The organism is Citrobacter sp. wls716 (genome assembly GCF_005280975.1).
Lineage (GTDB): Bacteria > Pseudomonadota > Gammaproteobacteria > Enterobacterales > Enterobacteriaceae > Citrobacter > Citrobacter youngae.
Genome location: NZ_SZWX01000036.1, coordinates 56,907 through 114,577, shown reverse-complemented (window position 1 = coordinate 114,577; position 57,671 = coordinate 56,907). Strand labels below are relative to the sequence as shown.

Below are 57,671 nucleotides of genomic sequence, written 5' to 3'. Positions count from 1 at the left end.
CTTCCGACAGAACAGTACGACGCCCAGTTAGCTGAGAAAGTGGTGCGTCTGCAGAGCTTAATGACGCCATTTTATGCACAGGCTCCGGAAGTGTTCCGCTCACCGGTTAGCCATTACCGTATGCGTGCTGAGTTCCGTCTGTGGCATGACGGGGACGACCTGTACCACATCATGTTCGACAGCCAAACGAAAAACCGTATTCGCGTCGACAGCTTTCCGGCGGCCAGCGAGCTTATCAATACGCTGATGACGGCAATGATTGCAGGTGTACGCAACAACCACGTCCTGCGCCACAAACTGTTTCAGATTGATTACCTCACCACCCTGAGCGATCAGGCGGTGGTATCGATGCTGTACCATAAAAAGCTGGATGATGAATGGCGTAAGGAAGCCGAAGCGCTGCGGGATGCGCTGCGGGCGCAAAACCTGAACGTGCATTTGATTGGTCGGGCCACCAAAACCAAAATTGAGCTGGACCAGGACTACATTGACGAGCGCTTTCTGGTTGCAGGTAAAGAGATTATCTACCGCCAAGTTGAGAACAGTTTTACCCAGCCGAATGCCGCCATGAATATCCAGATGCTGGAATGGGCAATTGATGTCACCAGAGGATCAAAAGGCGACCTGCTTGAGCTGTACTGCGGTAATGGCAACTTCTCGTTAGCTCTGGCGCAAAACTTCAACCGCGTACTGGCCACCGAAATCGCCAAACCTTCCGTGGCTGCTGCACAGTACAATATCGCGGCTAACCATATTGATAACGTGCAAATTATTCGTATGGCGGCCGAAGAGTTTACTCAGGCGATGAACGGGGTTCGCGAGTTCAACCGTTTGCAGGGAATCGATCTGAAGAGTTACCAGTGTGAAACCATTTTCGTTGACCCACCGCGCAGCGGTCTGGACAGCGAAACGGAAAAAATGGTGCAGGCGTATCCGCGGATTCTGTACATCTCCTGCAACCCGGAGACGCTGTGTAAGAACCTGGAAACGTTAAGCCAGACGCACAATGTTTCACGTCTGGCGCTGTTCGATCAATTCCCGTATACGCACCATATGGAGTGCGGAGTACTGTTAACGAAGAAGTAAGACTGAACGGAGGCCGGATAAGCACTACCGGTTCAGATTGCCGGATGGCGGCTTTGCCTTATCCGGCCTACAGCGACAACGGTTACTCCACAATTTCCTGTTTACGGTTACGCACTTTAAAGCCGATCCAGAACACCAGAATCACCGACAGTACCGCCGGGAAGAAGTTAGAGCCAATATCCGGATATTCAGCACGTACCACGGTGCTGTACAACAGAACGCCGAGAATAAAACAGGCGGCAGCCAGGCCCGGCAGCCCCACAGGCATAGTGCGGTTCTGATAGCGTTGATGCAGACAATAAACCGTCAGCACCAGCGAAATAATCGGGAATACTGAGAATGGCACAATGGAGCTAAACAGCGCCGCAAATGTGCCATTGATCGATAAGCCAGCAACCAGCGCCAGCAGCAGCGTACCTTTATCTTGACCTGACTGTTTCATTGCTTGTCCTTCTCGTTACTCGGAGTGGTGCGTCATCTTCTCTTGTTCACGGCGGTACCAATAAAATGCGCCTTTCGCGATCATGCGCAGTTGCAATACCAGCCGCTCTTCCAGCTGCCGACGCTGTTCAGCGCCAACATCCAGTGCTTCTGCCCCGGCGCTGAAAACAATGGTTACCATGGCTTCGGCTTGCGCTTCAGTAAACGCACGAGGCATATGGTTTTCGAGTTCCAGATAGTCCGCAAGTTCCGCAATGAAGTGCTGAATTTCACGTGCGACCGCTGCACGAAACGCTGCGGAAGTCCCCGAACGCTCGCGCAATAATAAACGGAAGGCGTTGGGATTGTTGCCAATGAACTCCATAAATGTTGAGACCGAGGTGCGGATCACACTCCCGCCTTTAGCGATGCGCTGACGCGCCTGGCGCATCAACTGGCGCAGCATCAGACCACTCTCGTCCACCATCGTCAGACCGAGTTCATCCACATCGCGGAAATGGCGATAAAACGAGGTTGGCGCAATGCCCGCTTCACGAGCGACTTCGCGTAAACTGAGGCTGGCAAAACTACGCTCAGCGCTGAGTTGACTAAATGCGGCTTCTACCAGCGAACGCCGGGTTTTCTCTTTTTGTTGCGCTCTAACGCCCATCACGATGTCTGAATCCTTCCACATACCTTGCTGGCACTATACCAGAGATTAGGCGGTTGGCATGGCTTTGTGAATGATTGTTTACGCGCAGTTTGTGCTTCGACTTCGCAAAAAAGCACAACGATAATTGGGTTATCCTGACAACGATGTTACTATTCTGTTGCTTTTATGTATAAGAACAGGTAAGCCTGACCATGTCACATTCCTACGATTACGATGCAATAGTAATAGGTTCCGGTCCCGGCGGCGAAGGCGCTGCAATGGGTCTGGTTAAGCAAGGAGCGCGCGTCGCGGTAATTGAGCGCTATCATAACGTCGGCGGAGGCTGTACCCATTGGGGCACAATCCCGTCGAAAGCGCTCCGCCACGCAGTCAGCCGTATTATCGAATTCAATCAGAACCCACTTTATAGCGACCATTCCCGACTTCTTCGTTCTTCTTTCGCCGATATTCTCAACCACGCTGATAACGTCATTAATCAGCAAACGCGTATGCGGCAAGGATTTTACGAGCGTAACCACTGCGAAATTTTGCAGGGCAATGCCCGTTTTGTTGATGAACACACGATCGCCCTGGAATGCCACGACGGTACAGTGGAAACACTCACCGCAGATAAGTTTGTTATTGCCTGTGGCTCACGCCCTTATCACCCAACTGACGTCGATTTTTCGCACCCACGCGTTTACGACAGTGATTCTATCCTCAGCCTGCATCACGAACCTCGCCATGTTCTGATTTATGGCGCAGGCGTGATTGGCTGTGAATATGCGTCGATCTTCCGTGGAATGGACGTAAAAGTTGATTTAATTAACACCCGCGATCGCCTGCTGGCATTCCTCGATCAAGAGATGTCCGATTCGCTCTCATACCACTTCTGGAACAGCGGCGTGGTCATTCGCCACAATGAAGAGTATGAGCGGATTGAAGGCTGTGATGACGGCGTCATCATGCACCTGAAATCCGGTAAAAAGCTGAAAGCAGACTGTCTGCTGTACGCCAATGGTCGCACCGGTAATACCGATTCGCTGGCACTGGAAAATATTGGTCTGAAAACCGACAGTCGCGGGCAGCTCAAAGTAAATAGCATGTATCAGACCGCGCTGCCGCACGTCTATGCCGTTGGCGATGTGATCGGTTATCCGAGCCTGGCATCGGCGGCCTACGACCAGGGACGCATTGCCGCCCAGGCACTGGTCAAAGGCGAAGCCACCGCGCATCTGATTGAAGATATCCCGACCGGGATTTATACCATTCCGGAAATCAGCTCCGTCGGTAAAACCGAACAGCAGCTAACGGCAATGAAAGTCCCATACGAAGTCGGTCGCGCCCAGTTTAAACATCTGGCGCGGGCGCAAATCGTCGGTATGAGTGTCGGAACGCTGAAGATCCTGTTCCATCGTGAAACCAAAGAGATTTTGGGGATCCACTGCTTTGGGGAACGCGCAGCCGAAATTATTCATATCGGTCAGGCGATCATGGAGCAAAAAGGTGGTGGTAACACCATCGAGTACTTCGTTAACACCACCTTTAACTACCCAACCATGGCAGAAGCCTATCGGGTAGCGGCGCTAAACGGCTTAAACCGCCTGTTTTAACGCACTGTCGAAATGGCCATCCATTGATCCCCGGATGGCCTCTGCCAGCTGTTCATAACGGCTGCGCAGCGGCGAACCAGGACGGTACACCAGACCAATCGTACGACGCGGTTCGGGTTTAATGCATGGCAGATAAACGACACCATCACGCTTACGCTCCGGCGGAACAGCCAGCGCAGGCAGTAAGGTAATCCCGCTTCCTGCCGCCACCATGTTACGCAGCGTTTCCAGACTGGTTGCCCGAAAATGGGTATCTTCATCAGCACCCGCTTCAAAGCAGAAGCCCATTGCCTGATCGCGCAGGCAGTGGCCATCTTCCAGCATCAGCAGTTTTTCACCTGCTAAATCTGACATCGGTACACAGTCACGGTTTGCCCATGGGTGATCTTCATAGATCGCCAGCAGCATAGGCTCATCAAATAGCGGTACTTCGATGAACGCCTCACTCTCTTTCACCAGCGCCAGGATCACGCAGTCGAGCTTACCGCTATCCAGTTGCGCCAGCAGCTGATGCGTCTGCGCTTCATGCAGGTACATTTCCAGTTTCGGGAAGGTCTGGTGCAACATAGGGATAATATGCGGCAACAGGTATGGCCCCACCGTTGGGATCAAACCAATGTGCAGCGGGCCTGACATTGTCTCGCCTTGTTGGCTTGCCATTTCCTTGAGCACTTTGACCTCGCGCAGCACGGTACGCGCCTGATCCACCAGCAGTAAACCTGCCTGAGTGAACAGCACTTTACGACTCGTACGCTCCAGCAGCATAACGCCAAGCTCATCTTCCAGTTTGCGGATTTGCCCGCTAAGCGTTGGCTGGCTGACGTGGCAGGAGTCCGCCGCTCGCCGGAAGTGACGATGCTCGGCTAGCGCCACCAGGTATTCAAGATCACGAATATTCATTATTCATCCTCCATCGCCACGATAGTTCATGGCGATAGGTAGCATAGCAACGAACGATTATCCCTATCAAGCTTTCTGTTTAATAATGCACCACAGAAACGGAACGGTACCCTTTAACCCTTGAAGCGCCTGTCCGTTCTCATACTCGAAATAACTAAAGCCAACGTGAACTTTTGCGGACCTCTGGTCCGCATTTTTTTGCATAAAAAAGCCCGGCTTAATGCCAGGCTCTGATAACTTTTTGCCTGATGACGCTACGCTTATCAGGCCTACAACAACAAAGGTTATGCGAGACGCGCCTTTGCATCGTCGATTGCCTGCGCGACCTGCTGCGGCGATACGCCGCCTTTCGCCACGCGTTTATCCAGACAGGATTGCAGTGAAAGTATCGGATAGACATCATCGCCAATGACGCTGCTGAACTTTTGCAAGTCAGCAAGCGACAGCGCTTCCAGCGGTTTGCCCTGACGAATCGCCTCAACCACCGTCTCACCTACGATATGGTGTGCTTCTCGGAACGGAACACCTTTGGCAACCAGATAATCCGCCAATTCAGTGGCGTTGGCATAACCCTGCTGCGCCGCTTCCTGACAACGCGGACGTTTCACCTGAATGCCGTCCAGTACCAGCGCGGCCATGTGCAGACAGTCCAGCCAGGTGTCGAGCGCGTCGAACAGCCCTTCTTTGTCTTCCTGCATATCTTTGTTGTACGCCAGCGGCAGACCTTTCAGTGTCATCATCATGCCGGTCAGCGCACCTTGTACGCGGCCACATTTGCCACGGATCAGCTCTAATGCATCCGGGTTTTTCTTCTGCGGCATCAGAGATGAACCTGAGGTCACACGATCGGACAGCTCGACAAAGCCCGCTTCGCCGGTGTTAAAGAAAATCAGATCTTCAGCAAAACGCGACAGATGCACCATGCCGATAGAGGCATCAGAGAGCAACTCCAGTACATGGTCACGATCAGAAACGCTGTCCAGGCTGTTGCGGGTCGCCGAGGCAAAGCCCAACCAGCCCGCCAGCTGCTCGCGATCGATTTCATACGCCGTACCCGCCAGCGCGCCGCAGCCTAACGGACTAACGTCCAGACGCTTAAGCGCGTCCTGCAGACGGCTCTCGTCACGTGCCAGCATTTCGACATAAGCCAGACACCAGTGAGCAAACGTCACCGGCTGTGCACGTTGCAAGTGCGTGTAACCCGGCATAACCGCGTCCTGATTATCTTGCGCGGTGTCGACCAACGCGCTTTGCAACTGACGATTAGCAGACAGCAGTTCCATGACCGTGTCTTTGCACCACAGTTTAAGATCAGTTGCCACCTGGTCATTACGGCTACGCCCGGTGTGCAGTTTTTTACCTAACTGCCCGACTTTATCAATCAGCTTGCCTTCCACCCAGCTGTGAATATCTTCAGCATCGCTTTGCAGGATCTGCTGCGGATTCGCGCGAACCTCTTCCAGCAGATTATTCAACGCTTCTTCCAGCTGCAGTTGTTCATCAGCAGTCAGTACGCCGACGGTTACCAGCGCTTTGGACCAGGCCACAGAGCCGACAATATCCTGCTCTGCCAGGCGGTAGTCAAAACGCAACGAGTCGTTGAACTGTTTGAACCGCTGATCTGCTGCCTGTGTAAAACGCCCACCCCAAAGTGCCATAACGAATTTCCTTAATATGATATTTTTGCCCGGTGGCGCTGCGCTTACCGGGCCTACAAAACCCATCCAGGCCGGATAAGGCGAAGCCGCCATCCGGCACATTAATAGTTAAGCCAGAATACGCGTACCAATTGGCGTGCCGTTAAACAGCGCCGGGAGTTGCTCAGCATGACGCCAGGAAGCGATATCTACCGGGCGGCCCAGCGTACGCGCAGCATCCAGCGCCGCATTGACCTTCACGATCATGCCATCGGTAATAATACCCTGCTCAATCAACTGTTCCGCTTTCGTCGCAGTCATTTCGGCAATACGCTGGCCTTTGCCATCCAGAATACCGCTCACATCAGAGAGCAGGATCAGATCCGCACCCAGCGTTGCCGCCAGCGCCGTCGCCGCCTGATCGGCATTAACGTTCATCAACAGCCCATCCTCAGTAACGCCAATAGAACTCACTACCGGCAGAAAACCGCTTTCCAGCAGCGTGTTAATCAGCTTAGGCGAACCCGGCTGCGCCAGTCCAACGTGACCCAACTCTTTATCGAGTGGCGTCACTTTTACACTGTCGCCATCGCCAAGATACAGACCCACAGAGGCAATTTGATGTTTCTTCGCCCAGGCCAGCAAGGTTTTATTCGCGGTTCCCGCCAGTGCCCCCGTGATGATGTCGATTTGATCGGCTGGCGTAACACGCAGACCATTTTTCTTTTTCACCGGCAGATTCAGCTGCTTCATCAGCTCGTCGACCACGCAGCCACCACCGTGCACAATGACCAGCGGACGCTGATGCGACTCGCGATAATTTACCAGCGCGGTAAACAGACGCTCCAGCGCCTCTTCGCTATCCAGTAAAACGCCGCCCAGCTTGATAATTAATGGATTCATCATTGCACCCTTAAATAAGAGACTGCGTCTCAGCAAAGCCGAAACGGATATTTGCGCACTGCATGGCCTGTGCCGCCGCGCCCTTCAATAAGTTATCTTCAGTCGCTACCACAATCAGATGTTCGCCCTGCACTGCAAATCCGATATCACAGAACGGTAATCCAACCACATTCTTCAGCGCCGGAACCCCTTTGTCATACAGACGCACCAGCGGTTTATCGCTATATGCCTGTTGCAGCGTCTGCGCTACCTGAGCCTGAGTTACACCCGCATTCAGACGGCAGGTAATGGTTTCCAGGATCCCACGTGGGAAATTGCCCAGATGTGGAGTGAAGATCACCTCCGTACCCAGGTGAGTCGCGATTTCCGGCTGATGGCGGTGAGTAAACACGCCATATGGTTGCAGGCTCACTTCACAAAAGCTGTTCGAAATAGCGGCCTTACGGCCCGCACCGCTCACCCCACTGGTGGCGTTAATCACCGGCCACTGACGGAGATCCAACAGCCCGGCATCAATCAGTGGTTTCAGCGACAATTGTGCTGCCGTCGGGTAACAACCCGGCACAGCAATCAAATTCGCGTCTTTCAGTCTGTCTGCGCTCCACTCAGCCAGACCGTATACCGCCTGTTCCAGCAGTTCAGGATGCTGATGGGTAAAGCCATAGTATTTCTCATAAAATGCGCCGTCGTTTACGCGGAACGCGCCTGAGAGGTCAAACACCACACACCCGGCACGCAGAAACTGCGGTGCCAGATCATGACTGACCTCATGAGCCGTCGCGAGAAACACAACGTCCACCCCTGCGCTAAACTCGCTGATATCGGACATTGGCTGTAACGGCAAATCGACAATGCCTTTTAGCTGCGGATGTAAATCGGAGATTAATTTTCCTGCATCATTGCTTTGCGCTGAGACGGTCAAAGCGGTTATGGTCATATCAGGATGGCGATTTACATAGGTCACAAGCTCTGCGCCAGCGTAGCCACTCGCGCCCACAATCAGCGTATTCAACATCGGAGCTGTTCACCTTCTTAGATTCGGTTGCCAGGTATAAGCCTTTATCACCTCACCTTACACTTGGTGGGTTTTATTACGCTCAACGTTATTGTATTTTTATTCACAAATACTGCATGAATATTGATACTATCATGACCCGAGGTGTGTCAACAATGAAAAACAATTTACCGCCATTTATCGAGATTTACCGCGCTCTGATTGCCACGCCATCGATCAGCGCCACCGAAGAAGCGCTCGATCAAAGCAATGCAGGTTTAATCACTCTGCTGGCGGGCTGGTTTAAAGATTTAGGCTTCAATGTGGAGGTCCAACCGGTTCCCGATACGCGAAATAAATTCAATATGCTGGCGAGCATTGGACAGGGCGCTGGCGGCCTGTTGTTGGCGGGCCATACCGATACCGTACCCTTTGACGATGGCCGTTGGACACGCGATCCCTTCACCCTCACCGAACACGACAATAAGCTTTACGGTCTGGGTACGGCGGATATGAAAGGCTTTTTCGCCTTTATTCTCGATGCACTGCGCGGTGTGGATGTAACGAAACTGAAAAAACCACTCTACATTCTGGCTACCGCTGATGAAGAAACCAGTATGGCCGGCGCACGTTACTTTTCTGAAACGACCTCGCTCCGCCCGGACTGTGCAATCATTGGCGAACCGACATCTCTGCAGCCCGTTCGCGCGCACAAAGGCCATATCTCCAACGCAATTCGAATTTTGGGTCAGTCGGGTCACTCAAGCGATCCGGCACGCGGCGTGAATGCGATTGAACTGATGCATGATGCCATCGGCCATATCATGAAGCTGCGCGATGACCTGAAAGAACGCTATCACCATGACGCCTTTACCGTGCCGTACCCCACGTTAAATCTGGGCCATATTCATGGCGGCGATGCTGCTAACCGTATCTGCGCCTGCTGCGAACTGCATATGGATATTCGCCCGCTACCGGGTATGACGCTTAACGATCTGAATGGGCTACTCAACGATGCGCTGGCCCCGGTCAGCGAACGTTGGCCGGGTCGCCTGACCGTATCGGAACTGCATCCGCCGATTCCTGGCTATGAGTGTCCGCCGGACCATCAGCTGGTCGAGGTGGTTGAGAAACTGCTGGGCGCACAGACTGAAGTAGTGAACTACTGCACCGAAGCGCCCTTTATCCAGACGCTGTGTCCGACGCTGGTATTGGGTCCTGGTTCTATTAATCAGGCACATCAGCCGGATGAATATCTGGAAACACGCTTTATTAAGCCAACCCGCGAATTAATCACCCAGGTTGTGCACCATTTCTGCTGGCATTAGCGGCTTGTTGCCCTGATAACCCTTTAGGGGTAATTGGGGCGATTTCTTAACATTTCCATAAGCAACGCTTATTTGGTTCGATGTGAATTAAATAACGTAAATTGCCGCCATTTTTTCGTTTGCTGAACCGATTTCGCAGCAATTGACGCCACGAGTTTTACGTGGCTTTATAAAAGACGGCTAAAAAGTTAAGCCCGAAAAATACAGGGCTAATAATTTCAAGATGGGGTGTCTGGGTAAATATGAACGAACAATATTCCGCGTTGCGTAGTAATGTCAGTATGCTCGGCAAAGTGCTGGGAGAGACCATCAAGGACGCGCTGGGAGAGAACATTCTCGACCGCGTAGAAACAATCCGTAAGTTGTCCAAGTCATCCCGCGCTGGCAATGAAGTTAATCGCCAGGAACTGCTCACCACACTGCAAAATCTGTCTAACGACGAGCTGCTGCCCGTTGCCCGCGCATTTAGCCAGTTCCTGAATCTGGCCAATACCGCCGAGCAGTACCATAGTATTTCGCCAAAAGGCGAAGCTGCCAGCAACCCGGAAGTGATTGCTCGCACCCTGCGTAAATTGAAAGACCAGCCCAACCTCGATGAAACCACCATCAAGAAAGCCGTGGAATCGCTGTCTCTGGAGCTGGTGTTGACCGCGCACCCAACCGAAATCACCCGCCGCACCTTGATTCATAAAATGGGTGAAGTAAACGCATGCCTCAAACAGCTTGATAATAAAGACATCGTCGATTACGAGCGCCACCAGCTGATGCGTCGTTTGCGTCAGTTGATTGCTCAGTCCTGGCATACGGATGAAATCCGTAAACTACGACCAAGCCCAGTTGATGAAGCCAAATGGGGCTTCGCAGTGGTTGAAAACAGCCTGTGGGAAGGCGTACCCAACTACCTGCGCGAGCTAAATGAACAGCTGGAAGAACATCTGGGCTATAAGCTACCTGTCGATTTTGTTCCGGTACGTTTTACCTCCTGGATGGGCGGCGACCGTGATGGTAACCCGAATGTCACCGCAGATATCACCCGCCATGTGTTGCTGCTTAGCCGTTGGAAAGCCACTGACTTGTTCCTGAAAGACATCCAGTTTTTGATTTCTGAACTGTCGATGGTTGAAGCCACTCCGGAACTGATGGCGCTGGTCGGTGAAGAAGGTGCGGCAGAACCTTATCGCTATCTGATGAAAATGCTGCGTTCACGTCTGATGGCAACTCAGGCCTGGCTGGAAGCGCGTCTGAAAGGCGAAAAACTGCCAAAACCTGTTGGCCTGCTAACCCAAAACGAACAGCTTTGGGAGCCGCTATACGCGTGTTACCAGTCTCTACAGGCCTGTGGTATGGGCATCATAGCCAATGGCGAGTTGCTCGACACCCTTAGGCGCGTGAAATGTTTTGGCGTACCGCTGGTACGCATTGATATTCGTCAGGAAAGCACTCGTCATACCGAAGCACTGGGCGAACTGACCCGCTATCTGGGAATTGGCGACTACGAAAACTGGTCAGAAGCGGATAAACAAGCGTTCCTGATCCGCGAGCTGAATTCCAAGCGTCCGCTGCTGCCGCGTCACTGGGAACCGAGCAACGATACCCGTGAAGTGCTCGATACCTGCCGGGTGATTGCCGAAGCGCCTTATGGCTCCATTGCTGCCTATGTTATCTCAATGGCGAAAACACCGTCTGACGTACTGGCCGTGCATTTACTGCTGAAAGAATCCGGCATTGGTTTTGCTATGCCTGTTGCCCCGCTGTTTGAGACACTGGACGACCTGAACAACGCCGATGATGTCATGAGCCAGCTACTGAATATCGACTGGTATCGCGGCTTTATTCAGGGCAAACAGATGGTCATGATTGGCTACTCTGACTCCGCAAAAGATGCGGGCGTGATGGCGGCCTCCTGGGCGCAATACCAGGCACAGGACGCGCTGATCAAAACCTGCGAAAAAGCCGGTATCGAACTGACGCTGTTCCACGGTCGCGGCGGCTCCATTGGTCGCGGCGGCGCGCCTGCCCATGCGGCACTGCTCTCTCAACCGCCAGGCAGCCTGAAAGGCGGCCTGCGCGTGACAGAACAAGGTGAGATGATCCGCTTTAAGTACGGCCTGCCGGAAGTCACCATCAGCAGCCTGTCGCTGTACACTGCCGCAATTCTGGAGGCTAACCTGTTACCGCCGCCGGAGCCAAAAGATAACTGGCGTCATATCATGGATGAGCTTTCAGATATCTCCTGCGATCTCTATCGTGGATATGTTCGTGAAAACAAAGACTTTGTACCTTACTTCCGTTCCGCAACACCAGAGCAGGAACTGGGCAAGTTACCACTCGGCTCACGTCCGGCAAAACGTCGCCCGACCGGTGGCGTAGAGTCTCTGCGTGCTATTCCGTGGATCTTCGCCTGGACGCAGAACCGCCTGATGCTTCCGGCCTGGCTGGGTGCGGGTACGGCACTGCAAAAAGTGGTTGAAGACGGTAAGCAAAGCGAGCTTGAAGCAATGTGCCGTGACTGGCCATTCTTCTCCACGCGTCTTGGCATGCTGGAGATGGTGTTCTCAAAAGCTGACCTGTGGCTGGCGGAGTACTACGATCAGCGCCTGGTCAAAAAAGAGCTTTGGCCATTGGGTGAAGAACTGCGTCAGCGTCTGGAAGCCGATATCAATGTGGTGTTGGCAATCGCCAATGACTCACATTTGATGGCCGATCTACCATGGATTGCCGAGTCTATTCAGTTAAGGAATATTTATACTGACCCACTGAACGTCTTACAGGCCGAATTATTATATCGTTCGCGCCAGGCAGAAGAGCAAGGTCATGCACCAGACCCACGCGTCGAACAGGCGCTAATGGTGACAATTGCTGGCGTTGCTGCCGGTATGCGTAACACCGGCTAATTTTTATGCCTGTCACCCTCGTGCTATTGCGCGAGGGTGATATAAAATACTGCTGTCATAACCATCTCATTTTTAATATATTCCTGTCTGCATTTTATACATCCAATGGATATTTGTTAGCAGAACGCGATTTTCGACTCGCATTGCTTCAGATCCTCTTAATGTTTAGCCGCTAACGTTGGCGCTACGATTAAAGACAGGCTCACACTATGCAATCCTTACAACTCCAGTCTAAACCCAAATTTAGCTGGAAAGCCCTGGGTTGGGCACTCCTCTATTTTTGGTTCTTCTCTACCTTACTCCAGGCCATTATTTATTTTACTGGCTATAGCGGAACTAACGGATTACGCGACTCAATACTGTTCAGCTCATTGTGGTTGATTCCGGTATTCTTATTCCCGAACCGTATTCGCATTATCGCTGCCGTTATTGGTGTGGCACTCTGGGCTGCTTCATTGGCCGCGCTGAGTTATTATGTTATTTACGGACAAGAATTCTCACAAAGCGTTCTGTTCGTCATGTTTGAAACCAACGCCAACGAAGCCCGCGAATATCTGAGCCAATATTTCAGTCTCAAGATCGTACTTATCGCACTGGCCTACACAGCAACCGCAATCCTGCTGTGGACGCGTTTACGCCCGGTTCATATTCCTTCGCCATGGCGTTATCTGGTGTCATTTGCGCTGTTGTACGGTTTAATTCTGCACCCAATGACCGTCAATACGTTTATCAAGCATAAGCCTTTTGAGAAAACGCTGGGCGGCCTTGCATCGCGCATGGAGCCTGCCGCGCCATGGCAGTTCATCTCTGGTTATTATCAATACCGTCAACAATTGACCGCATTAAATAGCCTGCTGAATGAGAACAACGCACTGCCACCACTGGCTAACTTTAAAGACAATTCTGGTGATGCTCCGCGTACGCTGGTGCTGGTGATTGGCGAGTCAACTCAACGTGGCCGCATGAGCCTGTACGGCTACCCACGTGAAACCACGCCGGAACTGGATGCGCTGCATAAATCCGATCCAAACTTCACCGTTTTCAATAATGTCGTGACCTCACGTCCGTACACGATTGAAATCCTGCAACAGGCGCTGACCTTCGCGAACGAGAAGAACCCGGATTTATATCTGACGCAGCCGTCGTTGATGAATATGATGAAACAGGCGGGTTATAAAACCTTCTGGATCACCAACCAGCAAACAATGACCGCCCGTAACACCATGCTGACCGTATTTTCCCGGCAGACAGACAAGCAGTTCTATATGAACCAGCAGCGTACCCAAAGTGCGCGTGAATATGACAGCAACGTACTGGCGCCGTTTAAAGAAGTCATGGCCGACCCGGCTCCGAAAAAGTTCATCATCGTTCACTTGCTGGGTACGCACATTAAATACAAATTCCGCTATCCGGAAGGCCAGGGCAAGTTTGACGGTAATACCGAGAACGTACCTGCAGGTCTGAGCAATGATGAACTGGAGTCATATAACGATTATGACAATGCCAACGTCTATAACGACCATATCATTGCCAGCCTGATCAAAGACTACAAAGCAACTGATCCAAACGGCTTCCTGCTCTACTTCTCTGACCATGGTGAAGAAGTGTATGACACGCCGCCACATAAAACGCAGGGCCGTAACGAAGATAGCCCAACGCGCCATATGTATACGGTACCGTTCCTGCTGTGGACGTCTGAAAAATGGCAGGCTGCGCACCCACGCGACTTCTCACAGGACGTTAATCGCAAGTACAGCAGCTCTGAACTTATCCATACCTGGTCAGATTTGGCCGGCTTTACGTACGACGGTTTCGATCCGACCCGTTCTATTACCAGCCCGGAGTTCAAAGAGACGACCCGCTGGATTGGTAATCCGTACAAGAAAAACGCCCTGATTGATTACGACTCCCTGCCTTACGGCGATCAAATCGGGAATCAGTAATGCCCTCTCAGGCCACTCTTTAAGAGTGGCCTTTTTTTATGATGACGGTTACTGTTTCCCTGTCCACGATCTGTCAGGGATTCACATGTATCACAACATCAGCCACCTACTTTCCCGCCTGATTAACGGTCCCTTACCGCTGCACCAGGTTTACTTCGCCAGCAGCAACGCCGCAACGCCAGAACTGGCGTATAAGGTCGATTTTCCGCGACTGGAAATTGTGCTGGAAGGTGAATTTGCGGATTCTGGTATCGATAAGGTGCTTACCCCCGGCGATGTCTTGTTTGTTCCGGCTGGCGGCTGGAATATTCCGCAGTGGGTCACACCGGTCACGACACTCAGCATTCTGTTCGGCAAACAGCAACTGGGTTTCAGCATCGTCCAATGGGACGGCAAGCAATATCAAAACCTTACCCACCAGCACGTCGCTCGGCGTGGGCCGCGTATTGGCTCTTTTCTGCTGCAAACGCTCCATGAGATGAAAATGCAGCCACAGGAGCAGCAAACGGCCAGGCTAATCGTTGCGAGCTTGCTGAGCCACTGTCGCGATCTGCTCGGCAGCCAGATCCAAACCGCATCACGTAGTCAGGCGCTTTTCGACGCCATTCGCAGCTATATTGACGAACGCTACGCTTCGCCGCTCACCCGTGAATCCGTCGCACAGGCGTTTTACATTTCACCCAACTACCTCTCCCACCTGTTTCAAAAAACGGGCGCTATCGGGTTTAACGAATACCTGAACCACACGCGACTGGAACACGCAAAAACGTTGCTCAAGGGTTACGAGCTGAAGATCAAAGACGTGGCGCACACCTGTGGGTTTATTGACAGCAACTACTTCTGCCGCCTGTTTCGCAAGAATACTGAACGTTCGCCGTCAGAGTATCGTCGGCAATATCACAGCCAGTTGACGGAGAAAAAAACTGACCAGTAATAGTCGCATACTGGGACAGAAAACGGAGACAAAGGTAACATTTACTGGATTTTTGTATTATCAAAAAACATATACCAGCACATATCACTTACATGTGAAGTATCTCTCACTTTTTTAGACATATTACATTTATCCAGCTTTTGGCAGATTTGTCAGATAGCGCCGCGTGACGAAACACTCTTATCCTGTGCATAGCAAAGCAACCCGGCAACGGGCAGCTAACGGAAAACGTAGAGGGTGTTTTTGTATGGAACTTTATCTTGATACCGCCAACGTCGCAGAAGTCGAACGTCTGGCACGCATCTTCCCTATCGCGGGCGTCACCACCAACCCAAGCATTGTGGCAGCAAGCAAAGAATCTATCTGGGATGTACTGCCACGCCTGCAGAACGCCATTGGCAAAGAGGGTATTCTGTTTGCCCAGACCATGAGCCGGGATGCGCAGGGCATGGTGGAAGAAGCTAAACGCCTGAGCAACGCCGTGCCCGGTCTGGTGGTGAAGATTCCCGTCACGGCTGAAGGTCTGGCCGCGATCAAAATGCTGAAAAAAGAGGGTATCACCACACTGGGCACCGCGGTATACAGTGCTTCTCAGGGTCTGCTGGCCGCACTGGCTGGGGCAAAATATATCGCACCTTACGTTAACCGTATTGACGCTCAGGGCGGCGACGGAATTCGCACAGTACAAGAACTGCAAACATTGCTGGAACTGCATACACCGAACAGCATGGTACTGGCGGCCAGCTTTAAAACTCCGCGTCAGGCGCTGGATTGCTTGCTGGCAGGATGTGAAGCAATCACCCTGCCATTAGACGTAGCGCAACAAATGCTCAATACCCCTGCGGTAGAGTCAGCGATAGAGAAGTTTGAGCAGGACTGGAACAACGCATTTGGTCACATCAACCTGTGAGGGAAATAAAGTATGGATCGCATTATTCAATCACCTGGTAAGTACATCCAGGGTGCTGATGTTATTACCCGTCTTGGCAGCTACCTCAAACCACTGGCAGAGCGCTGGCTGGTCGTTGGGGACAAGTTTGTCTTAGGCTTTGCCCAACCTGCGCTGGAAAAAAGCTTCCATGACGCCGGATTGGCGCTGGAAATTGCACCATTTGGCGGCGAATGTTCGCAAAACGAAATCGACCGCCTGCGTGGCGTAGCGGAAAAAGCGCAATGCGGGGCCGTGCTCGGTATCGGCGGCGGTAAAACGCTGGATACCGCCAAAGCACTGGCGCACTTTATGGGTGTACCGGTCGCCATTGCGCCAACCATCGCCTCCACCGATGCACCGTGTAGCGCACTGTCCGTCATTTACACTGATGCCGGTGAATTTGACCGCTATCTGCTGCTGCCGAACAACCCGGACAGGGTCATTGTTGATACCAAAATTGTCGCGGGCGCACCGGCGCGTCTGCTGGCAGCAGGTATCGGCGATGCGCTGGCAACCTGGTTTGAAGCACGCGCCTGCTCGCGCAGCGGCGCAACCACCATGGCGGGCGGTCAGTGTACTCAGGCGGCGCTGGCGCTGGCAGAGCTGTGCTTTAATACGCTGATAGAAGAAGGTGAAAAAGCGATGCTGGCCGCCGAGCAGCACGTGGTCACGCCTGCACTGGAGCGCGTAATTGAAGCTAACACCTATCTGAGCGGCGTCGGTTTTGAAAGCGGCGGCCTGGCTGCGGCACACGCCATTCATAACGGTCTGACGGCAATCCCGGATGCGCATCACTACTACCACGGTGAGAAGGTGGCTTTCGGTACATTGACGCAACTGGTGCTGGAAAACGCGCCGGTAGACGAAATCGAAACCGTGGCAGCGCTGTGCCATTCCGTTGGCTTGCCGATTACCCTGGCGCAACTGGACATCAAACAGGATATCCCGGCGAAAATGCGTATTGTGGCAGAAGCGGCTTGTGCCGAAGGCGAAACTATCCACAACATGCCGGGCGGCGCCACGCCGGATCAGGTTTACGCTGCGCTGCTGGTGGCCGATCAGTATGGCCAGCGGTATCTGCAAGAGTGGGAATAACCTGCCAATAAAAATCCCCGCAAATGCGGGGATTTTTTTATTCCTACGATGCCGGACCCGCACAAGCGGCATCCGGCATCGTCTGTTACAGCAGATCGAAACGATCCAGGTTCATCACTTTCACCCATGCGGCCACGAAATCTCTCACGAACTTCTCGTGGGCATCGCTGCAGGCATAAACTTCAGCCACTGCGCGCAGTACAGAGTTAGAACCAAATACCAGATCGGCGCGGGTTGCGGTGTATTTTACTTCGCCGCTCAGACGATCACGACCTTCAAACAGCTCTTTTGACTCATCAACCGCCTTCCACTCATGACGCATATCCAGCAGATTGACGAAGAAGTCAGTGCTGAGTACGCCAGGACGATCGGTAAAGACGCCATGCTGGCTACCATCAAAGTTGGCACCCAGTACGCGCATCCCGCCCACCAGCACGGTCATTTCCGGTGCTGTCAGGGTCAGCTGCTGCGCTTTATCGATCAGCAGCGACTCGGTGGTCGACACGTCAGGACGGGCACGATAGTTACGGAAACCATCTGCAATAGGCTCCAGCAGCTCAAACATCTCGATATCGGTTTGGTCCTGACGCGCATCTACGCGGCCCGGAACAAAAGGTACAGTGATGTTAACACCCGCCGCGCTTGCCGCTTTCTCGACACCGACCACACCGGCCAGCACGATAATATCGGCCAACGAGGCGGTATGAGCAGATTTATAAATACCTTCCAGCACAGGTAGAACGCGTGCTGCGGTGGCATTCACATCCCAGCCGCGCTGTGGATCCAGCGCCAGACGCGCACCGTTAGCGCCACCACGCTTGTCACCACCACGGAAAGTCGATGCGGAAGCCCACGCCACCGATACCAGCTCACTGACAGAAAGTCCGGAAGCTGCAATGGTCGCCTTCAGGTTAAGAATGTCTTCTTCGCTTGGGTTGAAGAACGCATGCGGCAGTGGATCCTGCCAAATCAGATCTTCTTGCGGTACTTCCGGTCCGATGTAACGCGCTTTCGGCCCCATATCACGGTGCGTCAGTTTAAACCACGCACGGGCAAAGGCTTCGTTGAACGCCTGCGGATCGTTAAGGAAACGACGAGAGATCTTCTCGAACTCAGGATCAAAGCGCAAGGTCAGGTCGGTGACCAGCATTGTTGGCTTGCGTTTTTTCGACGGATCAAACGGATCAGGAATAATTTCTGGCGCGTCAACCGCTTCAAACTGAATAGCGCCTGCCGGACTGCGAGTTTGCACCCACTCATATTTGAACAGGTTCTCGAAGAAATAGTTGCTCCACTGGGTCGGAGTCTGCGTCCAGACAACTTCCAGACCAGAAGTGATGGCATCTGCACCCGAGCCGCTGCCGTAGCTGCTGGCCCAGCCCAGGCCCTGCGCTTCAATTGGTGCGGATTCCGGATCAGGACCAACATGGGATGCTGGTGCTGCACCGTGGGTTTTGCCCAACGTATGACCACCACCAATCAGCGCGACAGTTTCTTCGTCGTTCATTCCCATGTTACCGAAGGTCGCGCGAATAGCCGCTGCCGCAGAAAGCGGTTCGCCGCTATGGTCCGGCCCTTCCGGGTTCACATAGATAAGGCCCATTTCGGTTGCGCCCAGCGGCGCTTTTGCCAACTCTTCAGGATGGCGGTGAGTCAGCCAGGCTTTCTCATCACCCCAGTTTACGTCCAGATCCGGTTCCCAGACGTCTTCACGCCCTGCGCCAAAACCGAAGGTACGGAAACCTGAGTTTTCCAGCGCCACGTTACCCGCGAGGATAAACAGGTCGGCCCAGGAAATTTTCTGACCATATTTCTGCTTGATTGGCCACAGCAGACGACGCGCCTTATCAAGGCTAACGTTGTCCGGCCAGGAATTCAGTGGTGCAAAACGCTGCTGTCCGCGACCCGCGCCACCGCGTCCATCGATGGAGCGATAGGTCCCTGCACCGTGCCATGCCATACGGATGAATAAACCGGCATAGGTACCCCAGTCAGCAGGCCACCACGGTTGAGATTCGGACAGAAGGGCTCTGAGATCCCCTTTCAGGGCAGAATAGTCGAGTTTGCTAAATTCTTTGCGGTAGTTGAAGTCCTCGCCCAGCGGGTTCGAACGGTTGGAATGTTGGTTCAGCAAATCTACACGGAGTTGATTAGGCCACCAGTCGCGGTTGTTCGTTCCTGCTCCCGCGCTCTGGTCGTGACCGCCCTGATGAAAAGGACACTTACCGGCAGTTGATGCGTTATGGCTATCGTCGGACATGCTCATCTATATGCTCCCTTTACAGTGTTCTGACTACGATATACACCACCAGAGATAAGATATAGTCGAAATAACCCACAGATTCGATAGCTAATTCCTTTTATATTTTACGTTACAGAGATGTAGATCAAAATGATCAATAAAAAGCCCTCCGTAGAGGGCTGGGGCATCTGTTTAATTCGGTCTTACACCCAGTGTGTGACAAATAGCGTAGCTCATCTCAGCGCGGTTGAGCGTATAGAAGTGAAAATCTTTCACCCCTTCGCGACTGAGGATCTTCACCATGTCCATGGCGATATTCGCCCCTACCAGCTTGCGGGTTTCGGCATCATCATCCAGACCATCAAACATTGTCGACATCCAGGAAGGGATACGAACATTGGTCATGTCGGCAAATTTTTTCGCCTGCTTAAAGTTGGAGACTGGCAGGATACCCGGAATAATTTCCACATCGATACCCGCAGACACGCAGCGATCGCGAAAACGCAGATAGCTTTCTACATCGAAGAAGAACTGGGTAATCGCACGGTTCGCACCGGCATCAACCTTACGCTTCAGGTTCAGCAAATCAGCCTGAGCACTCTTTGCTTCCGGGTGCACTTCCGGGTAAGCCGCAACGGAGATATCAAAGTCAGCAACGTCTTTCAGCAGCGTCACCAGGTCAGAAGCATACATATCTGGTTTACCGCTTCCCGGCGGCAGGTCACCGCGCAGGGCAACAATATGACGAATACCGTTGTTCCAGTAGTCCTGAGCAATGGTACGCAGCTCATCACGGGTCGCATCAATGCAGGTCAGGTGCGGCGCCGCTTCAAGACCCGTGCGATCCTTAATACCTTTAATAATGCTGTGAGTACGGTCGCGCTCACCAGAGTTTGCACCGTAAGTGACTGAAACAAACTTCGGCTTCAGGCTGCTCAGGCGATCGATGGAGTTCCACAGGGTTTGCTCCATTTCACTGGTGCGCGGCGGGAAAAACTCAAATGAAACGTTAATCTGACCGGCAACTTCTGCCAGGCTCTGATTCAGGGCTTCCCGCTGGTTGGCGTGAAAAAAGCTCATACCTTACCTCATCAATCTTTTGTCGTTATATGTTGTGTTGTGAACTGCTATACGTTTAGACGTCTAGATGTAAAAATGACGGAAAAGCATGCTGGCGTCAACACAAAAATCATCGCTAAAGGTGAGGAATACTCAGCCAACGTGAAAAAAATTCACATCAGTCTGAATTGATGAGGGATTGCGTCATGAGTTCTTGCACCCACTGCAACCGGCTCTCATTTTCAGGCAACATCACTAACCCGGCACGGATACACAGCTCAGCATCGCTCAGTGGATGGAATACCACGCCCTGGCGCTGGATAGCAGCAAATGAAGCCGGGAGCAAACTTAAACCATCGCCCTGGGCAATCCGCGCAAGCAGCACATCATGCTCCAGTGGTTCTTCAAGACAGGAAGGAGAGTAACCAGCGCGGTGGAAAATCTGCCGGGTATAGTCAAAGAAAGCCGGGTTACGTTCCCGCTGGAACCAGAACAACGGTCGGTGGTTGAGTGCCGATAAAGAAAGAGAAGCCGTACAAGCCTCTGACCAAAAGGAGGGTAATGCAGCAATTATCGGCTCTTGCCAGGCTAAAGGGGTGACGGTAAGCCCAGATGCCTCAATAGGCAAAGCCACCAGCGCCGCATCCAGTTTGCCTCGCCTTACCTGACGAACAAGTTCAGGTGAGCCGTGACGCATGACACGCAGCATTTTTACACGAGCATTTAGCGTTGATTCAAGCGCCACAAAAACGCCCTGTTCAAACGCCGTGCTTAATCCTAAACGCAGAGGTTGCACCTCCATCTGCGCCAACTGGCTCAATGCAATATAGGTCTTGTCCTGTAGCGCCAGCAGCGGACGCACCATTTCAAGTACGCGCTGGCCGTCCTCCGTCAGCGTAAGCCCACGGGTATGACGGACAAAAAGCGTCACCCCCAGGCGTTCTTCAAGCTGGCGAATATGACGGCTTAGCGGCGGCTGCGACATAAAAAGACGTTGCGCCGCACGACTCATGTTGTTCTCTTCGGCCACTACGGTGAAGTAGCGCAGCAGACGGATATCCAGAGAGTGCAGGGGCGATATTGTCATACCAAAAAAGTATCACGGAAACGGTATTATCCCAATCATTCTGCGCGCTCTATCCTCACGCCACAGACCACACGATAGAGGAAGAAATGATGCTTTCAGAACGCTTTATTACCGGCCAGGAGATGTTGCAAAAAGTAGATGGCAAAGGGGGCGATGCAGTCATCGAAAGTCTGCAGGACATTGCGCCAGACTTCGCCCAATACCTGATTGAATTTCCTTTTGGCGACATCTATTCAAGACCGGGGCTGGATTTACGCAGTAGAGAAATAGCTACCGTCGCGGCATTAACTGCGCTGGGTAACGCCACACCGCAACTGAAAGTACATATTGGCGCGGCATTACACGTGGGTTTAACGCAGGATGAGATCGTTGAAGTGATTATGCAGATGGCCGTATATGCTGGCTTCCCCGCGGCACTCAATGGTTTGTTTGCCGCGAAAGAGGTGTTTGCCTCTCACAGAGGCTAAAACAACAGGCCAGCGGATTGTCTGCTGGCCTGAGCTCGCTACGGTTTCACATCTGCCACACGCATGCCTTTGAGTTGCTCATCCGTCAGCGGATTTCCCGCTTTGAAATAATCAACAACCGCATTAGAGATGTAGTAGCCTCCGGATGTATTTCGCGCTTTACCTTCGGTAAATGCGGCAAAACCATCACCACCGTCCGCCAGGAAGCTATTGGTGGCAATGTGATAGATGGTGGCGTCTTCAATGGGTTGGCCGTTTAACGTCAATACGGTGACTCGCTGACCGACCGGTTTACTGCTGTCATACTTCATCTCCAGGCCTTTAGATACCTGCAAAACACCGTTACTTAAACTCGCACCGTGCTCCATCAAACTACGCAACTGCTTCCCGGTGAGATCCATTGTGGCCAGCTCGTTCGGGAACGGGAAGGTGCTAATGACCGCCCCCATGGTGATGGCTCCTGCGGGGACTTCATTACGGATGCCGCCTGAGTTAGTAAGCGCTAATTGGGTATCTTTACCTGCCGCCACCAGCAGCGCATCCGCCGCCAGATTGCCCAACGAAGAAGATTCACCGTAAGCACGCGTCAGCTCAACCGGAGAGTTTGCAACCGTTTGTTGTACCACCTTATCAAGCTTTTTATTCCAGCCATCGATGACCTGTTTCGTCTGCGGGTCTGGTTGCCATTCATCCGCAAAAATGGTCTTTAGCTCGAAATTCTTCACGGTAAATTGATGCGGTTTCTGCTGATAATCCAGCACCAGTTTACCCACATCAATGCCCCCGCTGTCGGTGGAAAGGATCAGGGTATTACCGACTTTAATCGGCTCCGGCGTGCCAACATGCGCATGACCGGTGATCAGGATATCCAGCCCCTGCACCTGGCCTGCGGTCTGGATGTCTTTATCCAGCGCACGGCGCACATCGGTGCCGCCCAGACTGGACTGACGCGCTGGCGTGCCTTCATGGATCAGCGCCACGGTGAGATCGACTTTGCCTTTAAGCTCATCGATATAGCGTTGCAACCACTTCACTTCATCACGCGCTTCGATACCAATACGTGTCGCCGCAGAAACCGTATCATCAAAAGCAAACACGCCGTGCAGGCCAATCACGCCAATCTTCACGCCATCTTTTTCAATAATGGTGTAAGGCTTATCCCAGAACATTTTGCTGCTGTTCTGATAAAAGATATTACCCTGCACGATGGGGAATTTCGCCTGACTCAGTTGCAACAGCGTATTGTCCCAACCGTGATCGAATTCATGATTACCCATGGTGACAGCATCAAAATTCATGGTGTTCATGATATCGATAATCGCCTTACCCTTGGTCAGACTGCTGATATACGGCCCGGTAAAATAATCACCCGCATCAAAAAACCAGGTGGCGCTGTTTTTCGCTTTCTCCTGCTTCACCATCGTCGTGATATTGGCCCAACCGCCAATGTCACGCGTGCCATCCGCAATCCATGGGACTTTATAAGGTTCAACGTGGGCGTGAAGATCGTTGGTATAGATAATTGTGACATCTTTGGCACTCGCCCAAAGCGGCAACAATACCAGAACACCAACAGCAAGCATTTTTAACTTCATAATCAATCCCTTTCAGTCATATAAAGAATCGCTACGTTACGTTCTGAAAGGGTTTTTTATGTGAGAAAACTCACATCCACCGGTGATAGTCGCGGGTCAAAATCAACGACCATTAAAAATCGTTGGTAATACGATGACATCTCCGTTCACTATCAATTGCTGTAAATCCTTTGGCTGCCAAAATCTGGGACTGGCGAGCTCAGCAGATTACAGCTGGCCAGAGTATCGGCTGGGTTATGCCGCACTGCATTGCCGGGCATGCGGCAGCTATCCCCCGCTGTTTAATGAGGAACAGTTTGGTAGGTGGTTGTCAGCATATTTAACGGATTTTGCCGCCCAAAGCGGTCATTTTTGCCCACGTTGTTATCAGCGGGAAACCATCCTCTATGGGCATAACCCTCAGGGCAGCCAACGCGTTCAGTGCCGGAGCTGCAAAAAGGTCTGGACACCAAAGCGGCAACCGCTCGTCGCCATCCAACCGCCCGAACAAATCGCAACAGTCTCTCTGATCGTACCTTTTCAGGGTGCCAGTGCAGATCAGCAACTCTATGTGTTGCTCAGTTTTGACGCTATTCGCGGTAATATTCTGCATATTTCCAGCAATTTCACACCTCATCCTGCCGGGGCTTCATTGCGTTACCGCTGGCGCGGCAGCACTGAGCCAGTGGTGAGTCATGATGATATTGTGGAACGAGTCAGTCAGCGAGAAACGCAGTTTTTACGCCGCAGCCAATTTGACGAAATTCAGTACGGCAGCGCGATGCTCAAACGTAACGCCAGCGGCGCAATTTTACGCCCGGTCATTACCGCGCATGGGCATTTCCGCGTCCTGAGCCATCTCTGGCCTGCGGTAAAAACGCACATTATTGCCCACGAATGCTTTCTGCGCGGCGCAGTGATTACCGCATGGGCGGAACAATTTCGCGAACATCACGCCTCGCTTTGGTTTGTGGATGAAGAAATCAGCGACGATCAACACACCAGGCCCTGGCAGTTACTGGGCAAAAGTTATCAGGGATGGTGGCAAAACCAGTGGCAAATTTGGCAACAAGGCGACACGCGTAAAATGGTGTGTTTGTTAACAGAGGGTCAGGTTGAAAAAGGAGCGTCAATAACCCTGGCGGCAAGTCATCATTTTCTCAACTGGTTGCAGCAACAGACGGAATTTCAGCAAAGCCCACGTTACTCTGCCCATTCTGTGTTTCAGACGATAAGGACGCTGACAGAGAAATACAACATCCTGGATTTGCCCGGTGGCGCTGCCGCTTACCGGGCCTACGGTTTGTGTCATCGCCAGGCCGGATAAGCGTAAGCGCCATCCGGCAACGCAAACTACAGCAACTGCGCCAAACGGTTGATGTCGGACTGGATAGCACCGGCGGTCACATCACGACCTGCGCCCGGCCCGCGGATCACCAGCGGGTTATCACGATACCAGCGGCTTTCAATGGCGAACACGTTATCGCACGGCAACAGCGCTGCCAGCGGGTGTTCAGCGCGGACCGCTTCAACACCCACACGCGCTTTACCATTGGCGTCAAAACGCGCCACGTAGCGCAACACCAGCCCCATTTCACGTGCAGCTTCCAGACGTTGCACCATCTGTTCGTTCAACTCATCGCCATTTTCAAAGAAATGGTCAATGGAGCCTTCTTCGCAGTGCGCAGGCACCAGTGACTCAACGCGAACCTGGTCCGGCTCAATATCGTAACCTGCTTCACGCGCCAGGATCACCAGCTTACGCATCACATCTTTGCCAGAAAGATCGACGCGCGGGTCCGGTTCAGTTAGTCCTTGCTGCCAGGCCTGATCCACCAGATCGGTGAACGGGACCGTGCCATCAAATTGCAGAAACAGCCAGGATAACGTGCCGGAGAAGATCCCGCTGATCGACAGAATCGTATCGCCACTATCAATCAGATCGCGCACAGTATGGTTGATCGGCAAACCTGCGCCCACGGTGGCGTTATACAGCCAGTGGCGACCGGTTTTTTCGAAAGCATCATGAATTTGGCGATACTTATCACTGGTACTCGCCCCCGCCAGTTTATTGGCGCTAATGACATGGAAACCATGGCTGGCGAAGTCCAGATATTGATCGGCCAATTGTTCACTGGCCGTCACATCCAGCACCACTAAATCATCATACGGGTGGGCGCGCATCCACAGGAATAGCGCCTCTTCATCCTGCTCTACCGCTTCGTCGTCGAAGAAGGCCAGGGCACGGCTGGCATCCAGCCCTTCATAGTTCAGCAGGCTGCGGCGGCTATCCACCACGCCTGCCAGCACGAATTCAAACCCGGTACGCGCGGAAAGCGTTGTTTGTTCGCGAGCAAACAGTTCCAGCCAGCGTGAACCAATATTCCCCTTGCCGAACAGCACCAGACCAATACGTTTTTCTGCGCGGAAAATAGACTGATGCAAACCCTGAATCAGGCTTTCGGTCGGGCCGGTACGCAGTACCGCAACCAGACTGATCCCCTCTTCCGACTGCCAGGTAAACTCGACTGGCTGGCCTTTTAACTGTTGCCAGAAACGGTGGCAATGCAGCGGATTGCGCGTTACGCCTGCCCCAACCATCGCCACCAGCGCCAGCCCCTGGCGCAGACGCAGCTCGCCCGGCAAACCGGCTTCATCAAGAATTTTCAGTGCGCCGTCAGCGACTTCGGAGGTATAGCAAAATTGCAGCAACTGACGGTCAGGATGCACGCCCACCGCCAGTGGACGCACCTGGGTGCGTTTTAAAATCTGGTCGACTTCTTTGTAGGCCAGCTTAAAGTCCTGGCCGGTGGGAACCTGAAACTCAATCAGACAGACGTCGTCATGGCTGGTCACGATGCGCGCCCCGGTACCAGAAGCCAGTACTCGCTCAATCCGCGTTGATCCCTGATCCGGCGTGTAGCTACAGCGCAACTGGAGGTCGATATCGCTACCCGAAACCGGCTGTAAGGTGCGGGCATGCAGAACCGGAGCCGCCAGACGCGCCAGCTCGCTGGCTTCATCAAGACGCAGCAGCGGCAGCAAACAGGCGTCTTTTACTTTACGCGGATCCGCGCTGTAAACCCCGGCGACATCGCTCCAGATGGTGACACGAGAAACGCCCGCCAGCGCACCAACCTGCGTCGCCGAGTAGTCAGAGCCGTTACGCCCCAGCAGGACCGTTTCACCCGCATTGCTACGGCTGATAAAACCAGTCACCACCAGGCGCTTACCCGGATGCTGCGCCAGCAGTTGCTGCAGTAATGGGTAAGAAAGACCTTCATCCACCTGCGGCTGAGCGCCGCGTTCAGCACGTAAAAACTCACGCGCATCCAGCCAGGCCGATTCCAGCCCCTGTTGATTAAGGACAGCGGACATCAAACGCGCGGACCACACCTCGCCATGCCCGACGACTTCAGCATAAACGGCATCGTTTACACCGCTGTCGAGTAACCCGGCCAGGCGTTCCAGATCGTGAATAAACGCGCCGATCAACCCATCCGCCACCTCAGGAGGTAACAAACCGCTGATAAGCTCGCTTTGATAGCGACGTAACGCCTGTTGAACCTGATGCGCAGAAAGACGATCGGTCTGGCTTAACTTCAGCCAGCTAATCAACTGGTTAGTGGTACTGCCCGCAGCGGAAACAACCATCATATCGTCAGGCTGCGAGTACTCCGCCATAATACCTGCGACACGCAAATAACATTTCACGTCTGCCAGACTACTACCACCAAATTTGTGCAGTTGACGACCCTTCGCCCCTGCCTGCGCAATCACACTCATGTTTACCCCTTGTTTGCAGCCCGGAAGCCATTTTCCAGGTCGGCAATTAAATCTTCGCCATCTTCAATACCGGTGGAGATACGCAACAACGTTTCCGAAATTCCGGCAGCAGCACGCGCTTCTGGCGCCATACCCGCATGTGTCATGGTCGCGGCGTGGGAGATCAGACTTTCAACGCCCCCTAACGATTCCGCCAGCGTAAACAATGACAACCCGCCGAGGAAGCGACGCAATGTTTGCTCGTCGCCATCCAGTTCAAAACTCAACATCGCGCCAAACCCTTTTTGCTGACGCGCGGCAATCTCATGCCCCTGATTATCCGGCAGTGACGGATGATACAGTTTCTTCACCAGCGGCTGGGTTTGCAGGTAGTCCACAATAGCCTGAGCATTACGTTGCGCCACCTCCATACGCGGTGACAGAGTACGCAGGCCGCGCAACAGCAGATAACTATCAAATGCGCCGCCGGTCACGCCAATATTATTCGCCCACCATGCCAGTTCAGTGACCGTTTCCGGATCTTTGGCTATAACAACACCAGCCACCACGTCTGAGTGACCGTTTAAATATTTCGTGCATGAATGCAACACCAGATCGGCGCCCAATGCCAGTGGATTTTGCAGTGCAGGACTTAAAAAAGTGTTGTCGACAACGCTCACCGCACCAGCCTCACGTGCCAGTTGGCAGATTTTTGCAATATCTACCACGCGCAGCAGCGGGTTGCTTGGACTTTCGACCAGCACCAGCTTCGGTTTTTCTGCCAGCGCCGCTTTCAGCGCCTGATCATCACCCTGATCGACAAACAGCACACGATAACAGCCACGTTTTGCCAGACTGTCAAACAGGCGGTAACTACCACCGTAACAGTCGTGCGGTGCGACCAGCAGATCGCCAGGCTTCAGAAACACCGTGGTGACCAGATGAATCGCCGACATGCCGGTATTGGTCAGCACTGCACCAGCGCCCCCCTCCAACTCCGCCAGCGCACGCTGAACCACATCACGCGTCGGGTTGCCACGGCGTGAATAGTCATGAGCACGAGGCTCATTAAAACCGGTGAAATTATAGGTACTGGAGAGGTGAATCGGCGGGACAACGCAACCGTACTGCTCGTCGTCATTTAATCCGCTACGCACTGCAATGGTGGCCTGTTTACGCGTCATATTGAGGAGATCCTGGCTGAGTCGGTGAAAAGTCAGACACCAGAGTAATCATTGTTACAATAGCCGTCAATACATCTGGACATCTAAACTTCTTTGCGTATAGATTGAGCAAACAGGAAATAGCCGTTAAAATTATATGCATTAGCGTACATTTGCGTCGGCTAACTTCGTGTCAGGGCCGCGCCACTACGATAAACTACGCGCAATTATGGTCCGGGCTCAGGTTCTGGCCTCAATATTAATGACAAAGAGGATTAGGTATCTCATGGCTGAATGGAGCGGCGAATATATCAGCCCATACGCTGAGCACGGTAAGAAGAGTGAGCAAGTCAAAAAAATTACGGTTTCCATTCCTCTGAAGGTGTTAAAAATCCTTACCGATGAACGCACGCGTCGTCAGGTCAATAACCTGCGCCACGCCACCAACAGCGAACTGCTGTGTGAAGCGTTTCTGCACGCCTTTACCGGACAACCGTTGCCAAACGACGAGGATCTGCGCAAAGAACGCAGTGATGAGATCCCGGAAGAGGCGAAGATCATCATGCGTGAACTGGGGATCGACCCGGAGACGTGGGAGTACTGATCAGCTGACGGTTAGAAAAAAAGAGAAAAGGCGGGATAACCCCGCCGTTTCTCACAACGTTATTTTCTAATACCATTGATTTTATTCAATGTTTCTTCCATTTTGAGCGTTTCTCTGCGGTTCAATGGATAGCAATAAATCAGAATAACCGCCGCCAAAAACAGGCACAAAGCCGGCAAGAGATTTGCCATCGTATAAATATTTTCCTGCACAATGCTGGTTTGCACTGCACCGCCCGTTGACGAAGATTGATAACCAATGATGGCCAGCATAAAGCCACCAATCGCCCCTGCACACGCCTGACCCACCTTGCGGGCAAAGAAGTTCACACCGTAAACCGTACCATCCTCACGATCGCCGGTGACATACTGATGATAATCACAAACATCAGTCATAAACGCCCAAATCATCAGGTTGAATAGCCCTGCCCCCAGCGTCGCCAGGAACAGGAAAACCAAATAGACTTTCGCGTCCGTAATATGGATGAAGTACATAATCAGATACATCGCCACCGCAAAGAGCAATGCGCCGACGCTGGCCTCTTTTTTGCCAAACCGCTTCGTCAGCCAGGATGCCGAGGGTGCCAGCAAAACCAGAGAGCCGAAGGTAAATAGCAACGCCACGGACATGGCCTCTTTGTTGTGGAAGTAGTCATTAAACAGGTAAGTCATGTTGGTACCTGACAACCCCTGGTTAATCACAATCAGCAGATCCACCACAACTAAAACGATCAGTGCTTTATTGCGTAACAATCCCTTCAGCAGCACCGATACGGGCATACTCTCTTTTCGCTCCACGCGCACACGTTCTGTTGTTAACTGACAGGTCAACGTTAAAAAGATAAAGCCCAGTACGGCACAACCAATAGCAATCCAGAAAAAATGTTGCCCGGAAATCACCTGACTTCCGTCCACCAGGGTGGTGTACATCAGAATCGGGATAAAAAAGCCGGTTGCTCCACCGCCGATGGCGGAACCCACGTTGCGCCAGGTTGACAGTGACACCCGATCTTCCGGGTTCGAGCTAATCGCCGCAGACATGGCGCCATATGGAATGCTGACTGTCGATAACAGTGAACCGTAAACAAAATAGGAACAGCAGATATAGATAATTTTCGCCGTATAAGAAAAATCATTCACAAACGGCAGGAACAGGACCACCGCAATGATGCAGAACGGGTACTTCATACGGCGCACCCACGGATTAAATCGTCCATGTACCGTCAATTTAGAGGTATCGCATAAGCGCCCTACACCAACATCGACAAACGCATCAAAGAGCTTAGTCACAAAATAGAGCGAGCCGACAATAACTCCTGAAATGCCGAGGACGTTAGTGTAATAAATCATTAAAAAACTATTTACTAACCCAAGAATAAAACAGGTTCCCAGGTCACCACACAAATAACCAATTTTATCCCTGAATCCGAAAGGTCTGACGACAATATCTTGATTGCTTCCACTCACTGTTCCATCATTAGACATGATGTCAACTCCTTAGACATATTATTCACGCAAACTATGCGTATATCCTGGTGTTCAACGTAATAAACCAATACGCAGAGTATTAACAATCAGAAGTTATAACCGAGGCCGACACGATAGCGGGTCTGGCGATCGTCAGTCGTGGTGGTGTCATAACCCGAAGAAACATTACCAATTTCAATAAATGGAACCCAGGAATCTATTTTATAAGCGACACGGAAGTTATATTCATAATCATCTTTCCGGTTGTTATATAAATCTTCGCTATCGGCAATTTTATAAATACCGTTTAGCTCAAACATCCAGTTATTGACGTTATAACCAAGCCAGGCTTCCGGACGATAGATCATGCGGTCATCTTTGCCGTCAGTGTTTCTGCGCATGTACTCCTGACGATAGCGGAACGCGGTCCACCAGCTGTCGTTGATGTTGTACTGCACGCGGATATAAGGTTTATAAATCGTGATGTTATCGCCCGTTTCGATCGCAATACCTGGCTGCCAGATGAGATCCCGCCAGGTAAACTGGTAACTTGCCGTATACTCGTTACCGTTACTTTCCATATTATTCCACGCATCGTTCGATTGCGTATCTTCAGAACGTGAAATGGCCTCTACCGCTACACCAAAACCTGTAGCAAAACGATGAGACATATAAACACGATCGTAATTTCGCCCGTCATCATAATATTCATGGCGGTAATCAACATAACCCGCCTGCGCGGCCGCAGATAATAATGGAATAAGTAACAAGGTAGATTTAAATTTCATGACAATCCCTTTTCACACTAAATAAAGAAAATTCACCATCACATTCCGGGCTATAAACAGGAAAGCAATAGAGTCGTAAGAATAATTTTATATTTCCGCGAAAGTGTATTTTAGAAAGAGGGGATAAACCTTTGAGATTTTGCCAGGAATTGGCATGAGTGGCAAAGAACAGAAGATAAAAATGACGAAGATCACTAGTGCGAATATTTTATCTTAAAAAATAAAAACACTGTTTCATTTATTAAAAGTGAAACATCATTCAATACATCAATGTAAGTTTTATTATCAAGTACAGATACAAAAAAAGCGCCATAAGGCGCTTTTTTCTGACAGCAGGAACTTATTTGCTGCCCGGGATGCTGAAACGCTTGTTGAAGCGATCAACACGGCCACCGGTAGCAACATCACGCTGCTTGCCAGTATAGAACGGGTGGCACTTGCTGCACACGTCGAGGTTCAGATCGTGACCGACAGTAGAGCGGATTTTAATGACGTTACCGCAAGAGCAGTTTGCAGTAATTTCTTCGTATTTCGGGTGAATATCTTTTTTCATGGGAAAACCTCGGTTTAAGGCCGCGTCGCTCTTCCAGCCCTAACGCCAGACACCACGCGATGTTAATAGTATAGGTCAGTGATACAAATTTGCATCAAAGGCGGCGAATCATACAGAAATTAACCTGCTCATGCAAACTGATCCGCATTCTACCCTCCACTAATGTGTATACTAACCCGCCAGATTTCAAGTCAGGATGATTCAATGCCCGTTGCGCACGTTGCCTTACCCGTTCCGCTACCTCGCACCTTTGACTACCTCCTGCCGGAAGGCATGAGCGCCAAAGCCGGGTGCCGTGTACGCGTGCCCTTTGGCAAGCAGCAGGAGCGCGTGGGCATCGTCCTGTCCGTCAGCGAGCACAGTGAACTACCGCGGAGCGAATTGAAAGCCGTTCTCGAAGTGCTGGACAGCGAACCGGTCTACTCGACCTCTGTCTGGCGTCTGCTGTTGTGGGCGGCGGATTATTATCATCATCCTATCGGTGACGTACTGTTTCACGCTCTGCCAATTTTACTGCGCCAGGGACGTCCGGCGACTAACGCGCCCATGTGGTACTGGTTTGCCACTGAAGAAGGCCAGGTTATTGATCTGAACAGCCTGAAGCGCTCTCCCAAACAGCAGCAGGCGCTGGCTGCGCTACGCCAGGGAAAAATATGGCGCGACCAGGTCGCTGAACTGGAATTTAATGACGCCGCATTACAGGCGTTGCGGAAAAAAGGTCTGTGCTCCCTGGCGAGTGAAACGCCAGGCTTTAGCGACTGGCGTACGCACTACGCCGTTTCCGGTGAGCGTCTGCGGCTGAATACCGAGCAAGCCACCGCTGTTGGCGCGATTCATAGCGCGTCGGACAGCTTTAGCGCCTGGCTATTAGCGGGCGTGACAGGGTCGGGCAAAACAGAGGTCTATCTAAGCGTACTGGAAAATGTCCTTGCCCAGGGCAAACAGGCGCTGGTAATGGTGCCGGAGATTGGCCTGACGCCGCAAACTATTGCCCGTTTTCGTGAACGCTTTAATGCGCCGGTCGAAGTCCTGCACTCCGGATTGAACGACAGCGAACGTCTTTCAGCCTGGCTGAAAGCAAAGAATGGCGAAGCGGCGATTGTTATCGGCACGCGCTCCTCGCTGTTTACGCCGTTTAAAAACCTCGGCGTGATCGTCATCGACGAAGAGCACGACAGCTCTTATAAACAGCAGGAAGGCTGGCGCTATCATGCGCGCGACCTCGCGGTTTATCGCGCCCACAGTGAGCAGATCCCGATTATTCTCGGCTCAGCCACCCCGGCGCTGGAAACGCTGTACAACGTGCGGCAGAACAAATACCGCATGTTGCGCCTGACGCGACGCGCCGGAAACGCACGCCCAGCCACTCAGCACGTGCTGGATCTCAAAGGTCAGCAGGTGCAGGCCGGACTCGCCCCTGCGCTTATCACCCGCATGCGTCAGCATCTGCAAGCAGATAACCAGGTAATTCTGTTTTTGAACCGCCGGGGTTTTGCCCCTGCGCTGCTGTGCCACGACTGCGGCTGGATTGCCGAATGTCCGCGCTGCGATCACTACTATACCCTGCATCAGGCACAGCACCATTTACGCTGCCACCACTGCGACAGCCAGCGCCCAATACCGCGTCAGTGTCCTTCCTGCGGCTCGACGCATATGGTTCCGGTTGGACTTGGCACCGAACAGCTTGAGCAGGCTCTGGCACCGTTTTTCCCCGGTGTGCCGATTTCACGCATCGATCGCGACACAACCAGCCGTAAAGGCTCGCTGGAGCAGCATCTGGCGGAAGTGCATCGCGGCGGCGCTCGCATTCTTATCGGCACACAAATGCTGGCCAAAGGCCACCACTTTCCGGATGTCACGCTGGTTGCACTGCTGGATGTTGACGGGGCGCTATTCTCTGCCGATTTCCGTTCGGCTGAACGTTTCGCCCAACTTTATACCCAGGTTTCCGGACGAGCTGGGCGCGCCGGGAAGCAGGGCGAAGTGGTGCTGCAAACGCACCATCCTGAACATCCGTTGCTACAAACCTTGCTGTATAAAGGTTATGACGCATTTGCCGAACAGGCGCTGGCCGAGCGACAAACACTCCAGCTTCCACCGTGGACCAGCCATGTGATCGTGCGGGCAGAAGATCATAATAACCAGCATGCGCCAATGTTCTTACAGCAGTTACGAAATCTGATTCAGGCCAGTCCGCTGTCTGATGACAAGCTGTGGGTGCTCGGCCCGGTTCCCGCCCTGGCGCCCAAACGCGGCGGTCGCTATCGCTGGCAAATTTTGTTGCAGCACCCGTCGAGAATTCGCCTGCAACATATCGTCAGCGGCACGCTGGCGCTGATCAATACGTTACCCGATGCACGTAAGGTTAAATGGGTGCTGGATGTCGATCCCATCGAGGGATAATGCCTCATGATGCGAGGCGGATCGTAAAATTAAACATCCATCACACTTTTTATGAAAATTCTGTAACCGCTTCCATTAACTATCTGATAAAAATGTTTCAGATGAAGGTTACCCAGGGACGAGTCTGTGCCAGCAGCCCTCTGGCGAGGAGAAAGAGTGAAACCGAATAAGCAGGTTGCCGCCGCTACGATGAAAGATGTTGCTCTGAAGGCGAAAGTCTCAACGGCAACCGTATCCCGCGCATTAATGAACCCGGACAAAGTCTCACAGTCAACCCGTAACAAGGTTGAGCAGGCCGCGCTGGAAGTGGGATATTTACCCCAATCAATGGGACGCAATGTTAAGCGTAATGAGTCACGTACCATTCTGGTGATTGTGCCGGATATCTGCGATCCCTTTTTTAGCGAAGTGATTCGCGGCATAGAAGTGACCGCCGCAGAACAGGGATATCTGGTGCTGATCGGCGATTGCGCGCACCAGAACCAGCAGGAAAAGACCTTCCTCAATCTCATAATCACCAAGCAGATCGATGGCATGGTGCTGCTCAGCTCGCGCCTGCCGTTTGATGCCAGCGTGGAAGAGCAACGCAACTTGCCGCCGATGGTCATGTCCAACGAGTTCGCGCCAGAGCTGGAACTGCCCACCGTGCACATTGATAACCTCACTGCCGCCTTTAACGCGATGAATTATCTGCTGGAACTGGGGCATAAGCGCATTGGTTGTATTGCCGGGCCAGAGGATATGCCGCTGTGCCACTACCGCCTGCAAGGCTATGTTCAGGCACTACGCCGCAGTGGAATTACCGTCGATCCACACTTCATCGCGCGCGGTGATTTCACCTATGAAGCGGGCGCCAACGCGTTAAAACAGCTGCTTGAGCTACCGCAACCTCCGACCGCGGTCTTTTGTCACAGCGATGTGATGGCGCTTGGCGCACTCTCTTACGCCAAACGTCAGGGCTTAAAAGTACCGGATGATTTATCTATCATTGGCTTCGATAATATTTCACTGACGGAATTTTGTGATCCACCCCTGACAACCGTCGCACAACCGCGTTTCGATATCGGACGTGAAGCTATGCTGTTACTGCTCGATCAATTACAAGGGCAGAGCGTCAGCAGTGGCTCACGTTTACTGGACTGCGAGCTAATTATTCGGGGTACTACCCGGGCACTGACGTAAAGTAAAGTGCTTTCGGACTCCCCTGTCTGGTCAAAGGCCCGTCGCTTAAGTAACATGGCGGGCTGACGAACGAATAAATACAGCGAAACGATAGTGGCACAACGAGATTATGTACGTCGCGGCCAACCGGCACCTTCGCGGCGCAAAAAGAGCACATCACGGAAAAAGCAACGCAGTACGCCAGCGGTATCCCCCGCGATGGTCGCTATTGCTGCAGCCGTACTCGTGACCTTTATCGGTGGTCTGTACTTCATTACGCATCACAAGAAAGAAGAGTCCGAGACGCTGCAAAGCCAGAAAGTCACCGGTAATGGCATCCCGCCTAAACCGGAAGAACGCTGGCGCTATATCAAAGAGCTGGAAAGCCGTCAGCCTGGCGTGCGTGCACCTACCGAACCCTCTGCGGGTGGCGAAGTGCTTAACGCCGATCAGTTGACCAATGAGCAGCGCCAGTTGCTGGCGCAAATGCAGGCTGATATGCGTCAACAGCCGACACAGCTCAACGAAGTACCGTGGAACGAACAAACGCCTGAACAGCGCCAGCAAACGCTGCAGCGCCAACGCCAGGTGCAGCAACAGCAATGGGCCAACACGCAGCAGCAGGCTCAGCAGCCGCGCCCACGGGCGACGGAACAGCCTTACCAGCAGCCACAAACGCGTACGGCACAAGCCGCACCGGTACAACAGCCGAAAGCGCAGCCAAAACCAGTGGCCCAGCAGCCGTATCAGGATCTGTTGCAGACGCCTGCGCACACCACCGCCGCGCAGCCGAAAACGCAGCCGGCCGCGCCAATAACGAATGAAACGCAGCCGCCAAAACAGACGGCGGAGAAAAAAGACGAACGCCGCTGGATGGTGCAGTGCGGGTCATTTAAAGGCGCAGAGCAAGCAGAAACCGTGCGGGCGCAGCTGGCTTTTGAAGGCTTCAACTCCCGCATTACCACCAACAACGGCTGGAATCGCGTGGTGATTGGCCCGGTGAAAGGCAAGGAAAATGCCGACAATACCATCAGCCGCCTGAAAGTTGCCGGCCACACAAACTGCATTCGACTCGCCACTGGGGGTTGAAACCCCCAAAATCTCCCCCATCTATACTTGCATTACGCCCCGTACAACTGTGCGGGGCCTGTATTCTGCATTTGTAACCAAGGGGTCTGCTCGTGACAACAATAGTAAGCGTACGCCGTAACGGCCATGTGGTAATCGCCGGTGATGGTCAGGCCACACTGGGTAACACCGTAATGAAAGGCAACGTGAAAAAAGTCCGCCGTCTGTACAACGACAAAGTCATTGCGGGCTTTGCGGGCGGGACTGCGGATGCATTCACGCTGTTTGAACTGTTTGAACGCAAACTGGAAATGCACCAGGGTCACCTGGTTAAGGCCGCCGTTGAGCTGGCTAAAGACTGGCGTACCGACCGTATGCTGCGCAAACTCGAAGCGTTGCTGGCCGTTGCAGATGAAACAGCATCGCTCATCATCACCGGTAACGGTGACGTCATTCAGCCAGAAAACGATCTGATTGCCATCGGCTCCGGCGGTCCCTACGCCCAGGCTGCAGCACGCGCTCTGCTGGAAAACACCGAGCTTGGCGCACGCGAAATTGCTGAGAAAGCGTTGGATATTGCAGGGGATATCTGCATTTATACCAACCACTTCCATACCATCGAAGAATTGAACTCCAAAGCGTAAGGATCCCCCATGTCTGAAATGACCCCACGCGAAATTGTCAGCGAACTGAACAAACACATCATCGGCCAGGATAACGCTAAGCGTTCCGTGGCGATTGCCCTGCGTAACCGCTGGCGCCGCATGCAGCTCAACGAAGAACTGCGCCATGAAGTCACACCGAAAAACATTCTGATGATTGGCCCGACCGGCGTCGGTAAAACCGAAATCGCCCGTCGCCTGGCAAAACTGGCCAACGCGCCGTTCATCAAAGTTGAAGCAACGAAATTCACCGAAGTCGGCTATGTAGGTAAAGAAGTTGACTCGATTATCCGCGATCTGACCGATGCTGCCATCAAAATGGTCCGCGTTCAGGCAATCGAGAAAAACCGCTTCCGCGCTGAAGAGATGGCGGAAGAGCGCATTCTCGACGTGCTGATCCCACCGGCTAAAAATAACTGGGGACAGTCAGAGCAGCCGCAGGAACCTTCTGCAGCGCGTCAGGCATTCCGTAAAAAACTGCGTGAAGGCCAACTGGATGACAAAGAGATCGAAATCGATCTCGCGGCCGCACCGATGGGTGTTGAAATTATGGCGCCTCCGGGAATGGAAGAGATGACCAGCCAGCTGCAGTCCATGTTCCAGAACCTGGGCGGTCAGAAGCAAAAACCGCGTAAGCTGAAAATCAAAGACGCAATGAAGCTGCTGATTGAAGAAGAAGCGGCCAAACTGGTCAATCCGGAAGAGCTGAAACAGGAAGCTATCGACGCCGTTGAACAGCACGGGATCGTGTTTATCGACGAAATCGACAAAATCTGTAAGCGCGGTGAATCCTCCGGCCCGGACGTGTCCCGCGAAGGCGTACAGCGCGACCTGCTGCCGCTGGTTGAAGGCTGCACGGTCTCCACCAAGCACGGCATGGTGAAAACCGATCACATCCTGTTTATCGCCTCTGGCGCATTCCAGGTAGCAAAACCGTCCGACCTGATCCCGGAACTGCAGGGTCGTCTGCCGATTCGTGTCGAGCTGCAGGCGCTGACCACCAGCGATTTTGAGCGTATCCTTACCGAACCGAATGCCTCCATCACCGTCCAGTACAAAGCGCTGATGGCGACAGAAGGTGTGGACATTAACTTCACCGAGTCGGGCATTAAACGCATTGCCGAAGCGGCCTGGCAGGTCAACGAAACCACCGAAAACATCGGTGCGCGTCGCCTGCATACCGTGCTTGAGCGTCTGATGGAAGATATTTCCTATGATGCGAGCGATTTGAACGGCCAAAGCATCACAATTGATGCCGAATATGTGAGCAAACATCTGGATGCGCTGGTCGCAGATGAAGATCTGAGCCGTTTTATCCTATAATCGCGTTCAATGCATTTTCATCACTGTTGATGGGGCTGATAAAGCCCCATTTTTATTGGCGCTAAATATGACTGAACAACAACAAATTAGCCGCTCACAAGCCTGGCTGGAAAGTTTACGACCTAAGACCTTACCGCTCGCCTTCGCGGCGATCATCGTCGGTACGGCATTAGCATGGTGGCAAGGGTTCTTTGATCCGCTGGTCGCTCTGCTGGCATTGATTACTGCAGGACTGCTGCAAATCCTGTCCAATCTCGCGAACGACTATGGCGATGCCGTCAAAGGCAGCGACAAGCCCGACCGCATCGGACCGCTGCGTGGCATGCAAAAAGGCGTTATTACCCAGCAGGAGATGAAGCGTGCGCTGATTGTCACCGTGGTCTTAATCTGCCTGTCCGGTCTGGCGCTGGTGGCGGTGGCCTGTCACACACTAGCGGATTTTGTCGGCTTCCTGATTCTCGGCGGCCTGTCGATTATCGCCGCGATCACTTACACCGTAGGCAATCGCCCTTACGGCTACATCGGCCTCGGTGATATTTCCGTGCTGGTGTTCTTCGGCTGGCTGAGCGTGATGGGAAGCTGGTATCTGCAGGCGCATACGTTGATTCCGGCGCTCATTCTGCCTGCTACCGCCTGCGGCCTGCTGGCAACTGCCGTGCTCAACGTCAACAACCTGCGCGATATCAACAGCGACAGAGAGAACGGCAAGAACACGCTGGTCGTGCGTTTAGGCGCTGTCAATGCCCGCCGCTACCACGCCTGTCTGCTGATGGGCACGCTGGTCTGCCTGGCGTTGTTTAACCTGTTTTCACTGCAAAGCCTGTGGGGATGGCTGTTTATCCTCGCCGCTCCGCTGCTGATTAAACAGGCGCGATACGTGATGCGTGAGATGGATCCTGCGGCAATGCGCCCGATGCTGGAACGCACCGTAAAAGCGGCATTGTTAACTAACCTGCTGTTTGTCGTTGGAATTTTCTTAAGTCAGTGGTCTCTTTAACTGACAAATATCAATTAACAATTGATGATTTTGCCAACAGTACACATAGCGCGATATACTAAAAATTCTCGCAGCAACTGAACGTTGAGCCTATGAAATACGATACATCCGAGCTTTGTGACATCTATCAGGAAGATGTCAACGTCGTGGAACCACTGTTCTCTAACTTTGGAGGACGGTCGTCGTTTGGCGGGCAAATCATCACGGTAAAATGTTTCGAGGACAACGGGTTGCTGTACGATCTGCTCGAACAAAACGGCCGTGGTCGCATTCTGCTGGTCGATGGCGGCGGTTCTGTCCGTCGTGCGCTGGTCGATGCCGAACTGGCTCGACTGGCCGTACAGAATGAATGGGAAGGTCTGGTCATCTACGGCTCAGTCCGTCAGGTAGACGATCTGGAAGAACTGGATATCGGCATTCAGGCGATTGCCGCAATTCCGGTCGGTGCCGCAGGGGAAGGTATTGGGGAAAGCGATGTACGCGTCAACTTTGGCGGCGTAACGTTCTTCTCTGGCGACCACCTGTACGCCGACAACACCGGGATAATCCTCTCCGAAGACCCGCTCGATATCGAGTAAGTAAAAAAGGCCATCAGCAAATTTGATGGCCTTTTTTTCATTCATTTGATTCGTAATGAATGACTTTAATATCATACTTTTCATTTTTTTCTTCGGCAACGACGCTCATCATCTCACGACTGGCAGGATAAGTTTCGATATAAGCATTTAATTTATCCTCAGCTATCTGAACGTCACTCTTTTGTATTCCGGTAAAAATTATTTCACTGAGTTGAAGATGGCTACCTTCATCTGAATAGCTTACAAAAAACCAGTCGCTGGATACCCTTGGAACCTGTTTAAGAGGTTTCGGTGTTAGCAGATGATAGAATAATAAATTCTGCTGTGTATAGATTTTTTCTGTAAAGATGCTCAACATGAAACAGCAATAAAGTAGCGAAATTAAAATCATAAATACAATAATAAAACCTGATTTCCTGAACTTCATATGCGGAGTTCCCGAACATAATTTGGATTCGCAACAGGTTTTATTATATCCATAAATAAAGGTAATTCCCCTGAGTAGGGTTCATGTTTCTTATCCTTATCTATTGGGTCAGGAAATAGTAAAGGAATAACGCTTTTGTTTTTAAACTTACCAACAGGGCCATAGAAGTCCCAGATACGATAAGCCTTTTCTTTCGAACAGATCTGAAGACGAGAGGTGTAATCTGCATAATTTACAGCTTGGTAAAAACCAAATAAGTTCGATACCAAATATTCAGCACTATAGCCACTATCCGTTAAATATACGTAAGGCCAAAAATCCTGCAAGGATTCGAAGCGATGTGACGTACCTAAGAATATCGATAAAGCAATACCTTGTAAGGTTCGTTCCGGTAATCCTCGTCGCACCATAAATCTACGATATATACCAGTATTAATATTTAGGCCATGAATGTTTTTGGACATACTTTGATGATAATTTACTTCATAAAATTCGCTATCACCACCACGAGCTCTTATCATTTCAAACCATAATCTTTCCGCCCCTGCTGGATTAGCATGGCCTAAATCAATCCATCCTAGATTCTCTGTATAGATAAGGCCATATTTAATATCACTGGTGATAAATCGATCCGAATTATCAATAATATCGTTTCTTTTTGTCATATCGTATTCTTTGAAATTTAAAAGTTACGATATCCTAATCTCTACATAGTAAAAAGGCATCCATTATGGATGCCTTTTTAAAGAAATCAGAATTAGACTTCTTCCATACGACCTAAAAGGGCATGCAGACGATCCTGCCAGCCGTTCTGCTGTTCTTTCAGGTTGTTGTTCTCACGCTCCAGCTCTTCACGCTGCTGCTGTGCAGACTGAACTTCCTGCGACAGTGAGTTGTTCTTTTCTTTCAGCTCTTCGATTTCCATCTGCAACAGCGTGATGGTATCAATCGCCTGCTGTACTTTTGCTTCCAGTTTCTCAAACACTTCTAATGACATCGTCATACCTCTCCTGAATTGCAAGGCGTTGATGGATAAAAATCCTCGTCCCGATAACCGGCGACGCCTTAATAAAAACGAGCGCACACTACTTAACACCGATTGTATGAAGCCGCGCCATCCCTGTCCAGCGGCATCCCGCGCAGATTGCGGTTTGCAACACTTTTAATCTTTGTCCTGGAGACACAACTGTCATAACTCTTAAGTGTTAACAGGATGATCGGTGAAATGATTCAGCTCACACTATTTTTGTATAACAAATACCGCGCAATGGCGCGAAAACGCTCATTTTGTTGATGGAGTACACACATTTTAATTTCGATATTTCTCGTTTTTGAGCGTTAACGATAAATTAACAGTGTGCCTACCGGCTCCGGGGATGTCAGTGACCTTCTCGCATACAATAAACATTAAACTCTTCAGGATCCGATTATGAGTCAAACATCAACCTTGAAAGGCCAGTGCATTGCTGAATTCCTCGGTACCGGGTTGTTGATTTTCTTCGGTGTGGGTTGTGTCGCTGCACTCAAAGTGGCCGGGGCTACTTTTGGTCAGTGGGAAATCAGTATCATCTGGGGTCTGGGGGTAGCCATGGCTATCTATCTGACCGCAGGCGTTTCTGGCGCACACCTGAATCCAGCAGTCACAATCGCACTATGGCTGTTTGCGTGTTTTGACAAACGCAAAGTCGTTCCTTTTATTATTTCGCAAATTGCCGGCGCCTTTTGCGCAGCGGCACTGGTTTACGGGCTTTATTACAATCTTTTCATCGATTTCGAACAAACGAACCATATCGTGCGCGGTAGTGTAGAAAGCCTCAATCTGGCAGGTACTTTCTCCACCTATCCAAACCCACATATCAATTTTGTGCAGGCCTTCGCGGTTGAAATGGTCATTACCGCTATTCTAATGGGGCTGATTCTGGCACTGACCGATGATGGTAATGGTGTACCGCGTGGTCCACTGGCACCGCTGCTGATCGGCTTACTGATTGCCGTTATTGGTGCATCCATGGGCCCACTGACCGGTTTTGCGATGAACCCGGCACGTGACTTCGGACCGAAACTCTTCGCCTGGATGGCCGGATGGGGTGAGATTGCCTTCACGGGTGGTCGTGATATCCCTTACTTCCTGGTTCCGGTGTTTGGCCCAATTACCGGCGCGATTTTGGGCGCATGGGCATATCGCAAACTGATTGGTCGCCATTTACCGTGCGATGTCTGCGCGATTGAAGAAAAAGACGCGGCGGCTAACACTCAACAAAAAGCTTCGCTGTAATGTGACTACGGGACAAAAATTATGACTGAAAAAAAATATATCGTTGCGCTCGACCAGGGCACCACCAGCTCCCGCGCGGTCGTAATGGACCACGATGCGAATATCGTTGCCGTTTCACAGCGCGAATTCGAGCAAATCTACCCGAAAGCAGGTTGGGTAGAACACGACCCAATGGAAATTTGGGCAACCCAAAGCTCTACGCTGGTTGAAGTTCTGGCGAAAGCCGATATCAGTTCCGATGAAATTGCAGCGATCGGTATTACCAACCAGCGTGAGACCACCATCGTCTGGGAGCGTGAGACCGGTAAACCAATCTATAACGCCATTGTGTGGCAGTGTCGTCGTACCGCAGATATCTGCGAAAAGCTCAAGCGCGATGGCATGGAAGAATACATCCGTAACAACACCGGCCTGGTGATTGACCCGTACTTCTCCGGTACCAAGGTGAAGTGGATCCTCGACCACGTAGAAGGCTCGCGTGAGCGCGCTCGTCGCGGCGAACTGCTGTTCGGTACCGTTGACACCTGGCTTATCTGGAAAATGACTCAGGGACGCGTACACGTCACGGATTACACCAACGCCTCGCGTACCATGCTGTTCAACATCCACTCCCTGGACTGGGATGACACGATGCTGGATGCGCTGGACATTCCGCGTGCCATGCTGCCAGAAGTGCGTCGTTCTTCTGAAGTCTATGGCCAGACCAACATCGGTGGTAAAGGCGGCACACGTATTCCTATCTCAGGTATCGCGGGTGACCAGCAGGCTGCACTATTCGGTCAGTTGTGCGTGAAAGAAGGGATGGCGAAGAACACCTACGGTACTGGCTGCTTCATGCTGATGAATACTGGCGAGAAAGCCGTTAAGTCAGAAAATGGACTTCTGACCACTATCGCCTGCGGACCGACCGGGGAAGTGAACTACGCGCTGGAAGGTGCGGTATTTATGGCTGGCGCATCCATCCAGTGGCTGCGCGATGAAATGAAACTCATCAGCGATGCATTCGACTCTGAGTATTTCGCCACCAAAGTGAAAGACACCAACGGCGTATATGTTGTTCCGGCGTTCACCGGTTTGGGTGCACCGTACTGGGACCCGTATGCACGCGGCGCCATCTTCGGCCTGACCCGTGGCGTAAACTCCAACCACATCATCCGTGCAACGCTTGAGTCTATCGCTTATCAGACGCGTGACGTGCTGGAAGCGATGCAGGCTGACTCCGGTATTCGTTTACACGCCCTGCGCGTCGATGGCGGTGCGGTCGCCAACAACTTCCTGATGCAGTTCCAGTCTGACATTCTGGGTACCCGCGTAGAGCGTCCGGAAGTCCGCGAAGTCACCGCATTAGGCGCAGCATATCTGGCCGGTCTGGCTGTCGGCTTCTGGCAGAATCTGGATGAGCTGCAGGAAAAAGCGGTCATTGAGCGTGAGTTCCGCCCAGGCATCGAAACCACCGAACGTAACTTCCGTTACAGCGGCTGGAAAAAAGCGGTCAAACGCGCTCTGGCGTGGGAAGATCACGACGAGTAATACGTCATTGCCGGATGGCAACTTTGGCTTATCCGGCAATCTCTTCGTGCGGGGGCAACCCCGCACACACATCAATAATATCGTCCCCTCCCCTGTGCTACACTTCGCGCCATTCCTTTCAGCTACGAGTTTGCAATGAGACGAGAACTTGCCATTGAATTTTCACGCGTGACCGAAGCGGCCGCGCTGGCTGGCTATAAATGGCTGGGCCGCGGCGATAAAAATACCGCTGACGGCGCGGCGGTGAACGCCATGCGTATTATGCTCAACCAGGTCAACATCGACGGCACCATCGTGATTGGCGAGGGTGAGATTGATGAAGCGCCGATGCTGTTTATCGGTGAAAAAGTCGGGACCGGTCTTGGTGATGCGGTCGACATCGCCGTCGATCCTATCGAAGGCACACGCATGACAGCCATGGGTCAGGCCAACGCGCTGGCTGTACTGGCCGTTGGCGATAAAGGCTGCTTCCTGAATGCGCCAGATATGTACATGGAAAAGCTGATTGTCGGCCCTGGCGCAAAAGGGTCTATCGACCTGAACCTGTCGCTGGAAGCCAACTTGCGTAACATTGCTACCGCGCTCAACAAACCGCTCAGCGAACTGACCGTTACCATCCTGGCAAAACCACGCCATGACGAGGTTATTGCCGGGATGACAAAACTGGGCGTACGCGTCTTCGCCATTCCTGACGGCGACGTGGCGGCCTCGATTCTGACCTGCATGCCAGACAGCGAAGTTGACGTGCTGTACGGCATTGGTGGCGCGCCGGAAGGTGTCGTCTCTGCCGCCGTTATCCGCGCTCTGGATGGCGACATGCAAGGCCGCCTGCTGGCTCGCCATGACGTCAAAGGCGACAGCGAAGAGAACCGTCGTATCGGCGAACAGGAGCTGGCTCGCTGCGCCGCGATGGGTATTGAGGCAGGTAAAGCGCTGCGTCTGGATGAAATGGCCCGCAGCGACAACGTTATTTTCTCCGCGACCGGGATCACCAAAGGCGATCTGCTGGAAGGGATTAGCCGCAAAGGTAATATTGCCACCACCGAAACACTGCTGATCCGTGGGAAATCACGTACGATCCGTCGTATTCAGTCCATCCACTACCTCGATCGCAAAGATCCGGATGTACAGACGCATATCCTGTAATTGATTTGATCAATAGAGCCTTCCAGCCCATCTGGGCTGGAAATCTTTCGTGCAACGAACGAAGATAAGGCAATCACAGCAGACAGGAGAAAACCATGGCAGATTGGGTAACAGGCAAAGTCACGAAGGTACAGAACTGGACCGATGCCTTATTTAGTTTGACCGTGCGAGCTCCGGTTCTTCCCTTCACCGCAGGTCAGTTTACCAAGCTCGGCCTCGAAATCGACGGCGAGCGCGTCCAGCGTGCCTATTCCTACGTGAATGCGCCTGATAACCCCGATTTAGAGTTTTACCTGGTGACGGTTCCCGACGGCAAACTCAGCCCTCGGCTGGCGGCGCTAAAGCCAGGTGATGAAGTCCAGGTGGTGAGTGAGGCCGCTGGCTTCTTCGTACTGGATGAAGTCCCTGATTGCGAAACGCTGTGGATGCTGGCAACCGGTACCGCTATCGGCCCATATTTGTCGATTCTGCAGTTGGGCAAAGACTTGGATCGTTTTAAAAATCTGGTGCTGGTCCATGCCGCCCGCTATGCCGCCGATTTAAGCTATCTGCCGTTAATGCAGGGCCTGGAAAAACGCTACGAAGGTAAATTACGTATCCAGACGGTTGTGAGCCGTGAAACCGCCGCAGGTTCATTAACCGGGCGAGTTCCGGCGTTGATTGAGAGCGGCGCGCTGGAAGCTGCTGTTGGGCTACCCATGGATACAGCAACCAGTCATGTGATGCTCTGTGGTAACCCGCAAATGGTACGCGACACGCAGCAACTGCTGAAAGAGACCCGGCAAATGACCAAACACCTGCGCCGTCGACCGGGCCATATGACCGCAGAGCACTACTGGTAAGAACGTTTCAATGCCCGGTAAACACCCGGGCATTTTGCCGGATGGCGCGGCCTACGAGTCAGCTCTGTACTTTACGTCCTGCGTATCCTTACCATATTTATTTGCGTCCTGGGTGCCAATGAACGCCCCCAGATCGATAAGCATACCAACCAGAATCAACGTTGGAACAAAGCGGCCTACCGCCCATTGCCAGACGCCGGGTAATATCGCCCAATTTCCGGCCAGCAGCATCCACGCCAGAATCATCAACAGCGCCCACGCGCCGGAGCGACCCCGATCATGCAGACGTTTTACTGTGACTGCAGCCGTCGGCCACAGCAGACAAACCAGACAAAATGCCGCCGTCTGGATATCGAGCAATTGTTTACTCGCCAGCGAGAACAGAACCAGCATCCCGACTATCCACAAGCCTATCCAAATCCAGAAATCACGGCGACCAAGACGCCCTTTAAATGAGAATAACCACTGCTGTATGGTCATGTAAGTTCCTTTATTATTACCTTCCAGAACAGTTTACCCTTTTGACAAGCCCGACGGTTACCGTTTTAATCGTGAGCAGTGAGAATGAAAGGTACGATTGATGAAGCAAGGATTTACACTGTTTTTATTATTGTTTTCAGCCATGTCCGTGAATACAGCGGCGCTGGCGGAAGAGCCATCGACGGCAACCACGGCCCCCTATTTACTGGCGGGTGCGCCGACCTTTGACCTGTCGATTAGCCAGTTTCGCGAAAACTTTAATACGCAGAATCCGAAGCTTATTCTGAATGAGTTCCGTGCCATCGACAGCAACCGCGATCGGGCAAATCTCACCCGCGCGGCCAGTAAAATTAATGAAAACCTGTATGCGTCCTCCGCCCTTGAGCGCGGCACCTTAAAAATCAAAAGTATGCAGATAACCTGGCTGCCGATTCAGGGGCCAGAACAAAAGGCGGCCAAAGCGAAAGCGCTGGAATACATGACCGCCGTCATCCGCACCGTCGCGCCGCTGTTGACGAAAGAACAGAGTCAGAAAAAGTTGCAAAAACTGCTCGCTGCCGGCAAAGGTAAGCACTATTACGCCGAAACGGAAGGCGCAATCCGCTATGTTGTTGCAGATAACGGCGAAAAGGGGCTGACCTTCGCTGTTGAACCGATTAAGCTGGCACTATCAGAAAGTCTTGAGAAGGCGAATTGATGACAAAAAGCAAAGCCTTTCCGCAGATGAATCTCTATACTGTTTCACAGACCATGCTGCCCTGACGGGCGGCCATCTTCCTTAATTCGCTGACAAGCGTGGAGAAATGAAATGCGACATCCTTTAGTGATGGGTAACTGGAAACTGAACGGCAGCCGCCACATGGTAAACGAACTGGTTGCAAACCTGCGTAAAGAACTGGCTGGCGTTGCTGGCTGTGCAGTAGCAATCGCTCCGCCGGAAATGTATATCGACCTGGCGAAACACGCCGCTGCCGGTAGCCACATCATTCTGGGCGCGCAGAACGTTGACCTGAACCTGTCTGGCGCATTCACCGGTGAAACTTCTGCTGAAATGCTGAAAGATATCGGCGCGCAGTACATCATTATCGGTCACTCTGAGCGTCGTACTTACCACAAAGAGTCTGACGAGCTGATCGCGAAGAAATTCGCTGTGCTGAAAGAACAGGGTCTGACCCCGGTTCTGTGCATCGGTGAAACCGAAGCGGAAAACGAAGCGGGCAAAACTGAAGAAGTTTGTGCACGTCAGATCGACGCAGTGCTGAAAACTCAGGGCGCAGCAGCATTCGAAGGCGTGGTTATCGCTTACGAACCTGTATGGGCTATCGGTACCGGTAAATCTGCAACGCCTGCTCAGGCTCAGGCAGTCCACAAATTCATCCGTGACCACATTGCTAAAGCTGATGCGAAAATCGCTGAGCAAGTTATCATCCAGTACGGCGGTTCTGTAAACGCAGCAAACGCCGCAGAACTGTTCGCTCAGCCGGACATCGACGGTGCGCTGGTTGGCGGTGCTTCTCTGAAAGCAGACGCCTTCGCAGTCATCGTTAAAGCAGCAGAAGCCGCTAAACAGGCCTAAGTTGTTAAAAGGGGAGCATCGCTCCCCTTCTTATACCCGCTTTACCAGTATCCCAGCCAGTGCCACCAGAAGGCCCCCGTGACACCCCAGATGGTCAGGTTGACCACACTCATCACCAGCCCCGTTTTCCACCACTCCGCCAGCGTGACATAGCCCGAACCAAAGATAATAGGCGCAGTACCCGTGCCATAGTGCGTGAGTGACATCATCAAGGAGGAGGAGAAGCCCAGCATCAGACCGAGCAGCGCCGGTGGAGCACCGAGGCCTAATCCGGCAGCAAAGAAAGCCGCGAACATGGCCGTGATATGTGCAGTGGTACTGGCGAAAAAGTAGTGTGAATAGACATAAAGCAGGATCAGCAGCAGCGTGGCGATACTCCAGTGCACGCCGAGATGGTCAATTGCGCTACCAACACTCGTCGCCAGCCACCCCACCAGACCCAGTTTGCTCAGGAAATCCGCCATCATAACCAGTGCGGCAAACCAGACTATCGTATCCCATGCACCGCGGCATTTAAGGATATCGTCCCAACTCAATACCCCTGTCACTAACAGAACAGACAAGCCAATGAGCGCCGCGCTGGTGGGGTTAACGGCCCAGGTACTGCCCATCAGCATGGCAGGAACACCTGCCCACAGGCAGAGCAGCAAAGCGAAAACCGCGAGGGTGATTTTTTCAGCCAGCGACAACGGACCGAGTGCCCCCAGCTTTTCCCGGGCAAACTCTGGCGCATTCGGCGTGCGTGTAATAGCGGGCGGATAGAGCCACCAGATGACAATAGGCATCACGACCAGTGAGACAACGGCAGGAAGAAGCGCCGCAATCGCCCACATTCCCCAGGTCATATTCAGCACCCCATCCGTCCCTTTGGTCAAGAAACTCACAATAAGCGGGTTTGGCGCGGTAGCGGTAATAAACATTGCCGAACTGATCGGGTTAATGTTGTAGTTCACCAGAGCCAGATAACGACCTGTAGCACCGTTCTCTTTGTCACCGGGTTGAGAACCCAGACTTTCCGCAATCGCCCGCATCACTGGGTGAATAATACCGCCGCCGCGTGCGGTATTGCTTGGCGTAACGGGTGCGATCAGCGTTTCTGCCAGCGTTAGCGCCCACGCGATACCCAACGTTCTTTTGCCAAACAAAGCAATAAACCCATAGCCGATACGCGCGCCCAGCCCCGTTTTCAACAGGCTTTGCGACAACATAATCGAGATGCCGATCAGCCAGATAAGCTGGTTGGAGAAACCACTTAACGCATCGCTCAGCGCCGCGGTGGGTTTACCGGGATGCGTCACGCCGGTCATGGCTACCAGCATAATTGCCACAATCGCAATCGCGCCGATAGGCATCGCTTTACCAATAATTGCCGCGATAGTACCGATAAATAACGCCAGCAGATGCCACGCCTCGGGGGTGACATCTGCTGGACATGGGATAACAAACCAGATGGTCAGCGTAATAACAATCGAGATGATGGCAGGCCAACAGCGGATGGGGGTCAATCTGTCCATGAATCAATCCTTGAGTTTCCAGCACGCAATTATGCGCTCAGGTATTAACCAATATCGGTGCGCATAATACAATTCACCCACTCACAAAACAAAAAATTAACATTCTGATGCAACTATAATTTCCCCAACACGCTAAACCACAGATAATCCAGCGGCAGCAGTATCAGATACGTTGCCGCCGCCAGCGCGATACACAGCAGCATTCCAGCTCTTGCCGGTACTTTTCCTAACGCCATTGCCACCACAATCGGTGATGCCTGATACGGCAACAGTGGTGTGGAATAGCCCAGTACCTGAATCATAATCACCGAGAGTAGCGGGAAACCGGTCGCATCTGAAAAGCTTTGTGCCAGTGTGGTATACAGTGCTGGAACGCCGTTCGCCGTCATGATGAAATTGAGCGCGGTGGTAATGCCGGTCAATGCAAGGAAGCTGGTAAACGGTTTGTCCGCATCCAGCGGCATCACCTGTAACAGCGCCTCGCCTACCGCGCTACCGATACCGGTCTGTGTCACGGTGATGGCCAGCCCCAGAATACCCGCCACGTAAATGCAGGTACGGATATTCACCCCACTGGAAAATTCTTCGCCATTAATAAATCCTACGCGCGGCAACAGCGTAATCACCGCCGCCACCAGCCCGGTCCACGCGGGGCCAATGCCGTGCCAGCTTTCGCTTACCCAAAGAAGCAACACCACCGCTAACATCCAGGCCAGACGTTTTTCATCTCCGCTCATCGGTTCCGACGGCGTGAGATCGCGCGGCGCATGGGGCTTGCCAGGGAACAGCCAGCAGATAAGCACGATGAGAACCGCGCCTTTAAGCCAACCCAGAACCGGCGTATGCAGCAGCAAATAGGGAAGATAATTCAAGTGGATGCCGTAAGAGCCTTCCGCAGCGCCGCTCATCACCAGATTCGGTACGTTAGCGGGTAAAATCGTCGCGGAAAGCTGGAACGTCCCAAACCCAACGGCCAGCGCCAGACCATACCAGGCGCGCGTGCCGTCGTTAATTCCAGCCCGTTTCGCCATCGCCGCCACAATCGGCATCAGCAGCGCAATACGTCCCATGTTGGACGGCATGACGAACGCCAGCGCGTAACTCAATAGCACTACGCTTGCGACCATTAATGGCCAGGAGTCTGTCAGCCTTGACGACAATGCCCTCGCCGCCCGGTCCGCCAGCCCCGTTTTACGAATCGCGATACCCAGCACAAAACCACTGAAAACCAGCCAGAACGCCGATGAGGCAAAGCCACCAAAGATGACATCCGGTGGCGCGATTTTGGCCACCATCGCCACGGCAAAGAACAGCAGCGCCGTGATAAATTCCGGCAACAGCGACGTAGCCCAGAGCAGAATGGTGATGCCAACCACCAGAGAGGGGATAAACAGAGGGTGTGTAAGCCAGAGCGACATGCCTGTCTCCTGTTGTTTTTTTCAACAAGAATACGGGGACAGGCATGCGGAGTAAACGCCAGATTAGGTGGGGTTAACGCAGAATATCACATTGATGATCCTGAATTTCCTCAGCGGAGGCGAGATTGAGCGCCAGCAGATTGCGCTGGGTCGCCAGCAGAACAAAGGATTCGTCGCTTTGACGCACCATTGCCAGGGCGTAGCGGCCCATATGCTCGCGCGCATCCGGCACCTCCTCTGCCAACATCATAAACGGGCTGCGTTGCGCCAGTTCATTTTCCGTGACGCGGCGCGCCAGATATTCATGCCCGCGCAATCCGCCGGGCAATGGCAACCAGCGAGTGCTGATTTCCGCTATATTATCATCCAGTTGCGTTCTGACGTCGGTTCGCAGACAGGAGATATGAATATGCAAATGATTTTGCGTACGTCCGCTACGCGAGTTAATGGTCAGCGAGACCGCTTTGTCAGGGATTTCGTGCCCGTATTTTTGGCTCATAAAGCTGCGCGCCTGCCAGGCCAACCAGAAAAAGTTCGGCGTGCCTGATTTCAACAGCAGTGGGCTTTCCGTACCATTGATACGGTAAGTGGGCATCAACAGATATTGCAGCGGACCGTTTCGGTCTTTGAATACCACATATCCGGCATCGGGTTTAACTTCAGTACACGGCGCGGGATCGTGCTGCTGCAATTGATGTGGCAGGCATTGTTCAAGGACTATCTGGCGTAACGCGTCCGGGTTACCGCTAAATTTCCAGTACCCAACGCCCGCAGCGGCGGCAACCACCATAACCGCCAGTAAAAGATAACCTGCTTTTTTCATTACGCGTTCCCTGTATCCCATTGAGGCGCAAGAGTAACGCAAAACGATGACAAATAAAAAACCCGGTCGCGCTAAGCCACCGGGTCGGTAAATCACAGACTTATTTAGCGTTTGCTGATCTGGTCGAACGTACCGCCGTTAGAAAAGTGCTCTTTCTGCGCTTTCGTCCAGCCGCCAAACTCTTCGTCGATGGTGAACAGCTTCAGCTTCGGAAATGCATTTTCGTATTTCTTCGCGACGTCTGCATCACGTGGACGATAGTAGTTTTTCGCTGCAATTTCCTGACCTTCCGGGGAGTAGAGATACTTCAGATAAGCCTCTGCCACCGCTTTGGTATCTTTCTTTTCCACCACTTTGTCGACGACGGAAACGGTCGGCTCCGCGAGAATAGATTCACTCGGCGTCACTATCTCGAATTTATCTTTACCCAGCTCGTTCGTTGCCAGCAGCGCTTCGTTTTCCCAGGCGATCAGCACATCACCGATACCGCGTTCTACGAAGGTATTGGTTGAACCACGCGCACCGGAATCCAGCACTTCAACGTTTTTAAACAGTGCTTTGACGAAGTCCTGCGCTTTGGCCTGATCGTTGTTGTTGTGGTGCAGGGCATAGCCCCATGCCGCCAGATAGTTCCAGCGTGCGCCGCCTGAGCTTTTCGGGTTTGGTGTAATCACTGACACGCCCGGTTTGATCAAATCGTTCCAGTCATGAATTTGTTTGGGGTTGCCTTTGCGGACCAGGAACACGATGGTGGAGGTGTAAGGCGCGGAGTTGTCCGGCAGGCGCGTAATCCAGTTTTTATCAATTCGACCACGTTCAGCAATGGCATCCACGTCGTATGCCAGTGCCAGCGTCACGACATCGGCTTCAATGCCGTTGATGACGGAAGTCGCCTGTTTACCCGAACCACCATGCGACTGGCGGATCACGACGTTGTCGCCCGTTTCCTGCTTCCAGTGCGCGCTGAAGGCTTTATTGTACTGCTCGTACAGTTCACGCGTTGGATCATACGATACGTTAAGTAACTGAATATCCTTTGCCAGTACGCTGGTCGATGCCAGCAATAATGTTAACCCTACGCCCCATGTGTTCATCGCCCAGCTCTCTTATGTGATGTTGTGATGAGCAAAGCGTGCCAGAAAGGCATCCAAACATTAAAGAATAAAAAAAGATTTGCTATAACTCTGGGGAATAAATGAGGAAGGTTGTACCGGATGACGGCTTACGCCTTATCCGGCCTACAAGAGTACACGCTGTAGGCCCGGTAAGCGAAGCGCCACCGGGCAACCAAAAACAATCAGTACAGTTTTTTCGCGCAGTCCAGCCAGTCACCTTTGAACGGACGCTTCATGTTTTCGATAGCGTCGATGATGTCGTGGTGAACCAGTTGCTCGTTCTGAATACCGACACAGCGACCGCCATGACCTGCCAGCAGCAGTTCAATAGCATATGCGCCCATACGGGACGCCAGAATACGATCGTAAGGAACCGGAGAACCACCACGCTGGATATGACCCAGTACAGTAGAACGCGTTTCACGGCCCGTTTCTTTCTCAATGTAATGTGCCAGTTCATCAACATCACACATGTGCTCAGTGATCGCTACGATGGCGTGTTTTTTGCCCTTCGCGATACCGGCTTTGATTTCAGCAACCAGATCATCACGGCTAAATTCAACTTCCGGAACCACGACAAATTCACAGCCACCGGCAATTGCTGCAGCCAGGGTCAGGTCGCCGCAGTAACGCCCCATCACTTCAACGATGGAGATACGCTGGTGAGAAGAAGAAGTATCACGCAGACGGTCAATCGCTTCGACGACGGTACCCAATGCGGTGAAGTAACCGATGGTGTAATCAGTACCTTTAATATCGTTGTCGATAGTGCCCGGCAAGCCGATGCACGGGAAGCCCATTTCAGTCAGGCGTTTTGCACCCATGTAAGAACCGTCACCACCAATAACAACTAATGCATCGATGCCACGTTTCTTCAGATTTTCGATAGCCACTGCACGCACATTTTCGTCGCGGAATTCCGGGAAGCGAGCAGAACCGAGGAAAGTACCACCACGGTTGATCATGTCGGACACGCTGTAGCGGTCAAGCTGGACCATACGGTCTTCATACAAACCCAGGTAGCCATCATGGATCCCCATGACTTCCAGTCCTTCCGTTAACGCTGCACGTACAACACCACGGATTGCTGCGTTCATGCCCGGCGCATCACCGCCGCTTGTCAACACACCGATTTTCTTAATCATGACTACCTCTGAACTTTGGAATGCAAAATGAAATCTGCTGCCGGAAGTCGATTCCGCATATCGAAACGATCCAACGAATATGCAGATAGTATAACAATCACTTCCTGCTGAATTGATTCAGGTCAGGCCAAATGGTGGTAATTTATACACAAAATGCTGGCCCGGCTCACTTTTTTACAACGAATTATGAAAGCTCAAACATCTTGCCTTCCTTGGGTACGACTGAACAGGGATCCTGGTGAATAATCACATCCGATCCCGGGAAACGCCGTAAAATTGCCTGCTCCACCTGCTCAGCCACTAAATGCGCCTGAACGAGCGGCAGATTATCTTCCATTTCCAAATGAATCTGAATAAAGCGGGTCGGCCCTGACTGCCGCGTGCGAAGATCGTGAGCGCCGCTGACACCGGGCCATGACGTCACTATATCAATAATTTCCTGACGTTCCTCATCGGGTAAGGCGCGATCCAACAAGGATTGCACTGCCTCATACCCCATGCGTAATGCACTATATAAAATATAGATGCCAATCCCGAGCGCAAACAAGGCATCCGCACGATGCCAACCGTACCAGGCCAGTCCAAGCGCCACGAGAATCGCACCGTTCATCATAACATCAGACTGATAATGAAGCATATCTGCCCGTACAGCCTGACTTTGCGTACGTTTCACCACCCAGCGCTGAAACGTGACCAGAATGATTGTACACACTAACGCAATGATGGTGACCACCACCCCAACGCCAGGATCTTTCATCGGCGTCGGTTGGATGAGATGCTGAATCCCGGTCAGGAATAAAAACAGCGCCGAACCGGAAATAAACATGCTTTGCGCCAGCGCCGCCAGTGATTCCGCTTTTCCGTGTCCGAACGTATGTTCATCATCGGCCGGTTGCAGCGAATAGCGCACCACCAACAGGTTGGTTAACGACGCCGCGATGTCCACCAGAGAATCCACCAGTGCAGCCAGAATACTGACCGATCCGGTGTACCACCACGCAAAAATTTTGATCAAAAGTAACAGCGATGCCATCACGGTAGCCGCGATTGCCGCCCGGCTAACCAGCCGCCCATAGGTTTGATTCATAAACACTCCTGCCAGGATATGCCGCTAGTATAACGGATGAAGTAAAACAGTCAGGCAATAACCGAGTGACAAATTTTGGGCAAAAAAAACCCCCACATCATGTGGGGGAAGACAGGGATGGTGTCTATGGCAAGGAAAACAGGGTTACTACTGGGAACGTGAGTTGCTACTACTCAATAAATTTAACGATGAGCTTTGTTTCCAGTGCGCTACGTCGCGCAGTTGCTCCATTCGTTGTTCATGTTTCTCATTTAAAACCGCTTGCTGCTCGGGCGTTAACAGGCGATACATCTGGTTGCGGACCCTGGCTATTTCAACCTGGCGGGCAACCTGTTCTTGTGCCATTTTTTCTGCCTGAGCGCGCACAGCGCTTTCATCAAATTTCTCTGCGGTGACAAGACGATGCATTGTCTCCATTTCGCTAACATTAACAGGAGGCTGTTCGTGTCTTGCCTGCTGCATTAAATCTCGCATCTGTTGACGTTGATGTTCGGTTAAACTGATACCGTCAAACATGTGGCTCTGTACGCTGCGCTGCGAGGAGCCTTCACCCAGGTGCCAGTGATCGCCTGTGACGACTTCAGCTGCATGGCTCAAAGTACTGAGTGCCAGCGTTGAGGCCATGACGGCAGCGGTAACTTTGCCCATCACTTGCTCCCAAAATCTTTTCTGTCGCGATTCAACGAGAGACAGTTTACGATTCGGGCTGCAAACATGCGTCAGGGGGTGTAAAACAACGTAAAGTCATAGATTAGCGACGCCTGATGACGTAATTTCTGCCTCGGAGGTACGTAAACAATGAATAAAATCCTGTTAGTTGATGATGACCGAGAGCTGACTTCCCTGTTAAAGGAGTTGCTCGAAATGGAAGGTTTCGATGTGCTGGTTGCCCATGATGGGGAGCAGGCACTTGAGCTTCTGGATGACAGCATCGATTTACTTTTGCTCGACGTCATGATGCCGAAGAAAAACGGCATCGATACACTGAAAGCGCTTCGCCAGACACACCAGACGCCCGTAATCATGCTGACCGCTCGCGGCAGCGAATTGGATCGCGTACTCGGCCTTGAGCTGGGCGCGGACGACTATTTACCCAAACCGTTTAATGACCGCGAACTGGTCGCGCGTATCCGCGCTATTCTACGCCGCTCTCACTGGAGCGAACAACAGCAGACCAGCGATAATGGCTCGCCGACGCTGGAAGTGGATGCGTTAAGTCTGAATCCGGGTCGCCAGGAAGCCAGTTTTGATGGGCAAACCCTGGAGTTAACCGGCACCGAATTCACCCTGCTTTATTTACTGGCACAGCATCTCGGCCAGGTAGTTTCTCGTGAACACCTGAGTCAGGAAGTGCTGGGCAAACGCCTGACGCCGTTTGACCGCGCGATCGACATGCACATCTCGAACCTGCGCCGTAAGCTGCCAGAGCGGAAAGACGGACACCCGTGGTTTAAAACCCTGCGTGGTCGCGGCTACCTGATGGTCTCCGCTTCATGATAGGAAGCTTAACCGCACGCATCTTTGCCATCTTCTGGTTAACGCTGGCGCTGGTGTTGATGTTGGTACTGATGCTGCCCAAGCTCGACTCACGCCAGATGACCGAGCTACTGGACAGCGAGCAGCGCCAGGGGTTGATGATCGAGCAACACGTTGAAGCTGAGCTGGCGAACGACCCACCCAACGATCTTATGTGGTGGCGTCGCCTGTTCCGTGCTATCGACAAGTGGGCGCCGCCAGGACAGCGGTTATTGCTTGTCACTACAGAAGGACGTGTGATCGGCGCAGAACGCAACGAAATGCAGATCATTCGTAACTTTATTGGTCAGGCTGATAACGCTGACCATCCGCAGAAGAAAAAATACGGTCGCGTTGAGATGGTCGGGCCTTTCTCCGTCAGAGACGGGGAAGATAACTACCAGCTGTATCTCATTCGACCAGCCAGCAGTTCACAGTCTGATTTCATCAACCTGTTGTTTGACCGGCCACTGTTGCTGCTGATCGTT

52 protein-coding genes (2 of these 52 cut by a window edge) are annotated in these 57,671 nt (G+C 52.4%); 26 read left to right on the top strand and 26 right to left on the bottom strand.

Features of this window, described 5'->3' with window-relative positions:
- A protein-coding gene (gene trmA / locus FDX24_RS13230) for a tRNA (uridine(54)-C5)-methyltransferase TrmA (RefSeq protein ID WP_137364424.1) crosses the window boundary here: on the top strand, positions 1-1,086 show its 3' portion. Its footprint begins 15 nt before the window's first position; only the last 1,086 of its 1,101 coding nucleotides appear in the window; the start codon falls outside the window, past its left edge; it ends in the stop codon at positions 1,084-1,086.
- 82 nt (positions 1,087-1,168) lie between these two features.
- Here trmA and FDX24_RS13225 read toward each other — a convergent pair whose 3' ends face one another.
- Both FDX24_RS13225 and fabR read right to left on the bottom strand, forming a co-directional pair.
- Positions 1,169-1,528 carry a YijD family membrane protein gene (locus tag FDX24_RS13225; protein ID WP_003028863.1) on the bottom strand — a complete coding sequence of 120 codons (360 nt, stop codon included), beginning with the start codon at positions 1,526-1,528 and terminating at the stop codon, positions 1,169-1,171.
- A 15-nt stretch (positions 1,529-1,543) separates the two neighbouring features.
- Positions 1,544-2,179 (bottom strand): HTH-type transcriptional repressor FabR, encoded by a 636-nt coding sequence (fabR, locus tag FDX24_RS13220; RefSeq protein ID WP_003028862.1) that lies wholly within the window; start codon positions 2,177-2,179, stop codon positions 1,544-1,546.
- A 191-nt stretch (positions 2,180-2,370) separates the two neighbouring features.
- Here fabR and sthA point away from each other — a divergent pair, with 191 nt between their 5' ends.
- Entirely contained in the window at positions 2,371-3,771 is a 1,401-nt protein-coding gene (sthA, locus tag FDX24_RS13215; RefSeq protein WP_040233022.1) for a Si-specific NAD(P)(+) transhydrogenase, read from the top strand.
- On the opposite strand, the gene oxyR is transcribed toward sthA, so the two are convergent.
- From oxyR to argC, 4 genes are all read right to left on the bottom strand, one after another.
- Positions 3,754-4,671, bottom strand: a complete 918-nt coding sequence (gene oxyR, locus FDX24_RS13210) for a DNA-binding transcriptional regulator OxyR (RefSeq protein WP_003028858.1) — start codon at positions 4,669-4,671, stop codon at positions 3,754-3,756. The two genes, sthA and oxyR, sit on opposite strands and share 18 nt — an antisense overlap.
- A gap of 284 nt (positions 4,672-4,955) precedes the next feature.
- Positions 4,956-6,329, bottom strand: a complete 1,374-nt coding sequence (argH, locus tag FDX24_RS13205) for an argininosuccinate lyase (protein WP_137364423.1) — start codon at positions 6,327-6,329, stop codon at positions 4,956-4,958.
- 108 nt (positions 6,330-6,437) lie between these two features.
- Positions 6,438-7,214 carry an acetylglutamate kinase gene (gene argB / locus FDX24_RS13200; protein WP_086523529.1) on the bottom strand — a complete coding sequence of 259 codons (777 nt, stop codon included), beginning with the start codon at positions 7,212-7,214 and terminating at the stop codon, positions 6,438-6,440.
- 7 nt (positions 7,215-7,221) lie between these two features.
- Complete coding sequence (gene argC, locus FDX24_RS13195; RefSeq protein WP_048213975.1) at positions 7,222-8,226, bottom strand: N-acetyl-gamma-glutamyl-phosphate reductase; 1,005 nt, start codon at positions 8,224-8,226, stop codon at positions 7,222-7,224.
- Positions 8,227-8,381: 155 nt separating this feature from the next.
- On the opposite strand from argC, the gene argE reads away from it, so the two are divergent.
- From argE to FDX24_RS13165, 6 genes are all read left to right on the top strand, one after another.
- Positions 8,382-9,533 (top strand): acetylornithine deacetylase, encoded by a 1,152-nt coding sequence (argE, locus tag FDX24_RS13190; RefSeq protein ID WP_121585296.1) that lies wholly within the window; start codon positions 8,382-8,384, stop codon positions 9,531-9,533.
- Between the two features lie 242 nt (positions 9,534-9,775).
- Positions 9,776-12,427, top strand: coding sequence for a phosphoenolpyruvate carboxylase (gene ppc / locus FDX24_RS13185; RefSeq protein WP_048213977.1), 2,652 nt, complete (start codon positions 9,776-9,778; stop codon positions 12,425-12,427).
- A 209-nt stretch (positions 12,428-12,636) separates the two neighbouring features.
- Entirely contained in the window at positions 12,637-14,370 is a 1,734-nt protein-coding gene (locus FDX24_RS13180) for a phosphoethanolamine transferase CptA (protein WP_048213978.1), read from the top strand.
- Between the two features lie 85 nt (positions 14,371-14,455).
- Positions 14,456-15,304 (top strand): AraC family transcriptional regulator, encoded by an 849-nt coding sequence (locus FDX24_RS13175; RefSeq protein ID WP_048213979.1) that lies wholly within the window; start codon positions 14,456-14,458, stop codon positions 15,302-15,304.
- A gap of 247 nt (positions 15,305-15,551) precedes the next feature.
- A complete protein-coding gene (gene fsa / locus FDX24_RS13170) occupies positions 15,552-16,214 on the top strand; it encodes a fructose-6-phosphate aldolase (protein ID WP_048213980.1) in 663 nt (220 codons plus the stop codon).
- 12 nt (positions 16,215-16,226) lie between these two features.
- Complete coding sequence (locus FDX24_RS13165; protein ID WP_048213981.1) at positions 16,227-17,330, top strand: glycerol dehydrogenase; 1,104 nt, start codon at positions 16,227-16,229, stop codon at positions 17,328-17,330.
- An 85-nt stretch (positions 17,331-17,415) separates the two neighbouring features.
- Here FDX24_RS13165 and katG read toward each other — a convergent pair whose 3' ends face one another.
- The 3 genes from katG to FDX24_RS13150 all read right to left on the bottom strand — a co-directional run bounded on the left by katG (position 17,416) and on the right by FDX24_RS13150 (position 21,718).
- Complete coding sequence (gene katG / locus FDX24_RS13160; protein WP_115644135.1) at positions 17,416-19,596, bottom strand: catalase/peroxidase HPI; 2,181 nt, start codon at positions 19,594-19,596, stop codon at positions 17,416-17,418.
- Positions 19,597-19,764: 168 nt separating this feature from the next.
- Complete coding sequence (gene metF / locus FDX24_RS13155) at positions 19,765-20,652, bottom strand: methylenetetrahydrofolate reductase (RefSeq protein ID WP_005121692.1); 888 nt, start codon at positions 20,650-20,652, stop codon at positions 19,765-19,767.
- A gap of 157 nt (positions 20,653-20,809) precedes the next feature.
- Positions 20,810-21,718 carry a LysR family transcriptional regulator gene (locus tag FDX24_RS13150; RefSeq protein WP_061066978.1) on the bottom strand — a complete coding sequence of 303 codons (909 nt, stop codon included), beginning with the start codon at positions 21,716-21,718 and terminating at the stop codon, positions 20,810-20,812.
- An 89-nt stretch (positions 21,719-21,807) separates the two neighbouring features.
- Between FDX24_RS13150 and FDX24_RS13145 the strand changes: the two genes are divergently transcribed.
- Positions 21,808-22,185 (top strand): carboxymuconolactone decarboxylase family protein, encoded by a 378-nt coding sequence (locus FDX24_RS13145; RefSeq protein WP_048213984.1) that lies wholly within the window; start codon positions 21,808-21,810, stop codon positions 22,183-22,185.
- A 38-nt stretch (positions 22,186-22,223) separates the two neighbouring features.
- Here FDX24_RS13145 and FDX24_RS13140 read toward each other — a convergent pair whose 3' ends face one another.
- Positions 22,224-23,780 carry a bifunctional UDP-sugar hydrolase/5'-nucleotidase gene (locus FDX24_RS13140; protein ID WP_137364422.1) on the bottom strand — a complete coding sequence of 519 codons (1,557 nt, stop codon included), beginning with the start codon at positions 23,778-23,780 and terminating at the stop codon, positions 22,224-22,226.
- A 133-nt stretch (positions 23,781-23,913) separates the two neighbouring features.
- Between FDX24_RS13140 and FDX24_RS13135 the strand changes: the two genes are divergently transcribed.
- Complete coding sequence (locus FDX24_RS13135; RefSeq protein WP_137364421.1) at positions 23,914-25,086, top strand: cytoplasmic protein; 1,173 nt, start codon at positions 23,914-23,916, stop codon at positions 25,084-25,086.
- A gap of 26 nt (positions 25,087-25,112) precedes the next feature.
- Here FDX24_RS13135 and metL read toward each other — a convergent pair whose 3' ends face one another.
- Both metL and metB read right to left on the bottom strand, forming a co-directional pair.
- Positions 25,113-27,545 (bottom strand): bifunctional aspartate kinase/homoserine dehydrogenase II, encoded by a 2,433-nt coding sequence (gene metL, locus FDX24_RS13130; RefSeq protein WP_048213987.1) that lies wholly within the window; start codon positions 27,543-27,545, stop codon positions 25,113-25,115.
- Positions 27,546-27,547: 2 nt separating this feature from the next.
- Positions 27,548-28,708, bottom strand: coding sequence for a cystathionine gamma-synthase (gene metB / locus FDX24_RS13125; RefSeq protein ID WP_137364420.1), 1,161 nt, complete (start codon positions 28,706-28,708; stop codon positions 27,548-27,550).
- Positions 28,709-28,973: 265 nt separating this feature from the next.
- Here metB and metJ point away from each other — a divergent pair, with 265 nt between their 5' ends.
- Positions 28,974-29,291, top strand: coding sequence for a met regulon transcriptional regulator MetJ (metJ, locus tag FDX24_RS13120; protein WP_048213988.1), 318 nt, complete (start codon positions 28,974-28,976; stop codon positions 29,289-29,291).
- A gap of 59 nt (positions 29,292-29,350) precedes the next feature.
- On the opposite strand, the gene FDX24_RS13115 is transcribed toward metJ, so the two are convergent.
- The 3 genes from FDX24_RS13115 to rpmE all read right to left on the bottom strand — a co-directional run bounded on the left by FDX24_RS13115 (position 29,351) and on the right by rpmE (position 32,098).
- Complete coding sequence (locus FDX24_RS13115; RefSeq protein WP_137364419.1) at positions 29,351-30,775, bottom strand: MFS transporter; 1,425 nt, start codon at positions 30,773-30,775, stop codon at positions 29,351-29,353.
- Positions 30,776-30,864: 89 nt separating this feature from the next.
- Complete coding sequence (locus FDX24_RS13110; protein WP_137364418.1) at positions 30,865-31,545, bottom strand: oligogalacturonate-specific porin KdgM family protein; 681 nt, start codon at positions 31,543-31,545, stop codon at positions 30,865-30,867.
- Between the two features lie 340 nt (positions 31,546-31,885).
- The gene (rpmE, locus tag FDX24_RS13105) at positions 31,886-32,098 is read right to left on the bottom strand and encodes a 50S ribosomal protein L31 (RefSeq protein ID WP_003028810.1); all 213 of its coding nucleotides are present in this window, start codon (positions 32,096-32,098) and stop codon (positions 31,886-31,888) included.
- Between the two features lie 204 nt (positions 32,099-32,302).
- On the opposite strand from rpmE, the gene priA reads away from it, so the two are divergent.
- The 7 genes from priA to rraA all read left to right on the top strand — a co-directional run bounded on the left by priA (position 32,303) and on the right by rraA (position 40,290).
- Positions 32,303-34,501 carry a primosomal protein N' gene (gene priA / locus FDX24_RS13100; RefSeq protein WP_137364417.1) on the top strand — a complete coding sequence of 733 codons (2,199 nt, stop codon included), beginning with the start codon at positions 32,303-32,305 and terminating at the stop codon, positions 34,499-34,501.
- 156 nt (positions 34,502-34,657) lie between these two features.
- Positions 34,658-35,683, top strand: coding sequence for a DNA-binding transcriptional regulator CytR (cytR, locus tag FDX24_RS13095; RefSeq protein WP_003825179.1), 1,026 nt, complete (start codon positions 34,658-34,660; stop codon positions 35,681-35,683).
- 93 nt (positions 35,684-35,776) lie between these two features.
- The gene (ftsN, locus tag FDX24_RS13090; RefSeq protein ID WP_075551463.1) at positions 35,777-36,751 is read left to right on the top strand and encodes a cell division protein FtsN; all 975 of its coding nucleotides are present in this window, start codon (positions 35,777-35,779) and stop codon (positions 36,749-36,751) included.
- Between the two features lie 92 nt (positions 36,752-36,843).
- Positions 36,844-37,374 (top strand): ATP-dependent protease subunit HslV, encoded by a 531-nt coding sequence (gene hslV / locus FDX24_RS13085; protein ID WP_003028805.1) that lies wholly within the window; start codon positions 36,844-36,846, stop codon positions 37,372-37,374.
- Between the two features lie 9 nt (positions 37,375-37,383).
- Positions 37,384-38,715, top strand: coding sequence for an HslU--HslV peptidase ATPase subunit (hslU, locus tag FDX24_RS13080; protein WP_003028803.1), 1,332 nt, complete (start codon positions 37,384-37,386; stop codon positions 38,713-38,715).
- A gap of 67 nt (positions 38,716-38,782) precedes the next feature.
- A complete protein-coding gene (menA, locus tag FDX24_RS13075; RefSeq protein ID WP_048213993.1) occupies positions 38,783-39,712 on the top strand; it encodes a 1,4-dihydroxy-2-naphthoate polyprenyltransferase in 930 nt (309 codons plus the stop codon).
- 92 nt (positions 39,713-39,804) lie between these two features.
- Positions 39,805-40,290: a ribonuclease E activity regulator RraA gene (rraA, locus tag FDX24_RS13070; protein ID WP_003028798.1), complete on the top strand. Its 486-nt coding sequence runs from the start codon at positions 39,805-39,807 to the stop codon at positions 40,288-40,290.
- A gap of 37 nt (positions 40,291-40,327) precedes the next feature.
- On the opposite strand, the gene FDX24_RS13065 is transcribed toward rraA, so the two are convergent.
- The 3 genes from FDX24_RS13065 to zapB form a co-directional block, all read right to left on the bottom strand.
- Positions 40,328-40,717, bottom strand: coding sequence for a hypothetical protein (locus FDX24_RS13065; protein ID WP_048213996.1), 390 nt, complete (start codon positions 40,715-40,717; stop codon positions 40,328-40,330).
- Positions 40,714-41,382, bottom strand: a complete 669-nt coding sequence (locus FDX24_RS13060; protein WP_137364416.1) for a hypothetical protein — start codon at positions 41,380-41,382, stop codon at positions 40,714-40,716. The genes FDX24_RS13065 and FDX24_RS13060 overlap by 4 nt, the downstream gene beginning before the upstream one ends.
- 92 nt (positions 41,383-41,474) lie before the next feature.
- Positions 41,475-41,720 (bottom strand): septal ring assembly protein ZapB, encoded by a 246-nt coding sequence (gene zapB / locus FDX24_RS13055; protein WP_019077914.1) that lies wholly within the window; start codon positions 41,718-41,720, stop codon positions 41,475-41,477.
- A 426-nt stretch (positions 41,721-42,146) separates the two neighbouring features.
- Between zapB and FDX24_RS13050 the strand changes: the two genes are divergently transcribed.
- The 4 genes from FDX24_RS13050 (at position 42,147) to fpr (ending at position 46,510) form a co-directional block, all read left to right on the top strand.
- Positions 42,147-42,992 carry an MIP/aquaporin family protein gene (locus FDX24_RS13050; RefSeq protein WP_048213998.1) on the top strand — a complete coding sequence of 282 codons (846 nt, stop codon included), beginning with the start codon at positions 42,147-42,149 and terminating at the stop codon, positions 42,990-42,992.
- Between the two features lie 21 nt (positions 42,993-43,013).
- Positions 43,014-44,522, top strand: a complete 1,509-nt coding sequence (glpK, locus tag FDX24_RS13045; protein WP_048213999.1) for a glycerol kinase GlpK — start codon at positions 43,014-43,016, stop codon at positions 44,520-44,522.
- Positions 44,523-44,657: 135 nt separating this feature from the next.
- Positions 44,658-45,668 (top strand): class II fructose-bisphosphatase, encoded by a 1,011-nt coding sequence (gene glpX, locus FDX24_RS13040; RefSeq protein ID WP_061066970.1) that lies wholly within the window; start codon positions 44,658-44,660, stop codon positions 45,666-45,668.
- Positions 45,669-45,763: 95 nt separating this feature from the next.
- Positions 45,764-46,510, top strand: a complete 747-nt coding sequence (gene fpr / locus FDX24_RS13035; protein WP_137364415.1) for a ferredoxin--NADP(+) reductase — start codon at positions 45,764-45,766, stop codon at positions 46,508-46,510.
- A gap of 51 nt (positions 46,511-46,561) precedes the next feature.
- On the opposite strand, the gene FDX24_RS13030 is transcribed toward fpr, so the two are convergent.
- The gene (locus FDX24_RS13030; protein WP_137364414.1) at positions 46,562-46,990 is read right to left on the bottom strand and encodes a DUF805 domain-containing protein; all 429 of its coding nucleotides are present in this window, start codon (positions 46,988-46,990) and stop codon (positions 46,562-46,564) included.
- Between the two features lie 100 nt (positions 46,991-47,090).
- Between FDX24_RS13030 and FDX24_RS13025 the strand changes: the two genes are divergently transcribed.
- Together FDX24_RS13025 and tpiA are read left to right on the top strand one after the other, a co-directional pair.
- Positions 47,091-47,687: a YiiQ family protein gene (locus FDX24_RS13025; protein WP_137364413.1), complete on the top strand. Its 597-nt coding sequence runs from the start codon at positions 47,091-47,093 to the stop codon at positions 47,685-47,687.
- Between the two features lie 111 nt (positions 47,688-47,798).
- The gene (tpiA, locus tag FDX24_RS13020; RefSeq protein WP_003028783.1) at positions 47,799-48,566 is read left to right on the top strand and encodes a triose-phosphate isomerase; all 768 of its coding nucleotides are present in this window, start codon (positions 47,799-47,801) and stop codon (positions 48,564-48,566) included.
- 41 nt (positions 48,567-48,607) lie between these two features.
- Here the strand turns inward: tpiA and FDX24_RS13015 are convergent, their stop codons facing one another.
- The 7 genes from FDX24_RS13015 to cpxP all read right to left on the bottom strand — a co-directional run bounded on the left by FDX24_RS13015 (position 48,608) and on the right by cpxP (position 56,316).
- Positions 48,608-50,080 (bottom strand): DASS family sodium-coupled anion symporter, encoded by a 1,473-nt coding sequence (locus FDX24_RS13015; RefSeq protein WP_061066967.1) that lies wholly within the window; start codon positions 50,078-50,080, stop codon positions 48,608-48,610.
- A 113-nt stretch (positions 50,081-50,193) separates the two neighbouring features.
- Entirely contained in the window at positions 50,194-51,498 is a 1,305-nt protein-coding gene (locus FDX24_RS13010) for an SLC13 family permease (protein ID WP_137364412.1), read from the bottom strand.
- Between the two features lie 73 nt (positions 51,499-51,571).
- Positions 51,572-52,321: a CDP-diacylglycerol diphosphatase gene (locus tag FDX24_RS13005; RefSeq protein WP_048214005.1), complete on the bottom strand. Its 750-nt coding sequence runs from the start codon at positions 52,319-52,321 to the stop codon at positions 51,572-51,574.
- A 104-nt stretch (positions 52,322-52,425) separates the two neighbouring features.
- Positions 52,426-53,415 (bottom strand): sulfate/thiosulfate ABC transporter substrate-binding protein Sbp, encoded by a 990-nt coding sequence (gene sbp, locus FDX24_RS13000; protein ID WP_137364411.1) that lies wholly within the window; start codon positions 53,413-53,415, stop codon positions 52,426-52,428.
- A gap of 203 nt (positions 53,416-53,618) precedes the next feature.
- The gene (gene pfkA, locus FDX24_RS12995; protein ID WP_003028778.1) at positions 53,619-54,581 is read right to left on the bottom strand and encodes a 6-phosphofructokinase; all 963 of its coding nucleotides are present in this window, start codon (positions 54,579-54,581) and stop codon (positions 53,619-53,621) included.
- Between the two features lie 184 nt (positions 54,582-54,765).
- Positions 54,766-55,668 carry a CDF family cation-efflux transporter FieF gene (fieF, locus tag FDX24_RS12990; RefSeq protein ID WP_048214007.1) on the bottom strand — a complete coding sequence of 301 codons (903 nt, stop codon included), beginning with the start codon at positions 55,666-55,668 and terminating at the stop codon, positions 54,766-54,768.
- Positions 55,669-55,815: 147 nt separating this feature from the next.
- Positions 55,816-56,316 (bottom strand): cell-envelope stress modulator CpxP, encoded by a 501-nt coding sequence (cpxP, locus tag FDX24_RS12985; protein WP_005121753.1) that lies wholly within the window; start codon positions 56,314-56,316, stop codon positions 55,816-55,818.
- A gap of 150 nt (positions 56,317-56,466) precedes the next feature.
- Here cpxP and cpxR point away from each other — a divergent pair, with 150 nt between their 5' ends.
- Both cpxR and cpxA read left to right on the top strand, forming a co-directional pair.
- A complete protein-coding gene (gene cpxR, locus FDX24_RS12980) occupies positions 56,467-57,165 on the top strand; it encodes an envelope stress response regulator transcription factor CpxR (protein WP_048214010.1) in 699 nt (232 codons plus the stop codon).
- Positions 57,162-57,671: the start of an envelope stress sensor histidine kinase CpxA gene (gene cpxA, locus FDX24_RS12975; protein WP_003840485.1), read on the top strand. The gene runs 864 nt beyond the window's last position; 510 of the gene's 1,374 nt are visible here — the first part of the coding sequence; the start codon lies at positions 57,162-57,164; its stop codon lies off the right edge, out of view. Before cpxR ends, cpxA begins: the two co-directional genes overlap by 4 nt.

Bases quoted from the DNA above. Each gene is read 5' to 3' on its own strand.
- FDX24_RS13225 (WP_003028863.1), bottom strand. From the start codon at position 1,528: ATGAAACAGTCAGGTCAAGATAAAGGTACGCTGCTGCTGGCGCTGGTT.
- sthA (WP_040233022.1), top strand. From the start codon at position 2,371: ATGTCACATTCCTACGATTACGATGCAATAGTAATAGGTTCCGGTCCC.
- oxyR (WP_003028858.1), bottom strand. From the start codon at position 4,671: ATGAATATTCGTGATCTTGAATACCTGGTGGCGCTAGCCGAGCATCGT.
- argH (WP_137364423.1), bottom strand. From the start codon at position 6,329: ATGGCACTTTGGGGTGGGCGTTTTACACAGGCAGCAGATCAGCGGTTC.
- argB (WP_086523529.1), bottom strand. From the start codon at position 7,214: ATGATGAATCCATTAATTATCAAGCTGGGCGGCGTTTTACTGGATAGC.
- argC (WP_048213975.1), bottom strand. From the start codon at position 8,226: ATGTTGAATACGCTGATTGTGGGCGCGAGTGGCTACGCTGGCGCAGAG.
- argE (WP_121585296.1), top strand. From the start codon at position 8,382: ATGAAAAACAATTTACCGCCATTTATCGAGATTTACCGCGCTCTGATT.
- ppc (WP_048213977.1), top strand. From the start codon at position 9,776: ATGAACGAACAATATTCCGCGTTGCGTAGTAATGTCAGTATGCTCGGC.
- FDX24_RS13180 (WP_048213978.1), top strand. From the start codon at position 12,637: ATGCAATCCTTACAACTCCAGTCTAAACCCAAATTTAGCTGGAAAGCC.
- FDX24_RS13175 (WP_048213979.1), top strand. From the start codon at position 14,456: ATGTATCACAACATCAGCCACCTACTTTCCCGCCTGATTAACGGTCCC.
- fsa (WP_048213980.1), top strand. From the start codon at position 15,552: ATGGAACTTTATCTTGATACCGCCAACGTCGCAGAAGTCGAACGTCTG.
- FDX24_RS13165 (WP_048213981.1), top strand. From the start codon at position 16,227: ATGGATCGCATTATTCAATCACCTGGTAAGTACATCCAGGGTGCTGAT.
- katG (WP_115644135.1), bottom strand. From the start codon at position 19,596: ATGAGCATGTCCGACGATAGCCATAACGCATCAACTGCCGGTAAGTGT.
- metF (WP_005121692.1), bottom strand. From the start codon at position 20,652: ATGAGCTTTTTTCACGCCAACCAGCGGGAAGCCCTGAATCAGAGCCTG.
- FDX24_RS13150 (WP_061066978.1), bottom strand. From the start codon at position 21,718: ATGACAATATCGCCCCTGCACTCTCTGGATATCCGTCTGCTGCGCTAC.
- FDX24_RS13145 (WP_048213984.1), top strand. From the start codon at position 21,808: ATGCTTTCAGAACGCTTTATTACCGGCCAGGAGATGTTGCAAAAAGTA.
- FDX24_RS13140 (WP_137364422.1), bottom strand. From the start codon at position 23,780: ATGAAGTTAAAAATGCTTGCTGTTGGTGTTCTGGTATTGTTGCCGCTT.
- FDX24_RS13135 (WP_137364421.1), top strand. From the start codon at position 23,914: ATGACATCTCCGTTCACTATCAATTGCTGTAAATCCTTTGGCTGCCAA.
- metL (WP_048213987.1), bottom strand. From the start codon at position 27,545: ATGAGTGTGATTGCGCAGGCAGGGGCGAAGGGTCGTCAACTGCACAAA.
- metB (WP_137364420.1), bottom strand. From the start codon at position 28,708: ATGACGCGTAAACAGGCCACCATTGCAGTGCGTAGCGGATTAAATGAC.
- metJ (WP_048213988.1), top strand. From the start codon at position 28,974: ATGGCTGAATGGAGCGGCGAATATATCAGCCCATACGCTGAGCACGGT.
- FDX24_RS13115 (WP_137364419.1), bottom strand. From the start codon at position 30,775: ATGTCTAATGATGGAACAGTGAGTGGAAGCAATCAAGATATTGTCGTC.
- FDX24_RS13110 (WP_137364418.1), bottom strand. From the start codon at position 31,545: ATGAAATTTAAATCTACCTTGTTACTTATTCCATTATTATCTGCGGCC.
- rpmE (WP_003028810.1), bottom strand. From the start codon at position 32,098: ATGAAAAAAGATATTCACCCGAAATACGAAGAAATTACTGCAAACTGC.
- priA (WP_137364417.1), top strand. From the start codon at position 32,303: ATGCCCGTTGCGCACGTTGCCTTACCCGTTCCGCTACCTCGCACCTTT.
- hslU (WP_003028803.1), top strand. From the start codon at position 37,384: ATGTCTGAAATGACCCCACGCGAAATTGTCAGCGAACTGAACAAACAC.
- menA (WP_048213993.1), top strand. From the start codon at position 38,783: ATGACTGAACAACAACAAATTAGCCGCTCACAAGCCTGGCTGGAAAGT.
- rraA (WP_003028798.1), top strand. From the start codon at position 39,805: ATGAAATACGATACATCCGAGCTTTGTGACATCTATCAGGAAGATGTC.
- FDX24_RS13065 (WP_048213996.1), bottom strand. From the start codon at position 40,717: ATGAAGTTCAGGAAATCAGGTTTTATTATTGTATTTATGATTTTAATT.
- FDX24_RS13060 (WP_137364416.1), bottom strand. From the start codon at position 41,382: ATGACAAAAAGAAACGATATTATTGATAATTCGGATCGATTTATCACC.
- zapB (WP_019077914.1), bottom strand. From the start codon at position 41,720: ATGACGATGTCATTAGAAGTGTTTGAGAAACTGGAAGCAAAAGTACAG.
- FDX24_RS13050 (WP_048213998.1), top strand. From the start codon at position 42,147: ATGAGTCAAACATCAACCTTGAAAGGCCAGTGCATTGCTGAATTCCTC.
- glpK (WP_048213999.1), top strand. From the start codon at position 43,014: ATGACTGAAAAAAAATATATCGTTGCGCTCGACCAGGGCACCACCAGC.
- glpX (WP_061066970.1), top strand. From the start codon at position 44,658: ATGAGACGAGAACTTGCCATTGAATTTTCACGCGTGACCGAAGCGGCC.
- fpr (WP_137364415.1), top strand. From the start codon at position 45,764: ATGGCAGATTGGGTAACAGGCAAAGTCACGAAGGTACAGAACTGGACC.
- FDX24_RS13030 (WP_137364414.1), bottom strand. From the start codon at position 46,990: ATGACCATACAGCAGTGGTTATTCTCATTTAAAGGGCGTCTTGGTCGC.
- FDX24_RS13025 (WP_137364413.1), top strand. From the start codon at position 47,091: ATGAAGCAAGGATTTACACTGTTTTTATTATTGTTTTCAGCCATGTCC.
- tpiA (WP_003028783.1), top strand. From the start codon at position 47,799: ATGCGACATCCTTTAGTGATGGGTAACTGGAAACTGAACGGCAGCCGC.
- FDX24_RS13015 (WP_061066967.1), bottom strand. From the start codon at position 50,080: ATGGACAGATTGACCCCCATCCGCTGTTGGCCTGCCATCATCTCGATT.
- FDX24_RS13010 (WP_137364412.1), bottom strand. From the start codon at position 51,498: ATGTCGCTCTGGCTTACACACCCTCTGTTTATCCCCTCTCTGGTGGTT.
- FDX24_RS13005 (WP_048214005.1), bottom strand. From the start codon at position 52,321: ATGAAAAAAGCAGGTTATCTTTTACTGGCGGTTATGGTGGTTGCCGCC.
- sbp (WP_137364411.1), bottom strand. From the start codon at position 53,415: ATGAACACATGGGGCGTAGGGTTAACATTATTGCTGGCATCGACCAGC.
- pfkA (WP_003028778.1), bottom strand. From the start codon at position 54,581: ATGATTAAGAAAATCGGTGTGTTGACAAGCGGCGGTGATGCGCCGGGC.
- fieF (WP_048214007.1), bottom strand. From the start codon at position 55,668: ATGAATCAAACCTATGGGCGGCTGGTTAGCCGGGCGGCAATCGCGGCT.
- cpxP (WP_005121753.1), bottom strand. From the start codon at position 56,316: ATGGGCAAAGTTACCGCTGCCGTCATGGCCTCAACGCTGGCACTCAGT.
- cpxR (WP_048214010.1), top strand. From the start codon at position 56,467: ATGAATAAAATCCTGTTAGTTGATGATGACCGAGAGCTGACTTCCCTG.